Source organism: Streptomyces sp. NPDC030820 (assembly GCF_055572075.1).
In genome coordinates this window covers 445,959-503,629 of record NZ_JBVIEB010000007.1, presented here as the reverse complement: position 1 = coordinate 503,629, position 57,671 = coordinate 445,959, and the positions used below count along the sequence as shown (strand labels likewise).

At 70.0% G+C, this 57,671-nt stretch carries 44 protein-coding genes and 6 pseudogenes (1 of these 50 only partly in view); 27 read left to right on the top strand and 23 right to left on the bottom strand.

Annotation, left to right across the window (positions count from 1 at the left end; all coding sequences use genetic code 11):
- The first annotated feature begins 93 nt into the window (after nt 1-93).
- A complete protein-coding gene (locus ACZ418_RS22355; protein WP_468365468.1) occupies nt 94-1,251 on the top strand; it encodes a PP2C family protein-serine/threonine phosphatase in 1,158 nt (385 codons plus the stop codon).
- A 620-nt stretch (nt 1,252-1,871) separates the two neighbouring features.
- On the opposite strand, the gene ACZ418_RS22350 is transcribed toward ACZ418_RS22355, so the two are convergent.
- A complete protein-coding gene (locus ACZ418_RS22350; RefSeq protein WP_468365466.1) occupies nt 1,872-2,324 on the bottom strand; it encodes a MarR family winged helix-turn-helix transcriptional regulator in 453 nt (150 codons plus the stop codon).
- Nucleotides 2,325-2,724: 400 nt separating this feature from the next.
- Here ACZ418_RS22350 and nthB point away from each other — a divergent pair, with 400 nt between their 5' ends.
- The 6 genes from nthB to ACZ418_RS22320 all read left to right on the top strand — a co-directional run bounded on the left by nthB (nt 2,725) and on the right by ACZ418_RS22320 (nt 7,976).
- Complete coding sequence (gene nthB, locus ACZ418_RS22345) at nt 2,725-3,390, top strand: nitrile hydratase subunit beta (protein ID WP_468365463.1); 666 nt, start codon at nt 2,725-2,727, stop codon at nt 3,388-3,390.
- Nucleotides 3,387-3,986 carry a nitrile hydratase subunit alpha gene (gene nthA / locus ACZ418_RS22340; RefSeq protein WP_468365461.1) on the top strand — a complete coding sequence of 200 codons (600 nt, stop codon included), beginning with the start codon at nt 3,387-3,389 and terminating at the stop codon, nt 3,984-3,986. Before nthB ends, nthA begins: the two co-directional genes overlap by 4 nt.
- Nucleotides 3,983-4,339, top strand: coding sequence for a nitrile hydratase accessory protein (locus ACZ418_RS22335; protein ID WP_468365459.1), 357 nt, complete (start codon nt 3,983-3,985; stop codon nt 4,337-4,339). Before nthA ends, ACZ418_RS22335 begins: the two co-directional genes overlap by 4 nt.
- A 328-nt stretch (nt 4,340-4,667) precedes the next feature.
- On the top strand, nt 4,668-5,372 hold the full coding sequence (locus tag ACZ418_RS22330) for a hypothetical protein (RefSeq protein ID WP_468365456.1): 705 nt from the start codon (nt 4,668-4,670) through the stop codon (nt 5,370-5,372).
- A gap of 99 nt (nt 5,373-5,471) precedes the next feature.
- Nucleotides 5,472-6,377, top strand: coding sequence for an NmrA family NAD(P)-binding protein (locus tag ACZ418_RS22325; protein WP_468365453.1), 906 nt, complete (start codon nt 5,472-5,474; stop codon nt 6,375-6,377).
- 411 nt (nt 6,378-6,788) lie between these two features.
- Nucleotides 6,789-7,976 carry an MFS transporter gene (locus tag ACZ418_RS22320; protein WP_468365450.1) on the top strand — a complete coding sequence of 396 codons (1,188 nt, stop codon included), beginning with the start codon at nt 6,789-6,791 and terminating at the stop codon, nt 7,974-7,976.
- 892 nt (nt 7,977-8,868) lie between these two features.
- On the opposite strand, the gene ACZ418_RS22315 is transcribed toward ACZ418_RS22320, so the two are convergent.
- On the bottom strand, nt 8,869-9,144 hold the full coding sequence (locus tag ACZ418_RS22315) for a hypothetical protein (RefSeq protein WP_468365449.1): 276 nt from the start codon (nt 9,142-9,144) through the stop codon (nt 8,869-8,871).
- Nucleotides 9,145-9,271: 127 nt separating this feature from the next.
- Nucleotides 9,272-10,135, bottom strand: coding sequence for a helix-turn-helix transcriptional regulator (locus ACZ418_RS22310; protein ID WP_468365447.1), 864 nt, complete (start codon nt 10,133-10,135; stop codon nt 9,272-9,274).
- A gap of 157 nt (nt 10,136-10,292) precedes the next feature.
- On the opposite strand from ACZ418_RS22310, the gene ACZ418_RS22305 reads away from it, so the two are divergent.
- Both ACZ418_RS22305 and ACZ418_RS22300 read left to right on the top strand, forming a co-directional pair.
- Nucleotides 10,293-10,508, top strand: coding sequence for a tautomerase family protein (locus ACZ418_RS22305; RefSeq protein ID WP_468365444.1), 216 nt, complete (start codon nt 10,293-10,295; stop codon nt 10,506-10,508).
- A gap of 113 nt (nt 10,509-10,621) precedes the next feature.
- Nucleotides 10,622-11,023, top strand: a complete 402-nt coding sequence (locus ACZ418_RS22300; RefSeq protein ID WP_468365520.1) for a Kelch repeat-containing protein — start codon at nt 10,622-10,624, stop codon at nt 11,021-11,023.
- 548 nt (nt 11,024-11,571) lie between these two features.
- Here the strand turns inward: ACZ418_RS22300 and ACZ418_RS22295 are convergent.
- Nucleotides 11,572-12,645, bottom strand: a complete 1,074-nt coding sequence (locus tag ACZ418_RS22295) for an alkene reductase (protein WP_468365442.1) — start codon at nt 12,643-12,645, stop codon at nt 11,572-11,574.
- Nucleotides 12,646-12,759: 114 nt separating this feature from the next.
- Between ACZ418_RS22295 and ACZ418_RS22290 the strand changes: the two genes are divergently transcribed.
- Nucleotides 12,760-13,185: a MerR family transcriptional regulator gene (locus ACZ418_RS22290; RefSeq protein WP_468365439.1), complete on the top strand. Its 426-nt coding sequence runs from the start codon at nt 12,760-12,762 to the stop codon at nt 13,183-13,185.
- Here the strand turns inward: ACZ418_RS22290 and ACZ418_RS22285 are convergent.
- From ACZ418_RS22285 to ACZ418_RS22275, 3 genes are all read right to left on the bottom strand, one after another.
- The gene (locus tag ACZ418_RS22285) at nt 13,144-13,533 is read right to left on the bottom strand and encodes an AQJ64_40280 family protein (protein WP_468365436.1); all 390 of its coding nucleotides are present in this window, start codon (nt 13,531-13,533) and stop codon (nt 13,144-13,146) included. The genes ACZ418_RS22290 and ACZ418_RS22285 overlap by 42 nt on opposite strands.
- A 145-nt stretch (nt 13,534-13,678) precedes the next feature.
- Entirely contained in the window at nt 13,679-13,894 is a 216-nt protein-coding gene (locus ACZ418_RS22280) for a hypothetical protein (RefSeq protein WP_468365433.1), read from the bottom strand.
- A 14-nt stretch (nt 13,895-13,908) separates the two neighbouring features.
- Nucleotides 13,909-14,034, bottom strand: coding sequence for a hypothetical protein (locus tag ACZ418_RS22275; RefSeq protein WP_468365431.1), 126 nt, complete (start codon nt 14,032-14,034; stop codon nt 13,909-13,911).
- 181 nt (nt 14,035-14,215) lie between these two features.
- On the opposite strand from ACZ418_RS22275, the pseudogene ACZ418_RS22270 reads away from it, so the two are divergent.
- Nucleotides 14,216-14,644: pseudogene (locus ACZ418_RS22270) on the top strand (ISAzo13 family transposase); the annotation flags it as partial.
- 92 nt (nt 14,645-14,736) lie between these two features.
- On the opposite strand, the gene ACZ418_RS22265 reads toward ACZ418_RS22270, so the two are convergent.
- From ACZ418_RS22265 to ACZ418_RS22255, 3 genes are all read right to left on the bottom strand, one after another.
- Nucleotides 14,737-15,504 (bottom strand): ABC transporter permease, encoded by a 768-nt coding sequence (locus tag ACZ418_RS22265; RefSeq protein WP_468365428.1) that lies wholly within the window; start codon nt 15,502-15,504, stop codon nt 14,737-14,739.
- Nucleotides 15,494-16,477 (bottom strand): ATP-binding cassette domain-containing protein, encoded by a 984-nt coding sequence (locus tag ACZ418_RS22260; RefSeq protein WP_468365425.1) that lies wholly within the window; start codon nt 16,475-16,477, stop codon nt 15,494-15,496. Before ACZ418_RS22260 ends, ACZ418_RS22265 begins: the two co-directional genes overlap by 11 nt.
- A gap of 79 nt (nt 16,478-16,556) precedes the next feature.
- Nucleotides 16,557-17,441 carry a siderophore-interacting protein gene (locus ACZ418_RS22255; protein ID WP_468365423.1) on the bottom strand — a complete coding sequence of 295 codons (885 nt, stop codon included), beginning with the start codon at nt 17,439-17,441 and terminating at the stop codon, nt 16,557-16,559.
- Nucleotides 17,442-17,556: 115 nt separating this feature from the next.
- Here ACZ418_RS22255 and ACZ418_RS22250 point away from each other — a divergent pair, with 115 nt between their 5' ends.
- From ACZ418_RS22250 to ACZ418_RS22240, 3 genes are all read left to right on the top strand, one after another.
- Nucleotides 17,557-18,399 (top strand): TetR/AcrR family transcriptional regulator C-terminal domain-containing protein, encoded by an 843-nt coding sequence (locus ACZ418_RS22250; RefSeq protein WP_468365420.1) that lies wholly within the window; start codon nt 17,557-17,559, stop codon nt 18,397-18,399.
- Between the two features lie 215 nt (nt 18,400-18,614).
- Nucleotides 18,615-19,262 carry an LmbU family transcriptional regulator gene (locus ACZ418_RS22245; RefSeq protein ID WP_468365418.1) on the top strand — a complete coding sequence of 216 codons (648 nt, stop codon included), beginning with the start codon at nt 18,615-18,617 and terminating at the stop codon, nt 19,260-19,262.
- Between the two features lie 32 nt (nt 19,263-19,294).
- Nucleotides 19,295-19,501 (top strand): ferredoxin, encoded by a 207-nt coding sequence (locus ACZ418_RS22240; RefSeq protein WP_468365415.1) that lies wholly within the window; start codon nt 19,295-19,297, stop codon nt 19,499-19,501.
- Between the two features lie 76 nt (nt 19,502-19,577).
- On the opposite strand, the gene ACZ418_RS22235 is transcribed toward ACZ418_RS22240, so the two are convergent.
- The 8 genes from ACZ418_RS22235 to ACZ418_RS22200 form a co-directional block, all read right to left on the bottom strand.
- Nucleotides 19,578-20,870, bottom strand: a complete 1,293-nt coding sequence (locus ACZ418_RS22235) for a cytochrome P450 family protein (RefSeq protein WP_468365413.1) — start codon at nt 20,868-20,870, stop codon at nt 19,578-19,580.
- Between the two features lie 26 nt (nt 20,871-20,896).
- Nucleotides 20,897-21,937 carry a 3-hydroxy-D-kynurenine methyltransferase AcmL gene (gene acmL / locus ACZ418_RS22230; protein WP_468365411.1) on the bottom strand — a complete coding sequence of 347 codons (1,041 nt, stop codon included), beginning with the start codon at nt 21,935-21,937 and terminating at the stop codon, nt 20,897-20,899.
- Nucleotides 21,938-21,989: 52 nt separating this feature from the next.
- Nucleotides 21,990-23,252: a kynureninase gene (locus ACZ418_RS22225; protein WP_468365409.1), complete on the bottom strand. Its 1,263-nt coding sequence runs from the start codon at nt 23,250-23,252 to the stop codon at nt 21,990-21,992.
- 73 nt (nt 23,253-23,325) lie between these two features.
- Nucleotides 23,326-24,168 carry a tryptophan 2,3-dioxygenase gene (locus ACZ418_RS22220; protein WP_468365406.1) on the bottom strand — a complete coding sequence of 281 codons (843 nt, stop codon included), beginning with the start codon at nt 24,166-24,168 and terminating at the stop codon, nt 23,326-23,328.
- Nucleotides 24,165-25,058 carry an alpha/beta hydrolase gene (locus tag ACZ418_RS22215; RefSeq protein ID WP_468365403.1) on the bottom strand — a complete coding sequence of 298 codons (894 nt, stop codon included), beginning with the start codon at nt 25,056-25,058 and terminating at the stop codon, nt 24,165-24,167. The genes ACZ418_RS22220 and ACZ418_RS22215 overlap by 4 nt, the downstream gene beginning before the upstream one ends.
- 4 nt (nt 25,059-25,062) lie before the next feature.
- The gene (locus tag ACZ418_RS22210; RefSeq protein WP_468365400.1) at nt 25,063-25,695 is read right to left on the bottom strand and encodes a DUF6875 domain-containing protein; all 633 of its coding nucleotides are present in this window, start codon (nt 25,693-25,695) and stop codon (nt 25,063-25,065) included.
- Nucleotides 25,696-25,766: 71 nt separating this feature from the next.
- Nucleotides 25,767-38,486 carry an amino acid adenylation domain-containing protein gene (locus ACZ418_RS22205; protein ID WP_468365398.1) on the bottom strand — a complete coding sequence of 4,240 codons (12,720 nt, stop codon included), beginning with the start codon at nt 38,484-38,486 and terminating at the stop codon, nt 25,767-25,769.
- The gene (locus ACZ418_RS22200; RefSeq protein WP_468365395.1) at nt 38,483-46,303 is read right to left on the bottom strand and encodes an amino acid adenylation domain-containing protein; all 7,821 of its coding nucleotides are present in this window, start codon (nt 46,301-46,303) and stop codon (nt 38,483-38,485) included. Before ACZ418_RS22200 ends, ACZ418_RS22205 begins: the two co-directional genes overlap by 4 nt.
- 62 nt (nt 46,304-46,365) lie before the next feature.
- On the opposite strand from ACZ418_RS22200, the gene ACZ418_RS22195 reads away from it, so the two are divergent.
- From ACZ418_RS22195 to ACZ418_RS22175, 5 genes are read left to right on the top strand one after another with little or no spacing between them, the layout of a single operon-like run.
- Nucleotides 46,366-48,324 (top strand): class I adenylate-forming enzyme family protein, encoded by a 1,959-nt coding sequence (locus ACZ418_RS22195; protein WP_468365392.1) that lies wholly within the window; start codon nt 46,366-46,368, stop codon nt 48,322-48,324.
- The gene (locus ACZ418_RS22190; RefSeq protein ID WP_450781063.1) at nt 48,321-48,557 is read left to right on the top strand and encodes an acyl carrier protein; all 237 of its coding nucleotides are present in this window, start codon (nt 48,321-48,323) and stop codon (nt 48,555-48,557) included. The genes ACZ418_RS22195 and ACZ418_RS22190 overlap by 4 nt, the downstream gene beginning before the upstream one ends.
- A gap of 47 nt (nt 48,558-48,604) precedes the next feature.
- Nucleotides 48,605-48,805 (top strand): MbtH family protein, encoded by a 201-nt coding sequence (locus ACZ418_RS22185; protein ID WP_043382691.1) that lies wholly within the window; start codon nt 48,605-48,607, stop codon nt 48,803-48,805.
- An 8-nt stretch (nt 48,806-48,813) separates the two neighbouring features.
- Entirely contained in the window at nt 48,814-49,377 is a 564-nt protein-coding gene (locus ACZ418_RS22180; protein ID WP_468365389.1) for a hypothetical protein, read from the top strand.
- Nucleotides 49,374-50,009: a DUF6875 domain-containing protein gene (locus tag ACZ418_RS22175; protein ID WP_468365387.1), complete on the top strand. Its 636-nt coding sequence runs from the start codon at nt 49,374-49,376 to the stop codon at nt 50,007-50,009. The genes ACZ418_RS22180 and ACZ418_RS22175 overlap by 4 nt, the downstream gene beginning before the upstream one ends.
- Before the next feature lie 184 nt (nt 50,010-50,193).
- Here ACZ418_RS22175 and ACZ418_RS22170 read toward each other — a convergent pair.
- Together ACZ418_RS22170 and ACZ418_RS22165 are read right to left on the bottom strand one after the other, a co-directional pair.
- A pseudogene (locus ACZ418_RS22170) lies at nt 50,194-50,553 on the bottom strand (phosphoenolpyruvate carboxylase); the annotation flags it as partial.
- 25 nt (nt 50,554-50,578) lie between these two features.
- Nucleotides 50,579-50,959 (bottom strand): annotated as a pseudogene (locus tag ACZ418_RS22165) (phosphoenolpyruvate carboxylase); the annotation flags it as partial.
- Nucleotides 50,960-51,141: 182 nt separating this feature from the next.
- On the opposite strand from ACZ418_RS22165, the gene ACZ418_RS22160 reads away from it, so the two are divergent.
- Complete coding sequence (locus ACZ418_RS22160; protein WP_468365385.1) at nt 51,142-51,750, top strand: DJ-1/PfpI family protein; 609 nt, start codon at nt 51,142-51,144, stop codon at nt 51,748-51,750.
- Nucleotides 51,751-52,209: 459 nt separating this feature from the next.
- Here the strand turns inward: ACZ418_RS22160 and ACZ418_RS22155 are convergent, their stop codons facing one another.
- Complete coding sequence (locus ACZ418_RS22155) at nt 52,210-52,563, bottom strand: hypothetical protein (RefSeq protein WP_468365383.1); 354 nt, start codon at nt 52,561-52,563, stop codon at nt 52,210-52,212.
- Between the two features lie 379 nt (nt 52,564-52,942).
- Here ACZ418_RS22155 and ACZ418_RS22150 point away from each other — a divergent pair, with 379 nt between their 5' ends.
- Entirely contained in the window at nt 52,943-53,188 is a 246-nt protein-coding gene (locus tag ACZ418_RS22150; RefSeq protein ID WP_468365381.1) for a hypothetical protein, read from the top strand.
- Between the two features lie 171 nt (nt 53,189-53,359).
- Complete coding sequence (locus ACZ418_RS22145; RefSeq protein ID WP_468365379.1) at nt 53,360-53,614, top strand: hypothetical protein; 255 nt, start codon at nt 53,360-53,362, stop codon at nt 53,612-53,614.
- A gap of 162 nt (nt 53,615-53,776) precedes the next feature.
- Here ACZ418_RS22145 and ACZ418_RS22140 read toward each other — a convergent pair whose 3' ends face one another.
- A complete protein-coding gene (locus ACZ418_RS22140) occupies nt 53,777-54,355 on the bottom strand; it encodes an AMIN-like domain-containing (lipo)protein (RefSeq protein WP_468365377.1) in 579 nt (192 codons plus the stop codon).
- Between the two features lie 59 nt (nt 54,356-54,414).
- Between ACZ418_RS22140 and ACZ418_RS22135 the strand changes: the two are divergent.
- From ACZ418_RS22135 to ACZ418_RS22120, 4 genes and pseudogenes are all read left to right on the top strand, one after another.
- Nucleotides 54,415-54,844 (top strand): annotated as a pseudogene (locus ACZ418_RS22135) (hypothetical protein).
- Nucleotides 54,841-55,293 (top strand): hypothetical protein, encoded by a 453-nt coding sequence (locus tag ACZ418_RS22130; protein WP_468365375.1) that lies wholly within the window; start codon nt 54,841-54,843, stop codon nt 55,291-55,293. Before ACZ418_RS22135 ends, ACZ418_RS22130 begins: the two are co-directional and overlap by 4 nt.
- A 128-nt stretch (nt 55,294-55,421) precedes the next feature.
- A pseudogene (locus ACZ418_RS22125) lies at nt 55,422-55,532 on the top strand (alcohol dehydrogenase); the annotation flags it as partial.
- Nucleotides 55,533-55,791: 259 nt separating this feature from the next.
- Nucleotides 55,792-55,965: pseudogene (locus tag ACZ418_RS22120) on the top strand (metallophosphoesterase); the annotation flags it as partial.
- 481 nt (nt 55,966-56,446) lie between these two features.
- Here ACZ418_RS22120 and ACZ418_RS22115 read toward each other — a convergent pair.
- Entirely contained in the window at nt 56,447-57,409 is a 963-nt protein-coding gene (locus ACZ418_RS22115; protein WP_468365373.1) for an alpha/beta hydrolase family protein, read from the bottom strand.
- 168 nt (nt 57,410-57,577) lie between these two features.
- Here ACZ418_RS22115 and ACZ418_RS22110 point away from each other — a divergent pair, with 168 nt between their 5' ends.
- Nucleotides 57,578-57,671 carry the beginning of a TetR/AcrR family transcriptional regulator gene (locus ACZ418_RS22110; RefSeq protein ID WP_468365371.1) on the top strand. Its footprint extends 503 nt past the window's final position, so only the first 94 of its 597 coding nucleotides appear in the window; it begins with the start codon at nt 57,578-57,580; the stop codon falls past the right edge of the window.

Here is a 57,671-nt window from a genome sequence, read left to right as displayed (position 1 = left end):
ACGGCTCCAGGTTGCGTGCAGGAGCCACACCTGATGCATCACCGAGCTAGGCCGTCACTCGTTCACTCGCGCACCTTGCCGCAACCACGATCCGTGCTGACAGTCGCCTTGCTGTTCATTCTGGCGATCACGCTCATCGATCTTCAGGTGCCTGGCTCAGTTCATCTCGGCGACTTGCTGATCATGGCGCCTGTACTCACTTCCTGGTACGCGAGCTCCCGGGTGACCTCACTTGTCGCCATCATGGCCGTGTCGGCTTTGATGGCCATCTTCCTGGTCCGCCAATCGGTGAACCCGCCACAGGCGGCTGCCCTCCTTGCGACCTCGGTGGCCGTCGTGATCGCCCGATACCTGACGGAACACGGACAGCGAAAGCTGGTCCAGCTGCGCGCAGTCGCCGAGGCCGCGCAACGCGCCATACTGCCTCCCCTCCCCCACCGACTCGGCCCCCTTCGCCTGGCCTCGACGTACCTGGCGGCAGAGGATGAAGCACGCATCGGCGGAGATCTCTACGCCGCCGTGCGCACGCCCACGGGGACACGGTTGATCATCGGCGATGTTCGAGGCAAGGGCCTGGCGGCGGTCGGCAACGCTGCCCACACCATCAGCACGTTCCGCGACGCCGCACGCCGACTGACCACGCTGCCGGAACTCGCCGCCTACCTGGATTCAAGTCTCCGCAGCAACGCATCCGAAGCAGTGAGCCCCGAACAGACCGAAGAGGCGTTCGTCACCGCCACTCTCCTCGAAATCCCCGACGCCGAGCCCCTCGTGCGGAGCGTCACCTGCGGACACCCCCCACCGCTACTCCTACGAGCGCACGACGTCGTGACCCTGGAAGCCGGCCAGCCCGCGCCCCCGCTGGGACTGGGCGCATTGACGCAAACCCCCTATCACCTCGACACCTTCGCCCTACGCGCCGAAGACACCCTCCTCCTCTACACCGACGGTGCCATCGAAGCCCGCAATACCGACGGCGAGTTCTACCCGCTCGCCAAACGACTCACCCACCAGAACCACCGCCATCCCACGGCACTCCTCAACCACCTCCGCGGCGACCTTCTCAACCACGTCGGCGGCCGACTCGACGACGACGCCGCCTTGATCTCAATCAAACGTCAACCCGCTGACGGCATAGCGCCATCGGTTGACCAATCGACCTGTGATGAGTGCGGCGTCTCGATGTCCTTCGATATGCGGTCACGCAGCACTTCTGGCCTAGGGGAACGACCCAGTGCAGTACAGCAGTGAAGTACAGCAACCACCACGACCGCCACCGACCGCCAACGGTCCTTGACGACCAGTTGACCAGCCCACCTGACCTCAATGACCCTCAACGACGACCAACGCTGACAACCGCCGACAGCTAAGTCGCAGGTCGCAGCGTTGCTCGTGTACGTGCCCACAGGTCAGAGACCCGGCCCTTCGCTTCTATGGTTGCGATGGAGGCGAACGGCATGGCCACGTTCCTCGGCCTGGTCGCACTGCCCGAAAGCCGTGACGCCCGGACTACCTCGCGAACCGGGGCAACCCACCTCCACCATCCAGACTGCGCCTGGCTCCTGCGCGCCGCTCCCGCGCATCGCGCGACGTGCCCGGACAGGCCGCCAGATCTCCGCCGCGATCGGCGTCACCGTCCTGGTCGCGGTGGTCGGCTCCCACGTCGGTGCCACCTCACGTCACGACTTCCGGATCGCCCGGTGTGCACCTCAGCCGTGGCGGCGGCTCGGACCAGACGGTCGCCCGCCGCATTGCAGAAGCCGGATGCGGTGCGCAGGCTCTGGCGGACGCGTCCTGCCCCGGTGGTGAACACCGCTCGTGTCCGGTGTCACGCCTGGATGGCTGCGATCGGCCTCGATGGCGTGCCGAGCCTACTCGGCCCAGGGTTCGAAGCCGGTCTGGAGGACGGCTCCGAGGGATGTGCGCAGTTGGGCCGCCTCGTCGGCTCCGAAGCGCTCTTCGAACTGGGCTTGTACGGCTTGCCACAGCGGAAGCGCGGCCTTCATTCGGGCGAGGCCTTCAGGTGTGAGCGTGACGATTCGTGCGCGGCGGTCGGTTGCCGATGGCTCGACGGTCACCAGGCCCTCCCGCGCGAGCGGCTTGAGGTTCGAGGCCAACGTCGTGCGATCCATGGCGATCGTGTCGGCAAGGCTGGTTATCGTCATCTCGTCGTGCGTGCTGAGCTTCTGCAGGATGCTGAACTGGGTTGCGCGAAGTCCGACCGGGGACAGGGCCTTGTCGTAGGTGGCGCTGAGGTACCGGGACGCCTTGCGAAGCGCCAGGTTGTTGCAGGGGTCGTTCAGGTGGGTCGGTGCCGCGGTCATCTTTGTCCTCCAGAGCGTGCACGCCCATGATAGGAGCATGTGCTCGCAGATGTGAAGGGGCCCTCAGTTCGCGCCTACGGGGGTAGCGCCCGTCCTCGCTGAGCATGATCGGGGCGCAGCCCTTTCGGTCACGTCGTACCACCCTGGGCGACCGGGCCGCTCGGACCGAAGCGCCCGGGCTTGCCATCCCGCGAATACGCGCATATGCTCGTAATGGTGCGGGCTCATGGTTCAGACGCCGATACCCCCGGCCGTCGGCGAATCGACGCACCCGCCGAACGTTGTCGCATGTGCCGCAATGGCGCGTTCGGGCCCGGCCCGGCCAAGACGCCGAAGGCACCATCAGCATAAAGTCAGTAACGCGCGTATCCGTCATCACGGACACGTGAGAGGTGATGTCATGGATGGTATTGCCGACATGGGAGGAACCCCTGGCTGGGGTCCCGTGCAGCCACCGAAGAAGAACGAACCCGTCTTCGCGGAGCCCTGGCAGGGCCGGGCATTCGCTCTGGCAATCTTGTCCAATCGGGTGTCCGGGGGAAATCTCGACTCCTTCCGGCACGCGCTGGAGCGCCTGGACCGGACCGCCTACCTCGAGGAGGGCTACTACGGTCGCTGGCTCAACGCCGGAGAACTGAGACTCCTCGACAGCGCCATCTTGGCACCTGGTGCGGTCGACACCCGCGCCCGCAACCTCCGCGGCGAGCACGTGGAGGAGCCCCCGATCCCGGAGCCGGCCAAGCCCGACTACGCGCCCTCCGCCGAGGGCACGCTGCGCTCCATAGATACTGCGCCCGCGTTCGGCGTCGGCGAGCACGTGCGCGCGAAGGACATGTCGCCGCCCGGACACACCAGGCTGCCGCGCTATGTACGAGGGCATGTCGGCGTTGTCGACATGGTTCAGCCCGCCGGCGTGCTGCCGGACACCAACGCCCATTTCCTGGGCGAGAACCCGCAGTACGTCTATTCGGTGCGGTTCGACTCCCACGAGCTGTGGGGCGCCGACGCCGAGTCCTTCGACCTCACCGTAGAGCTTTTCGAGAGTTACCTGGATGCCACCTCATGACCACGACCAGCGGACCGGACGAGACCCTTCCCCCAGCCCTGCGCACCGAGGCGCTCGAGCAACTGCTCACCGAGCGGGGCCTGATCGACCCGAAGATGATCGACGGAATCGTCACCACCTACGAGACCAGCGTCGGCCCGCTCAACGGCGCCAAGGTCGTTGCCAGGGCCTGGACCGACCCGGAGTACCGTCGCCGGCTGCTCGAGGACGGCACGGCGGCCATCAGGGAAATGGGCTTCGGAGGATTTCAAGGCGAGCACATCGTCGTCGTGGAGAACACCCCCACCACGCACAACGTAGTGGTGTGCACGCTGTGCTCGTGCTACCCCTGGCCGGTGCTGGGTCTGCCGCCGGGCTGGTACAAGGATCCGGCCTACCGCGCGCGCGTGGTGAAGGAGCCCCGCGCGGTGCTGTCCGAGATGGGGCTCGACCTGGACGACGACGTGCAGATCACCGTCCGCGACTCCACCAGCGAGGTGCGGTGGCTGGTCCTGCCCGAGCGTCCGGCCGGCACCGAGCACCTGACCGAGCGGGAGCTCGTGCCGCTGGTGACGCGGGACGCGATGGTGGGAGTGGCGAAGGTGGCGGCACCGTGAGCGCGCCGCTGGACATCGAAGGCCCGGCCGCACCGCCCCGCTCCAACGGGGAGCTCGTCTTCGCCGAGCCGTGGGAGAGCCGCGCCTTCGGCATGGTCGTCAGCCTGTACGAGGCGGGCGAGTTCACCTGGCCGCAATTCCGGGCCGCGCTCATCGCCCGGATCACGGCCTGGGAAACCGCGGCAGCCCCAGGTGAGCCGTACAACTACTACCAGCTGTGGCTGGCCGCCCTGGAGGACGTCCTCGCCGGCCTGTGCGCCGTGTCCCCTGACGAGGTCACCACGCGCACCCGAGCTCTGGCGCAACGCCCCGCAGGCCACGACCACTCCGACGGCCACGACCACGCTCACTGAGCCGCGACCACCTCCCGCTCCCGGCCCCCGGTCTTGAGGCAAAGCAGTGTGTGCCGGTGTGCCGGAGAGTGAACGCGGAACTTGCCACCTCCCAGATACGAGCATATGCTCCTAAGTGTCGATGCGGACCTCCTCCTTCCCGCGAGGATGCAGCAACTGGTGCGGCACAGCGGGAGCCGGGTGGGTGTCCGGGAGCAGTGTGTCAGTTTTGAGACCTATCCAGCTGTTTGATCACTATCCAGCAACTTGAGCCCTATCTAGCGGCTTTGGCCCTATCCAGCAGGGCAGCGCGCAGAGCGCGACTGCGGTACCAGCGAAGGAATCTTCTATGTCTGTCGAGAACAAGGTGCTCACCAACAAGGTGCTCGCTGCGGCGGCGACGGTCACCATGATGGGTGGCCTCGGTGTGGCGGGAACGCTGTCCGCGAGTGCGGCCACCCCGGAGTGCGGCGACAGCTGCATCAAGATCTACAGCACCGAGTTCGGCACCTCCGAGCAGCCCAACCTCGTGGAGACCGTGTACCAGGGAGTAGCCAAGGTCGGCCGGCCCACCGCGATGTACCCCGTCAGCAACACCGACCCGGCCGGGGACATAGTCGGCCACCGCAAGGGCCTGGTAACCGACTTCTACAAGGACGGCTTGGTGTCCGCCGAGGTGAACAGGCACTACGGCAACCTGACCGCGGTGGAGGTCGAGTACGCGCCGCACGGCAAGCGCACCGGCCTGTGCCCGGGCCTGGCCGACAGCGCGTACCAGAACGAGGGCCTCACCCTGCAGAAGTGCGGCACCTCCGCCAAGACCGTCTGGATCATCGACACCGCGGACTCACCCTCCACCGCCCCCCAGGGACACTTCCCCCTGGTCAGCGGCTCGACCACCAACTTCACCCACCCCTACGCCATGACCGCCACCCACAGGAGCTCCACGCGCGGCCGCCACCAGACCACGGCACCCATGCAGATCCGGGTCACCAGGCTCACGGGCTCCCCCTACCACGTGCCCGCCAGCCAGCTCTGGGGCACGACCAAGTAGGCGGTTCTCCCAGAGCCCTCAGCGGCCCTGCTGCGGCACCGCCCTGCTCCGGCACCGCCGCAGCCATGTTCTCGATGAGTCATCAAGGAAAACAAACTGATGGTTACCAGCAATCTTGTTCTCATTCCCGGCGCCGGCGGCGTAGGCCGCAGCGTCTTCGAGTATCTGCGCGCGCAGGACGTACCGGTGCGCTTCATGGTCCGCAGCGAGGACGAGCGAGCCGCCGAGTTGCGCAGGCTCGGCGCGGAGGTCGTCATCGGCGATCTGACCCGGCCCGAGACCGTCGCGGCCGCGCTGCAGGGCGTGTCACGGATGTACTTCGCGATGCCCGTGTCGCCGGACCACCTGCTGGCGGCCACCGTGGTGGCCTCCGTCGCGCGGGAGTACGGACAGCTGGACGCGCTGGTCGACCTGTCGCAGATGACGGTGTCGCAGATGACCGCCACCAGCACCTCGGAGTCGCACCAGCAGCGGCTGCACTGGCTGGCCGAGCAGGTCTTCGACTGGTCGGGCCTGCCGGTGGTCCACATCCGGCCGACATCGTTCCTGGACAATCCGCTCTTCACCTCACTGGCGGCGCGGACGATCCAAGAGAACGGCACGATCGCGCTGCCGTTCGGCACCGGACGCACCTCTCCCATCGCGGTGGACGACGTCGCCAGGGTGGTCGCCACCGTACTGCGCGACCCGGCCCCGCACATCGGGCAGGTCTACGAACTGACCGGGCCCCGGTCGGTCGACATGAACGAGTTGGCGCAGGAGTTCTCCCGCGCTCTGGGACGGCCGGTGACCTACGTGGACGTGCCCCCGGAGAAGTGGGAGGCCGAGGCGCTCGCCAAGGTGGGCCTGCCGCCGCACGTCGAGCGGCACATCGCCGTCATGGCCCGGCTCCACCGGGAGAACCGCTACGACCGCACAGCCGACGGCGTCCAGCGCGTGACCGGCACCCCCGCCCAGTCGATCGAGGAGTTCGTGGCCGCTCGCAGGGACTCCTATCTGGGCTGAGCCCCGTCCGACGCCAGAACCTGGCCGCAGAACCACGTCGAAGAACGGCCCGTCATGATGCCCGACCCGGCGAAGCACACCTACAACCCCGACGAATGGCTCGTGCGTTACTGCCTGTGAGCCGTGTCGGCCGCCCAGCCGAGAATCTCATGCACATACCCAAACCCTTCATGGCCATAGCGCTGGCAGCGCCTTCGGCAGCCGTTGCCGTGGGCTGCTACGCCCAGGTCTCCTGACCATCGCCGTGGCTCGAAGGGGTCGTCGATCGCGTGACCCCCTGCGCAGACTGCCCCTTCATACAGGCCGATCCGCATGTGATCGGCCTCGCCGCGGGCCATTTCCGTATCCGATCCCCTACATCAGGGTGGAACCTCCAACGTGTACCGATCACTCCTCGTACTGACCGCTGCAATGTTCGCCATCGGCACCGACAGCTTCGTGATCGCCGGGATCCTGCCGGGCGCGGCCCACTCCCTCGGCGTCGGCGTCGGCACCGCAGGATGGCTGATCACCGCTTATGCCTTCTCCTACGCCGTCCTCGGCCCCGTCATGGCAGCAGCCACCACGCGGTGGCCGCGTCGCAGGCTGTTCCTCACCGGGCTCGGCATCTTCGTCGTGGGCAACCTCCTGACGGCCCTCGTCCCCGTCTTCGGCGTGGCCCTGGCCTCACGGGCGGTCGCCGGGCTCGGCGGCGCCATGGTCAGCCCCACCGCCGTCGCTGCGGCCGCCGCGCTCGCGCCGCCGGAGCGACGGGGACGCGCCATCGCCACGGTCCTGGCCGGCCTCAGCGCCGCGACCGCCCTTGGCGCCCCCATCGGCACGGCGATCGGCAGCCTCGCCGGCAGCTGGCGCGCCACCATGCTCTTCGTCTCCGTCCTCGGCGTGCTCGCCGCCGCCGGAATCGCCCTGCTGCTGCCCAAGATCCCCAACCCGCCGCTGGTCCCGCTGCGCGCCCGCCTCGCCCCGCTCGGCGACCGCCGCATCGGATTGACCCTGCTGACAACCCTCCTCGTCTTCACCGGCCTGTACATCGTCTACTCCTACATTGCCGAGACCCTGGACAGGGCCACTGGCGGCAGCGGCACCACCCTCGCGGTCCTGCTGTTCGTCTGGGGCGTGGCAGCCACCGTCGGAACGCTCAGCACCGGCCATCTTGTGGACCGCCTTGGTGCCCGAGGCGTCATCAACACCGCGATCGTCGTCCTTGCCATCGACTTCGCCCTGCTGCCCTGGTCGAGCGCACACCTGGCTACAGCCGTCGTGGCACTGGTGGCGTGGGGGATCTGCGCATTCGGACTCCTGGCACCGCAGACCCACCGCCTCATCGGGGCGATGCCGTCGGCGGCCCCCATGCTCACCGGCCTCAACAATGCGACGCTGTACGTCGGTGTCTCCATCGCACCGCCGATCGGGCAGGCCGGAATAGCATGGCTCGGCGCACACTGGCTCGGCCCCGTAGGCGCCGCGCTCATCGCGCTCGGTCTGATCGCAGCGGAGACGGCACATGTCATCATCCGTCGCGACCGAGCGCACCCCACGCACACGGCGCGCATGGAGCCAGCGCCGGCCTTGGCGCCCACGACCGCCGAGAGCCGCTGACAGCGACCGATGTCGGCATGGAGCGGAGAGGGCCCTGGGCGTGTCCCCTGGCCCGCTCGTGAACGTGGTCGGGTAGGTACGAGTGAAGGTGCTCAGCTGAATCGTTGCCCTGAGCCGGTCTGCAGCCCGCTTCCGCACGGTGCCGACCAGGGCATCCGCCATGCGCTACGCGCTCGAAGTGGGGCTCCTGGACGCCGCGTTCACCAACGATCTCGAACAGGGCCCTGCCAGACCGGGCTGAACCGAGCGCTCGCCGATGTCGGCCTCATCCCCTGACAGGCGCCGCTGCGGACGGCTTCGTGCCCCTGGTCGTCCGGGCATTGGCCGAACACGGGCTGCGAGGGAACGGCAGTAGGGTCCGTATCCGAGAACAGAAAGTCAGCCAACATGGCCGAGATACTGGCAGCCGTGGCAACGAAGATCGTCGTTGCGCTCGTCGAGGCGCTCGTCCTGCGCCTCGTGTGGCAGCTGTGGTCCACTTACTCATCGTATCTGCGCAGGGCCTTCGCGCCGGCCGCGTAACACCCCCGGCGCCCGGCAGCGCTCACGCCACCGCGCGCCACTGGTTCTTGTCCGGCGGCACTCCCTGCCGATCGACCGGCCGGGCATCGGACCGTCGGTCTTCGTCGTTGGAGGAAGAAGCCGTTCATCGCATGCAGCCGGACCTTCTCGTCACCGCCCTCCCAGCCGTCCGGTGGCACGGAACGGGAGTTGTCCCACCACAGTTGGTTGGTGCTGTCGTTACAGGGCAGGGCCGTCACCGGGCCTCGCCGTGACGCGCCGGTCAGGCACAACTGGGGGAACCGGGAGTTGCGCCGACGCAGCGGGCCGCCCGGTTCGCCCCTGTCCTCGGGGCGCCACCGCGCCATGGCGTCGGAGCACGATCGCAGGGTCACCAGGTTCGGGGACGCGGGCACTGTGATGCCGGGCATTCCCTCGCAGCCATGCTCGTCTTCGCCGCCGCGCCGCCACTGCCGCCGGACCCGAAGTAGTACCAGTGGTCCGAGCCCCGGGCCTCGGGGATTTCCGCTGCGAAGCGCGGGGTGCGGTAGGTGATGGCGTAGTCCGGTTCGCCGCCGCTCTGGTGGGAGCTGCGGCCGGTCCTGGCCAGTTGCTCAACGGGCCGCAGGCGCGGGGAGCGCTCGCGCGCCTGGTGGTCGGTGCGCATTGCGGATGTTGAGGTTGAAGTCTCCGACCATCACTCAGCCTTCGCCGGCCTGGCGGGCCGCGCGGATCCGCCTGAGCAGGCTGCCGACGTCGCGGCCACGGGCGTGCACGTTTCCCGCCCGGCTCGATCAGTGCGGCGCCACGGCGGGCTTCGGCGCCATGTCCTGCGTACCGATGACGGAGAGCAGTTCCAGCTGCGCGGCGGCTTCGGTGCCGGGCGGGGCGGTGAACCACAGCAGGCGCTGGCGTCCGTCCTCGCTGAACAGGCTGTTGCAGTCCACCGCGATGACACCGAGGGTCGGATGGACGATGCGCTTGTGGTCCGACCGGCGCAGGCCGACATCATGGGTGTCCCACAGCGCGGCGAACTCCTCGCTGTGCCGCCGCAACACGCCCACAAGACCGTCCACTTCGGCATCACGGCCGCGCCGAGCAGCGACAGCCCGCAGATCGGCGACGAACACCCGGGAATGGTGCGGGTGTTCGTCTGAGGGGTAGATCGCGCGGGAGGCGGGATCGGTGAACCAGCGGTGGATGAAGCTCGCCTTGGCCCCGCGCCCGGTCGGCTGCCGGCCCACGAGCGCGATGGCCGCCTCGTTCTGTACGAGGGTCTCATGCAGGTCGGTGATGATCTGCGCGGGTGTCGCCGCGAGCCGGTCAAGGAGCGCCAGCAGCCCCGGCGTGATGTGCGCGGTCAGCCCGCCCGCGGCCGGGGGCACGGGACGCTCGGCGAGGTGGAACAGATGGTCGCGCTCGTCGCCGCCGAGGCGCAGCGCACGGGCGAGGGCGGCCAGGACCTGCGCCGACGGCTGAGTGCCGCGCCCGCGCTCCAGCTCGGTGTAATAGTCCGCCGACAGGCCCGCGAGCTGAGCCACCTCCTCCCGCCGCAGCCCGGGTACCCGGCGTCGGGGCCCCGCGGGCAGACCGACGTCGGCCGGCCGGATCCGCGCGCGCCGGGACTTGAGGAACGCGGCGAGTTCGGAAAGGTCCATGCCCGCATCGTGCCGTGTACGACGCGTGCGAACCAGGGGGCGGCAACCCCAGGGTGTGCACAGCCTGGCTGCCGTCCGCAGACCGGGTGATGGTGGGTGGGCGACGAGCGCACGACGTCGCGGCCCACCCGTCCGAACCCCGGCAGGAGCGAACCCGATGCCGTACGCGAACTTCAAGGTCCCCGCAGGCACCCTCACCGACGCGCAGAAGGCGCAGATCATCACCCGCACCACCGACCTGTACACCGAGATCTACGGCGAACGTGCCCGCGCCACCACACTGGTGCTCGTCGAGGAGGTGCCCGACGGCGGCTGGGGCATCGGCGGCCACGTCCTGACCGCCGCCGAGATCCAGCAGCCGCCCGCCGGCTGACCGCACCTCCGTCGGCGCCGGCCCACGCCCATCCCGGACCCGGAGAACCACCAGGCTCACCGGGCACTCCGAGCTCACCGGTCCCGCACTAGTACCGCAGCGGGTGGCAGGCACTGCCGTCCATAGGAGGCGGCGCCCGGCAGGAGCACGGTGTCGTCGCCCTCGGCAGCAAGGTCTACGTGATCGCGGGCATGGCCCCGACACCCGGCGGCGGCTTCTCCACCACCAACCGGGTCGAGGTCTACGACTCCCGGACCGGGCGCTGGTCGGACGTCGCTCCGCTGCCGGTGGCGATGAATCACCCCAACGCGGCGGCGGTCGGCGGCAGGATCTACGTACTCGGCGGCCTGTCCGGTGGGGAATCCTGGCAGGCGCTGCGCGACGCCTGTGTCTTCGACCCGTGCACGAACCGGTGGTCCTCCGTACCCTTCATGCCGCCGGGCACCGAGCGGGGCAGCGCCGCCGTCGGCTACACGGACCGAAGATCTACCTCGCGGGTGGGATGCGGACACTGACGCCCCAGCCCGGCGACCCTTTACGTCGTCGGTGGCCGTGACCGGGGGCAGGCCCACGTACGGGGCGAGGTCTATGCCCTCGACCTGCGCACCCGTCGGTGGGGCCGACGCGCCTCCATGCCGACGGCCCGCGGCGGCATCGCGGCGGCAGCCATCGGCACGACGATCTACACCTTCGGCGGTGAAGGAGGTGGACCCACTCGTACGTCGCCATTGCTGCTCTGCTCGCACTGGCCGCCGCCTGCTGCCTCGTCAGCGCGGCACGCAGCCAGGAGCCCGGCGCCGGCTCGCCGAACGCGGCCGGTGCTCGGAGGCTGCTGCGCTGCGGGGTCGAATCCCTACCGCGTAGTGTCTGACGATGTCGCGTGGTGCTGTTTCCCCTGGTCAGCACCATGCGGCTGCGTACGCCACCCGGCTTCCGCCGACCCCGCTGAGCCCAGGCCCGCGGTCCTGGGGGTAGTTAGGGCGCGGTGCTGGGCTTGTTCCGCCGTCCGCAGTGGGAGCGCATGGCTGGCCGGGCCGTCTCTGTCGATCCGCCCGCGTGGGCGTCATGCCGTGTGTTGGTAGGTCGGATAGGTGAGATAGCCGGTGTCGCCGCCCTGGTAGTACGTGGCCTCGTCGACGGGGGCGATCGGCAGGCCGGTGCGGAGGCGTTCGACGAGGTCGGGGTTGGCCAGGAAGCCGCGGCCGAAGCTGATCAGCTCGGCGCCCAGGCCCAGCCAGTGGTCGGCTTCCGCGCGGCCGGTCTGCTTGGGGCCCATGGGGAGGACCGGATTGACGATCAGGGTGCCGGGCCAGGCGCGGCGCAGACCCACGAGCACTTCCTCATCCGTGGTCAACTCCAGGTGGACGTAGGCGAGTTGGAGCCTGGCCAGTTCCGTCAGCAGCGCGATGTTGAGAGCGAGCGCGTCGGTCTCCTCGACACCCCAGAAGCCGCCCCCAGGGGAGAGTCGGATGCCCGTCCTGGCCGCGCCGATCGTGTCCACCGTCGCGGCCACCGCCTCTACGGCGAACCGGATCCGGCCCGCGATCGTGCCGCCGTAGCGGTCCGTGCGCCGGTTGGCGTTGGAGGAGAGGAACTGGGAGATCAAGTAGCCGTTGGCGCCGTGGAGTTCGACTCCGTCGAAGCCCGCGTCGATCGCGCGGCGGGCCGCCTCGGCGTAGGCGTGGGCGTGCTGGGGCACCTCGGCGGTGTCCAGTGCGCGGGGCACGGGCGCGGGCTGCGGGCCGGTCGGGGTGAAGACGTCGCCCACTGCGGGGATCGCCGAGGGGCCGACGGGCTGGTGGCCGGTCGTGTCGGGGTGCGAGACCCGGCCGCCGTGCATGATCTGGGCGAAGATCCGCCCGCCGTTGATGTGTACGGCGTCGGTCACGGCACGCCATGAGGTGGCCTGCTCATCGGTGTGCAGTCCGGGCGTGCCCGGGTTGGACTGCCCGATGAGGCTGGGCTGGACTCCCTCGGACACGATCAGTCCGGCCGTCGCGCGCTGCGCGTAGTACGCCGCCATGGACGGTGTGGCGAGGCCGCCGGCCGCGGCCCTGACGCGGGTCATCGGGGCCATCACCATCCGGTTGGGCAGGGTCAGGTCGCCAAGTCGGTAGCTGCTGAACAACGTCGTCACGTCGGGCTCCTCCGCGAGTATCGCGTGCCCGGATGCCGGGCACAGCGCTACGCTAAAACCTGACATGGATGTCAGAGGCAAGCGGTGTGGCGTGGTTCACCATGGGAGGCAGTCGTGCGGATCGGCGAGCTCGCGGCGCGTACCGGCGTCAGCGTCCGGTCGCTGCGCTACTACGAGGAGCAGGGGCTGCTGACCAGCAGTCGTAGCGCCGGTGGGCAGCGGCATTACACGGAGGCCGAGGTGGAGCGGGTGCGATTCATCCAGCGCCTGTACGCGGCGGGCTTGTCCAGTCGTACGATTTCCGAGCTGCTGCCCTGCGTCGACACGCCCAGCGAGGGCAACTACGATGCCGCTCTTGAGCGGATGGCGCAGGAGCGCAACCGGCTCTCCGAGCACATCGACGAACTCGTGCGGACCCGGGCCGCATTGGACGGCCTGATGGCCACGGCCCGGGCCCATCGGGAGAGCGACGCGATCGCTCGGGGCGTCCGCTATGGCTCAGGTGATGGGGCGAGCATCCCACGCGTTCTGGAGGGCTGACTGTACGCCGTCCCCAAGGACCAGGTGCGTCATCCCGCCTGGCAGGGTGGGCAGCTCAGCCCAGTGAGTCACGGTCTCATCACCGGCAAGGCCGTAAGGCATACGGACGACACCGTCGGAGTCGACGAAGCAGTCCCTGTGCTCCGCCCCGTCCTCACTCCAGTGCAGAGTCGTGAAGACCATCGGCCTCACCAGCCAGAATTCCTCACCCAGCGCCGTATCGACCTCGGACTCAGTGGCGCTGTCAGCTGGATACCGGCCTGTGATCGCGCCTGCCACCGGTGTACCGCTCCGAGGCAGCCTCTCGCGTGCGTCAACCCACGTCACCACGGTGTTCAGATTCGTCATCTCCACCCTCACTCAGGCACTCGGCACATCGTCTTCTGCCCCTATGCCGGCGTCCGGCAAGGGCACTGCCCCGCCCCCGGCATCCGGCAAGACCGACCGGCGCACGCGAGGGTTGCTTGAGCCGGAACGAGCACGGCCGACGGCGTCAGATGCGTTCCGGCTCGTTCGTCTCCTCGGTGGCTGCGGTCCGGGCACGACGGCGGCTCAGCAAGGTGCCTCCAGCGACCACCAGGCCGATGGCGATGACCCTGGCGGCCTGGTAGTAGCCGGACGCCGGCTCCTCTGGGGTGCCGGGCAGCCGGAAAAAGACCCACGCTGCCGCGAGACCCCCGAAGGCGATCAGTGCGACACCCCCCCCCACGTCCCGAGGCCCGCCTACCAGAGCCCGGTGTCGTAACCCCGCTCGTCGGCCTGCTCAACCTCCTTGTCGGCCATGGTCTGTTCTCCTGGCGTGTGGTGGCGGTCGCGCGGGAAGACGCGGGCCGGACGTGGAAGGTTCACCGGTCCACACGTTCCCTGCCGGAGCCGGCATCCTGCCAGCCGGCGAAATCCCCCGTCGCCCAACCCAGACGAACGACTCCCGCGGGGGTGCTGGCGCCCGCCCGGCTCACGTGCTTCCAGCGGTCGAACCGGACATCGCCGCGCATCCAATCGCCATGACCATCGGCTCGGCGAACTTATGAAAGAGCTGGTCGGCCCGTTCAAGAACAACGGCCGTGAATGGGAGCCGAGAGGCGAGCCGGTGCGGGTCGACACCCACGACTTCCCCGACCGCGAGCTGGGCAGGGCGGTTACCTACGGCATCTACGACGTCGCCGCGAACACCGGCTGGGTCGACGTCGGCACCGACCATGACACCGCCGCGTTCGCCGTCGAGTCGATCCACCGTTGGTGGAACGGAGCCGGGCGGGCCACCTACCCGACGGCCGGCCGACTGCTGATCACTGCCGATGCCGGCGGCTCCAACGGGTATCGCACCCGCACGTGGAAGACCGAACTCGCCCGGTTCGCCGCTGAGTCCGGCCTCACGATCACCGTCTGCCACCTGCCTCCCGGGACTTCGAAGTGGAACCGGATCGAGCACCGGCTGTTCTCCCACATCACCATGAACACTCACGTGTGCTCCTTGCTGGTGCGGGTGGGCTCCCCCTCCGGGGGATGTAAGGGGGAGCCCGGTCTCGGGTGGGCCTGCGGGCGGTGCCGTCAGGCGTTCTCCTTGCGGAAGGTCCGCGTGCCCCACAGCAGGGCGAGGACCGCCATGACCAGCAGCACGAGGGAGCCGGTCAGCAGCCCCGTGGCGCTCATGTCCCCCCGGAACGCCGCGCGTTCGGCGTCGACAACGTGGGTCAGGGGGTTGATCCGGGCCAGGTTGTACAGCCAGCCGGGCGCCAGTTGCTCGGAGACCGGCAGCAGCACCCCGGACAGCAGCAGAAGCGGCAGGAGCACGGCGTTCATCAGCGCGGGGAACGCGGCCTCGCTCTTGAGAACCATCGCCAGTGCGTACGATCCCGAGGACAGCGTGATGGCCAGGACCGCGGCGATCGCCAGGCTGAGCAGCAGCCCGGTCAGTGAGGCGTCGAGGTCGAAGACGAGCAGCGTCACCAGCACGATCAGTACGGACTGCGCGGTGGCCTGCACGGCCTGGGCCAGGACCTTGCCGAACAGCAGGGCGGCCCTGCTCGCGGGCGTGCCGCGGAAGCGGTCGACGACGCCGACCCGGTACTCGGTGAGCAGTCCCACCCCGGCGAAGGAGCCGCTGAACAGTGCCGTCTGGACGATGAGGGCCGGGGTGAGGACCTCCCAGGCGCCGCCGGGCGGGAAACCGGGGGTGTGGTCGACCACGGACACCATGAGGGGTCCGAAGAGGAACAGGTACAGGAGCGGCTGCATGATCCCGATGAGCAGCCAGGTCGGGCTGCGCAGCGCGAGCTTCATGTCCCGCGCGAAGATCAGTTGGGTGTCACGCAGCATGGGCGGCCTCCCTGGCCTGGGGCGCGGGGTCGCCGTCCCGCAGGGAGCGTCCGGTCAGGCTGAGGAACACGTCGTCGAGGGTAGGCCGGTTGACCTTGACCGAGGCCATGGTGATCCCCCGGCCGTCGAGGGCGCGCAGCAGTTCCGGCAGGGCGGCGTCGCCGCGGGGCACCCGGAAGCGCACCGTGTCGCCGTCGACGCTGACCTCGGTCGCGCCGGTCAGCCGCCCGGCGACGTCGGCCGCCTCCGCGACCTGGTCGGTCACCTCGATGGTGATCGCGTCGCCGGCGACCCGGGCCTTGAGTGCGTCGGGGGTTCCCTCGGCGACGATCGTGCCGTGGTCGGTGACGAGGATCCGGTCGCACAGCGCGTCCGCCTCGTCGAGGTAGTGCGTGGTGAGGAAGACGGTCGTGCCCTGCTCGGAGCGCAGGCGGCGGACGTGGTCCCAGAGGTTGGCCCGGCTCTGCGGATCGAGCCCGGTGGTGGGCTCGTCGAGGAAGACGAGCGTCGGTTCGTGGACCAGTCCGAGAGCGATGTCGAGCCGGCGGCGCTGACCTCCGGAGAGCGTCTTGACGGGGCGCTGGTCCAGGCCGACGAGGTCGAGCCGCTCGGCGAGCAGGGCCCCGCGCCGTCTGGCCTCGGACCGGGACAGGCCGTAGAGCCGGGCCTGGAGTTCGATCTCCTCGGCGACCCTGGACTCGGGCCAGGTGGCGCCGCCCTGGTGGACGCAGCCGATCCTGCGCCGCACGCCCTGGGGGTCCGTCAGCAGGTCGCAGCCGGCCACGGTTCCGGTTCCGCCGGTGGGGCGCAGCAGGGTCGTGAGCATCCGTAAGGTCGTGGTCTTGCCCGCTCCGTTGGGGCCGAGGAACCCGACCACCTCCCCGGGCGCCACGTCGAAGTCGATTCCTTTGACCGCTTCGACACTTTGGCCGCGCACGGTGAACCGGCGGGCGAGCCCTCGTACTGTGATCATGAAATCCTTCTCTCGGCCCGGCAGTCGTCCGGCCGACTCGCGGCGCCCGGCCGGGATGCCGGCTCCGGCGCGCGGATCGTCAGGACTGGCCATCGGCCGCCGCCTGGTACTCGGCGAGGCGCTCCTGCGCCTCGGCCATGTCGTCGGCGGTCGGGGCGTCGTCCTGGGTGAGGTTGACGCGCCAGTAGCCGCTGAAGTCGATCGCGCGCTTGTCGAGCCCCCGGTCGTTGACCAGGTGGCGCCGCAGGGTCCGGACGACGCCTGCCTCGCCGGCCAGCCAGGCGAAGGGGCGCCCGGGCGGGAACTCGGCGCCGCGGACGGCGTCGATCAGGGCTTCGCTGCGGCCGGCCGGGGTCCCGTCGCGGTGCAGCCAGTGCAGGGTGACGTCGCCCGCCGTCCGGAAGGTCTGCTGCTCGGCGCGTTCGGCGACCTCGATGTAGACCTGGGCGCGGGTCCGCTCGGGCAGGGCCTCCAGCAGGGTGCCGATGGCGGGCAGTGCCGTCTCGTCGCCCGCGAGCAGCAGCCAGTCGGCGGAGGTGATCGAGTCCGTCAGGGATACCGGTCCGGCGTAGAGCGCGGAGGGGCCGACCATGCCGAGCCGGTCGCCTGGGCGGGCGGAGCCGGCCCAGGCGCTGGCCGGGCCGCTGTCGCCGTGCAGGACGAAGTCGACCTCGACGGTGTTCGTCCCCGGCACGCGCCGGCGGAGGGTGAAGCTGCGCATCCAGGGCCGCTCGTCCTCCGGAATGGCCAGAAATGCCTGGTACCAGCCCGTCGCGTCGTCGCTCTGCTCCGGCAGGACGGGGCGCGCCTGGCCGGGCCGGGGGAAGCAGAGCTTGAGCTGCTGGTCCGGGGTCAGGCCGACGGAGTCGTCGAGGTGGTCGGCCTCGAACGTCACGCGGGCCATCCGCGGTGTGATGCGTGTGATGTCGGTGACCTGGATGAACGTGACGGGGAGCTCTGCCATCGAAAACCTTCCACGAACGTACGGGCATACCCGGGCGGGCGGACGCCCAGCTGATATCCTTACAGCGTAAAGAGATGTGCCGGTGAGGTTACTTTATGCAGTAAGGAGTTGCAAGGTGGTTGTTTTCGCCGGACAGGGCGATGCCCGCCGATCCATGTCCCTGCTCTGGCGATCGGCTGAATCGGGTGGGCCTGCTCCCAAACCCGGTCCCAAACCCGGACTCGACGTGGACACGATCGTGGCCGCGGGTGTCGCGGTGGCGGACGAACAGGGAATGGCGACCCTGTCCATGCGGGCGGTCGGTACCCGGCTCGGGCGGACCGCCATGGCGCTCTACACGTACGTGCCGAGCAAGAGCGAACTGGTCGACCTCATGCACGACCGGGTGCTGGCCGAACTGCCCACGGAGTACGACACGAGCGCGGGATGGCGCCCGGCGATCACCGCCTGGGCCGACGACACCTGGGCGTTCTATCTGCGCCACCCCTGGGTGCTCCAGGTCTCGCAGGCCCGTCCCGTACTCGGGCCGAACGAGTACGCGCGACTGGAGACGGTGGTGCGGATCCTGGGCGGAATCGGCCTGGAGCCCCTGCACACCAGACGGGTCATCGCGGTGTTGTTCCAGTTCGTGCGAGGTATGGCCCTGGTCGCGACGGAACACCGGCAGGCGGCGCCGGAGACCGGGGTGCCCGATGAGGAGTGGTGGGCGCAGCGGTCCGCGCTGATGGCGGAGTTCGCGCCGGACTTCACCGAACGCTTCCCCGCCCTCGCGGCCCTGGAGTCGACCGCGAGTCTCGCCGCCATGACCGAGGCGGAGGCGGGTGGCGCCGCGTCACACATGGAGCAGGAGGCGAGGGAGGCGTTCCGGGTGGGCCTGGACCTGATCCTCGACGGCGTCGAGGCGGCGGTGCGGACGGACTCCGACGGCACGCTCCACGCCTCGGCCGGCACCCCCTGACGGGGTCGTGCGGGCCCGCACGATTCGGCACGTGCCGCACTCCCGAAGCGATCGGCGTCGAAGCCGATTGCCCCCGATCGGCCATCTCCGGCCGGAAATATTCATTGACGGTATCTCGGACGGTGACTACCGTTTTTTGAGCTTGCGCCCTTGATGGCTCGAGGGCGCGATGAATGGTGCGAGATGCATCATGCCCCGATTTCAGGAGAAAGCCGGTGCAGCACATCGCCAAGTACGACCGGAGTGACCGTCAATTACCAGTCGGCCGCCGAGCGACCGAGGCGGCCCGCCCTCGCAGGCCGGGCGAGCAGGAACGAATCTTCACCACTCGGGTCGGCCTCAAGATACCGACCAGCCTCACGTACGACCGATGGGAGAAGGCCGGGCAGCACATCTTCCAGATCGCCGACTCCTCCGCCTGGTGCCTGGGCGACTGGCTCGTCTACGGCCAGGACCGCTACGCCGACCGCTACCAGACCGGAGTGCAGGCCGCGGGACTCGACTACCAGACGCTGCGCAACTACGCGTGGGTGGCACGCCACTTCGAACTCTGGCGTCGGCGCGAGACGCTGAGCTTCGGCCACCACGCCGAGGTCGCCTCCCTGCCGCCGGCGGAGGCCGACACCTGGCTCGACCAGGCGGAGCAGCACGGCTGGTCACGGAACCAGCTCCGACTGCGGCTGCGGGAGAGCCGCAGAGGAAACCGACCGGCCAGACCCGCACGGGCCAGCCAGCTCCGGATCAGCGCCCCCTGTGACCGTGTCCAGCGCTGGCGGGAGGCCGCATCGAGGGGAGACCGGGACTTCGAGGAGTGGGTCCTGCTGACGCTCGACCGTGCCACCGCGCACGAGCTCGGTCATTGACGCCCCCGCCCGACCACCGGAGACGGCCCCCAATGAAGATCCACATCGACCACCGCACCTGTATCGGGTCCGGGCAGTGCACCCTGACGGCACCCACCGTGTTCACCCAGGACGACGACGGGTACGCCGCGCTCGTACCCGACGGGGCGCAGACGGCGACCCCGCGGCAGGTCACCCAGGCCGCGCTGTCCTGCCCCGTCCAGGCCATCGCCGTGGGGAACGACCCACCTGACGCCTGACGGCACAACTCCCGCCACCCCCCAGGGCTGAGGGCTCCACGGTGCAGACCGTGGAGCCCTCAGTGCTGCGGTCGGATCATGCTCCGAGCCGCAGGCGCAACGCGTTCAGCCGCCAACTGCCGGGCAGCCGGGCACGGTCGTGCTCCGGATCGCCGTCAGCGAGCGCGAGGTCCGGGTAGCGCGCCAGCAGCCGGGCGAGCGCCACCTCGCCCTCCTGCCGGGCCAGCGTCGCACCCAGGCAGTAGTGGATGCCGTGGCCGAAGCCCACGTGGTTCTCGGCCTGCCCGTCCGGCTGACGGGTCAGGTGCAACCGGTCCGGGTCGGTGTAGTGCCGCGGGTCGAAGTTGGCGGAGACCAGCACCGGTTGGACCGCGTCACCGCGGGCGATGCGCGTGCCGGCTATCTCCAGGTCCTCGACGGCATAGCGCAGTCGGGCCACCTGCACCGAGCCGCACCAGCGCATCAGCTCGTGCACCGCTCTCGGGAGCAGCGCCGGGTCCTCCCTGAGCCGTGCCAGCTGGTCGGGATGGGTGAGCAGGGCCGCGGTGCCGTTGCCGATCAGATGCGTGCTCGTCTCATGGCCGGCCAGCACCAGGGTGAGCACCATGGTGACCATCTCCGTGTCGCTGAGCCGTCCGCCGTCGTCGTCCTGTGCCCGGATCAGCTCGCTCAGCAGATCGTCCCTGAGCGCGGCGCGACGCTGTTCGATCAATTGATGGCAGTAGTCGATCATCACGGGAAAGGAGTGCTGTAGGCGTTCGGGCCGCATCGACACGAGGTCCCCGCCCCACTCCCGCCACCGCTCGAGGTCGACCGCGGGGATCCCGACGAGCCGGCAGATCACCGTGATCGACAGGGGGTAGGCGTAGTGCTCCAGCAGGTCCACCGTTCCGTCCTGCGCCCGGTGGGGCAGTTCGGCGAGCAGCCGGTCGGCGATCTGTTCGATGGCGGGACGCAGATCGAGGATACGGCGGGCCGTGAATGCCCGGGTCACCAGGCGGCGCAGCCGCGGATGGTCCGGCGGGTCGCTGTCCAGGATGGATCCGAGCAGGTAGATCCGTAAGTGCTCGGGGACCTTGAGCAGTTCCATCATCCCCTCACGCGGATCCGCGCCCTGTGCGCCGGGCACGTGGGAGGGGGTGTTGACGAACCGTGGGTCGCGCAGCACGGCGCGGACGTCGTCGTAGCGGGTCACGAACCACACCGGAGTGCCGTCCACGAACCGGCCGCGGACGACCGGGCCCTGCTCGCGCAGCCGGCCGTAACCGCCGAAGGGGTCCGCGAGCAGGTCGGGGTCCATCATGTGCGGGCCGGCGGGGCACGCCGCTCCCCCGCCGGCCGGCGGGGCGTCCTGGAACGTGGAAGACATGGTCGGCTCCGGTACTCGCTGGGGCGTCACTTGACCGCGCTGATCACGCCGTGCGGCGTCCACCGGCCGCCGGGCAGCCGCTCGGGCTTCACGAACCCGGCCGCGGCGAACCACTCCTCGTACTGGCCCCACCGGTAGATCGTGCTGCTGGCAGCCGGCAGCGTCGCGAAGTACACGTTGTCCAGGGCCGCGTACAGCGGGCCGTCCCCGCTGTCGTCGGACATGGCGTTGAACACCAGCACCCGCCCGCCGTCCGGCAGCGCCGCGTGCGCCTTGCGCAACAGCCGTATGTTCTCCTGTGGCGACCAGATCACGAGCTGGTTGGCGAAGAGCACGCAGTCGTGGCCTGTCGGGTAGGTGTCGGCGAAGATGTCCGCGGCTCGCACGGAGATCCGGTCGGACAGGCCGTGCTCGGCGATCTTCTTGCGGGCGATCTCCACCGTGCCGGGCAGGTCCAGGACGGTGAACTCCACGCCGGGGTTGGCCTGCGCGAGGGCGATGGCGTTGACGCCGTCGCCGCCGCCCACGTCGAGCACGCGCCGCACTCCGGTGAGGTCGGCCTTCTCGACCAGCACGGGGTTGGACAGCCGGGACCAGGACCGCATGCAGCGGTAGAACAACTGCTCCAGCTCGGGGTCCGCGGACAGCCGGTGGTAGAGGTCCTCCCCCGTGCCCTTGATCCGTCGCAGGCCGACGTTGGTGTTCTCGCGCAGCGACGCGATGAAGTCCACCTCGGCGGGCCGGACGATCCGCTCCTCGTACTCGACGAGATCCTCGATGATCTCCCAGGTGCCCTCCGCGAAGAGACCGTTCAGCACGTCGGCGTTCTCGTAGCCGTCACCGTGACGCACTGTCAGTCCGAGGGCGGTGGTGCCGAGCAGCAGGATCTGCACCGGCCGCTCCTCCAGGTCGAGTTCCCGGCCGATCTCCGGCGGGGTCAGGCCCGGTCGCCGGTGCAACAGGGTGAACAGGCCCAGGTCGCTGCCCGCGCGGAGCATCTGGAAGGCCGAGGAGCCGAACAGGATCTGTACCAGTCCGTCGGTGGTGAGCGGGGATGCGTGAGCCATGGGCACTCCGAATCGGCTGAGGTGGAGAGGGTGGTGTGCGGGGAGGCGGAGGTCAGGTCACCCGGGCGAGGCCGGCGGGCCGGGAGGCGTAGGCGCCCTCGGCCACGACGTCGCGCATACGGGCCAACGCGTCCCAGACGTCGGTGAACCGGGTGACCAGGGGGGACAGACCGATACGCAGCCGGTCCGGGACCCGGTAGTCGCAGACGACCTTCGCGTCCGCGGCCAGCGCCTGGCAGATCCGCCAGGCGTCGGGGTGGTACAGGGACAGATGCGAACCGCGCCGCTCCGGCGGGCGGGGCGAGGCGGGCCGGAAGTCCAGCGGAGTGAGCCAGGCGTCCGCCAGATCGTCGGCCAGCCGGCCCAGCCGCAGCCCCTTGGCCCGGATCCGTGCCAGACCGGCCTCCTCGACCAGGGCGAGGGCGGGATCGATCGCCGCCAGCGACACCAGCGGCGGGGTGCTCACCAGGAACCGCTCGATGCCCGGCACCGGGTCGTAGTCGGGCCCCATCTCGAACTGCCCGCGCTGCCCGTACCAGCCCCACACCGGCTGCCGCAGCCGGGACTGCAGGTCGCGCCGCACGTAGAGGAAGGCGGGTGAACCCGGGCCGCCGTTGAGGTACTTGTAGGTGCAGCCGACGGCGAGTTCCGCACCAGTGCCGGCCAGGTCGACGGGGACGGCTCCGGCGGCGTGCGACACGTCCCACACCACCCGCGCGCCGACCGCGTGGGCCAGGTCGTTCACCTGCGCCATGTCCAGCAGCGCGCCGCTCCGGTAGGACACCAGGGACAGCACCACCAGCACGACGTCACCGTTCAGTGCCGAGCGCAGCGCGTCGAGGTCGAGGCCGCCGTCGAGTTCGGACGGCAGCCGCACCAGCCGCAGCCCGCGCTGTTCGGCCAGGCCCTGGACGATGTACCGGTTGGTGGGGAAGTCCTCGGCGTCCATCAGGACGGTGCCGCGCCCCGGTGCCGTGTCCAGGGCGGCGGCGGCCAGCTTGTAGAGGTTGACCGACGTGGAGTCGGAGATCACCACCTCGCCGGGTGCGGCGCCGAGTACGTGCTCGGCGAGGCGGTCGCCGAGCCGGGCGCCCCAGTCGATCCAGCCCTGCCACGACCGCACCAGTCCCCTGCCCCAGCCCTCCTCGACCACCTCCCGCAGCATCTCCGGCGTGGCCGCGGGCAGCGGGCCCAGCGAGTTGCCGTCCAGGTAGATCAGCTCCGGATCGGCGATGACGAACCGCTCGCGGAACGCGGCGAGCGGATCGGCCGCGTCCAGTTCCTCGGCCACCGTGCGCGGGATCCCGCTCACCATCGGCCCTCCTTCTGTCTCGTGTCGTCCGTGTCCGCGTGTCCTCGCCGTCCGCGGGGAGGCCATGGGCGCCCGGTCAGAGCGTGGAGCGCACCGACCACAGTTCCGGGAAGAAGCGGTGCTCACTGATCCGGGCGAGCCAGGCCACGCCCTCGGTTCCGCCGGTCCCGGGCTTGGCGCCCAGCATCCGCTGCACGGTCACCAGGTGGGTGTAGCGCCAGCGCGCGAACTGGTCGGCGGTGTCCATCAGCGCCTCGGCGAGCAGATGCAGGTCGCGATGGCGGACGGGGTCCCGGTAGACCGACCGCCAGGCCTCCTCGACCTCCACGCCGCCGCGGTACGGCCGGGTGACGTCCCGGTCCGTGGAGTCGTCCGACGTGAGCAGCCCGCGGCGCGCCAGCAGCGCGAGCGCGGCGTCGTACAGGCTCGGCTCGTACAGCTGGCCGACCACCGCGTCGTAGCCCGCCGTGTTCCGGTGCGGCGCGGCCATCGCGGGGTTCTTGTTGCCGAGCAGGAACTCCAGGCGCCGGTAGCCGGCCGACTGGAAGCCGGAGGCCGACCCCAGGACGTCCCGGAACTCGGCGAACTCCACCGGGGACAGCACGGAGAACGTCTCCCACGAGACCAGCAGCACCTGCTGCACCCGCGCGGCGCGGCGCAGCGTCCACAGCGCGTCGTCGAGCAGGTCGTCCGCCAACTGGTCGCGCGCTGTGCTGAATTCGGTGTGCAGCAGCTTGAACAGCAGCTCCTTGACCTGGCTCATGATGATGAACCCCGGCTCGGTACGGGCCGAGCTGAGCGGATGCTGCAACGCCAGCAGCTCGTCCATCCGCGCGTAGTGGGCGTACGGGGTGGTGTCCGACGGGGAACCGACGGACAGCGGGCACGCGGGGCTCCGGGTGGTCTGTTCGGTGGTCATGCGGTCGTTCCTTCCAGTCCCATCTGCGCCAGGACCGCGCCGCCCAGCCCGGTGCCCGGCACGCCCAGGTCGTAGGGGAGGTCGAAGTGGTCGCGCCGATCGGCGACGACCTCCGTCACCGCTGCCCGGGGGCGCAGCGCCGTCACCATCCGGTCGTGCTGGCGGACGTACTCCTCGGTCTCGTTCCCGCCGCGGGCGACCACCGTCTCGGGCAGCCGAGCCGGCAGTCGAAGGATCGGGCTGTTGCGGCGAGCCGCGGCCTCGTCCAGCTGCAGCGCGTCGTTGACGTAGGACAGGCGGACCGGCTCCAGGTCGTACATGCCGCTGAGCAGCACCGCCCCGGCGATCCGGCCGGACACGTCCGGGCCGGCCGACGCATCGGGCAGCAGGGCCATGGCGGCCAGGTGCGCACCGGCCGAGGTGCCGCACAGATGGAGGCGGTCCGGGGCGAACCCGAGCCCGTCCGCGTGCCGCAGCAGCCAGTCCACGGCCCGGCGCACCATGCCCGCCATGGCGTCCAGGCCGACGTCCGGCGCCAGCCCGTACTCGATCACCGCGACCGCCGCGCCGGCGGCCAGCAACGGCGGCACCGGGAAGGCCGATTCGGCGCGGCCGAGTGCCTGCCAGTTCCCGCCGTGCACGAACACCAGCAGCGGCGCCCGCCCGGCTCCCGGTCCGGGGAAGTAGTCGAGTCTCTCCGCCGGGTGCGAGCCGTAGGCGAGAGAGGTCCGCACCGGGTGGGCCCGGCGGGCGGCCTCGCTCAGCCGCTCGTACTCGCGCAGGTAGGCGTCCAGGCTCGCCACGCGGGAACTCGGCGAGTACTGCCGGTCCAGCGTGGCCTGGTCCATGCCCCGGTACACGGCAGCTTCGGCCGGCGGTGCGTCGCGCATGCGCTCAGCTCCCCGGAGCGTAGGCGGCGCGGGCCCGCTCGTACACCTCGGTCAGCAGCGGGTCGATGCCGTGCGACCCGCTGCGGTAGCGGGCTCCGAAACGGCTCGCGTACTCCTCGAACCACTCCCGCCGGTCGGCCAGGAACAGCACGTCGTGGATCGCCATCGACCGCATCGCCATCATCGGCACCGGTGCGTGGCTCACCTCGAACGCCGGATTGCGCGCGGCCTTCTCCTCGCACTTCTCGTGGAACTGCGCGATCATCAACCCCCGCCGCACACTCTCCGGCTTCAGCGCGGTGTGCGCCGCGTCCAACAGGTGCAGGTGCTCGGCCGGCAGGTCCGGCAGGACGAGCAGCAGCGAGCGCAGATTCGGGTTCCCGGACTTCCAGTCGACCTCGCTGAACTCGTCGAGGCCGCAGCGGACGATCTCGTCGATCAGGGTCTGGCTCGGGGTCGGGCCGACCAGTCTGACGCGGAACTCCAGCGCGTCGGCACGCTGGGCGGGTTCGACGAACGGGCACACCGGGCCGGTGCGTCCGAGTTCGCCGTGCGGTCGGCGGATGTACTCGCTCAGCCATTCGTCCACGGCGGCCAGGGCCTTGGCCACGTCGACGGAGAGCACGTCGGTCAGCATCAGTGTCAGTCCTCGGGTGTCGGTCCTCGCGGACAGCGGACGGCGGGTTCCTGGTGGGCGGCCCGCGAAGGTCACTCGTCGCCGGTGAGGTCGTGGAGCTTGGCCGAGAGGATGCGGCCGATCTCGGCCAGCGTGTCCGGGCGGGTCAGCATCGACCCGTGGTCGCCGGGCACCACATGGGCCTCGACGGAGCCGCGCACGTACGGCTGCCAGGCCCCGGCGGTCACCGGCGGGTCCTGCTCCTCCGAGCAGGCGATCAGCAGCAGGTCTCCGTCGATCGGGCCGGGCCGGTAGTCGACGGTCAGATGGGTGTTGTTCGCCGAGATCTCGGTGATCGTCGTGAGCCGGTCCTCCTCCAGGTTGGCCAGCACACTGCCCTGGCGGCGCAGGATCTCCCGCGCCTTGGCGAAGGTCATCTCCTCGTCGTCGTGGTGACTGCCGTCGTCGACGAGACCCACGTGGTAGAGCAGCATCACCCGGTCGTCCGGGGCGGGCACGTCGGCGTGGGTCAGGCCCTGCCAGTCGGGGATCACGTCGAGCACCGCGACCAGCGCCACCGGTTCGCCGCGCCGCTGGAACTCCGCGGCCAGCGCGTGCGCGCACAGCCCGCCGAACGACCAACCGGCCAGGTGGTACGGCCCGTGCGGCTGCACCCTCTGGATCTGGTCGGCGTAGTCCACCGCCATCTCCTCGATGCTGGCGGGCCGGGGTTCCGCCCGGGCCAGACTGCGCGCCTGGATGCCGTACAGCGGGTACTGCGGCCCCAGGTGCTTGATGAGCGCGCTGTACGACCAGCTGATGCCTCCGCCCGGATGGACACAGAACAGCGGCGGCCTGCTGCCCGCGGTGCGCAGCGGCAGCATCACCTCGTACGAGCCGTCCGCGTCGTCGACGTCGAGCCGGGCCGCGATGCCCGCCGGTGTCGGCGCCTCGAACAGGCTCCGCACGCCCAGCTCGACGCCGAAGGCCGCGCGCAGCCGGGCCACCAGCCGGGTGGCCAGCAGCGAGTGCCCGCCCAGGTCGAAGAAGTCCTCGCTCGCACCGACCACCGGTCGGCCGAGGACCTCCGCGAACAGCTCGCACACCACCTGCTCCTGCGGGGTGGCCGGCGCCCGCCCGATGTCGGCGCGCTCCGGTTCGAGCGCCGGCAGCGCGGCACGGTCGAGCTTGCCGTTGGAGGTGAGCGGCAGCCGGTCGAGCGGAACGACGGCGGCGGGGCGCATGTACTCGGGCAGCCGACGGCGCAGGTGCTCCCGTACGGCCATGAGCAGGGCGCCGGTGCTCCGGCCGGTGGCCGGACTGGTGGTCCAGGAGGAGAGCGGCGTGCCGGGGCCGGCCGCGCCCGTGGGCGCGTAGGCACCGACGGGCACGCCCTCGCCGAGCAGTTCGCGCTTGACGTACGTGAGATCGAGGGCGGCCGGGTCGTGCCCGTTCCAGCTGATCGCCGTCCAGTAGCCGTACTTCTCGCCCAGGCGGTGCAAGTCCTCCGGATCGACGCCGGCCGTGTCCCGGACGTCCGGTGCCGTCCCGGACTCGAGCGCGCGCTGTGCGGCGAGGTCGGCCGCGATGCGCACGTGGGGTACCCCGGTGACGCGCAGCCGGTCGGGCCGCGCGCTGCCCAGATGATCGGCGAGGGCACCCAGGTCACGGGTCCAGGGTCGGGCGGGGGCGTCGTCGAGGGGGTGGGGGGTGATGCCGGTCTTGTAGAGGGTGGCGTCGTAGCGGTAGCGGGTGAGTTCGTTGTGGGCGGTGCCGCGCTTGAGCTGGATGTCGGTGCCCGCCAGGTCGGGGACGTGGTGGGCGAGGGCGCTGAAGTACTCGGGGTCGACGAGGAGTTCCTTCTCCAGGACCAGGCTCTGCTCGACGGCACGGCGGATCGCGGCCGTGTCGCTCGGGTCCTCGGCACGCGCCGTCTGCACACCGGAGGCGAAGGTCCGCAGCAACCGCGGATTGCGCAGGTCGCCCAGGAACAGGGCGCCACCGGGCGCGAGCAGGCGGAAGGCCTGCTCGACGACCTGCGTCAGGTATCCGCCGTTCGGGAAGTACTGGGCAACGGAGTTGAGCACGATCGTGTCGAAGTGCCCCTGGGGAAGGTCGCCGTGCTCGTGGGCGGCCTGCACCCGGAGCCTGACCCGCCGGGCCAGCTCGGGGTCGGCGTCGACATGACGCCGCAGCTCCTCCACGACGACCGGGGAGAAGTCCGTGCCCCAGTACTCCTCGCACTCGGGCGCCAGTCCGGACAGCAGCAGACCGGTGCCGACACCGATCTCCAGGACACGGCCGGGCTGGAGCGCCCTGATCCGCTCGAGCGTGGCCGCACGCCACTCCCGCAGCTCGGGCAGCGGGATCGGCTCGCCGTCGTAACTGCTGTTCCAGCCGGAGAAGTCCTCGCCCAGCGTCGAACCGGACGCTGAGTACAGCGAGTCGTAGAGATCCCGCCACTCGCCGATTTGGTCCCGCTCCTCCTCGTCCCCCGTCGGTCCGCCGGCGTCGGGGACGACGTAGGCGATCAGGCGGGTGCTGCCGGGCTGGTCGTGGTGGGCGACTACGGCGGCCTGGCCGATCGCCGGATGGCCCGTCAGGACGTTCTCGATCTCGCCGGGTTCGATACGGAAGCCGCGGACCTTCACCTGGTGATCGGCGCGGCCCATGTACTCCAGATCCCCCTCGGCGTTGGCACGCACGAGGTCACCGGTGCGGTACATACGATCACCGGGCTCGGGACCGTAAGGGTCGGCGACGAAACGCTCGGCCGTCATGCCGGGCTTGTTCAGATAGCCGCGGGCCAGACCGGCCCCGGCGATGTACAGCTCGCCCGTCACCTGCGGCGGGACCGGACGCAGGCGTGCGTCCAGGACGTAGACACGGGTGTTGGCCATCGGACGACCGATCGGCACCGTCGCACCGCCGGTGTAGGGGCGCGGCACGGGGTGGTGGGTGGCGAACGTGGTCGTCTCCGTCGGCCCGTACCCGTCCACGACCGTCAGCCCGGGGCAGGCCTCGTGCAGGCGCTGCACCGTGGCCCCGGAAACAGCCTCGCCGCCGCTCCACACCTGTCGTACCCCCGACAGCGCCTGCGCAGCGTGGTCGGTGATCACGTTGAGCAGGGAACTGGTCAGCCACAACGCGGTGACACGCTGGGTGGTGATGGTGTGGTGCAGGGCAGGGACGTCCAGGTCCCCGGCCGGGGCCACGACGACGGTCCCGCCGCTCAGCAGCGGCACCCACAGCTCGTAGGTGGAGGCGTCGAACGCGGCCGGCGAGTGCAGCAACACCCGCTGGTGCGCCGAGCGGTCAAAACGCGGGTCCAGAGCCAGAGCGGCGACATTGCGATGCGTCACCACGATCCCCTTGGGCGCACCCGTCGAACCCGAGGTGTACATCACATACGCCGCATCCCCCGAACGCACACCCACCCCAGGCGCTTCGCGCTGCTCCTCTCCCTCAGGTGTGGAGTCGATGACGAACACGTCTGCCGCATCCGCCGGGAGTTGCGGCTGAGACGCGTCGTCCGTCACCACCAGCGTGGCGCCGGTGTCGGCCAGGACATGGCGGATGCGGTCGGCCGGATAGCGGGCATCGAGAGGTACGTAGACGGCGCCGGCTTTCATCAGGCCAAGGACCGTGGTGACCGTCTCGATCGAACGCTCCAGAAGAACGCCGACCGCGTCACCGGGCCGCACTCCCCTGCCGATCACATCGTGCGCGAAGTGGTTGGCACGCGCGTCGAGCTGTGCGTACGTGAGCGTGGCGGCGCCGTCGGTGGCCGCCGGGGCATCGGGCGTCTCAGCCACCTGTCGTGTGAACAGCTCGCCCAGCGAAGCAGCCGGCACGGCATGCGCCGTGTCGTTGAAGTCGACCACGGCACGCCGGTGTTCGTCGGGGGTGAGGATGTCGATGTGGTTGAGGGGCTGGTCGGGGTGGGCGGTGGCGATGTCGAGGAAGTGCAGCCAACGCTCGAACAAGGCCTGGACTGTGGGCGCGTCGTAGATGTCGCTCGAGTACTCGACGGCACCGCTGATGCCCTGCGGCTCACCGTGGGCACCGCGCTGCTCGGCGAGGCTGAAGAACAGGTCGAACTTCGCCGTACCCGTACGCCCAGGAGCGACATCGATCGTCAGGCCGGGGAGCCGGAAGCTCGCCTCGGGGGCGTTCTGGAGCGCGAGCATGACCTGGAAGAGCGGGTGGTGCGACAGGGTCCGGGTCGGGTTGATGAGCTCGACCAGGTACTCGAAGGGGACGTCCTGGTGCGCGTAGGCGGCCAAGCTCCTCTCCCGCACCCGCGTGATCAGCTCGGCGAACGTCGGATCACCGGACGTGTCCGTGCGCAGGACCAGCGTGTTGACGAAGAACCCGATCAGCTCGTCCAGCGCCTGGTCGGTGCGGCCGGCCACCGGACTGCCCACCGGAACGTCCTCACCCGCACCCAACCGGGTCAGCAGACCCGCGAGTCCGGCTTGCAGCACCATGAAGAGACTCGCACCCGAGGCCCGCGCGAGATCGGCCAGACGCCGGTGCAGGTCTGCATCGATGTCGACGGTGACGTAATCGCCCCGGTAGGTCATCACCGCCGGACGCGGCCGGTCCGTGGGAAGGGTCAGCTGATCCGGTAGATCAGCCAACGCCCCGGTCCAGTAGTCGATCTGCGTGGCGAACAGGCTGTCAGGGTCGTTCTGGTCGCCGAGGAGTTCGTTCTGCCACAGCGTGTAGTCCGCGTACTGCACCGGCAACGCACGCCACTCCGGCACCCGCCCCTCCACCCGCGCCGTGTAGGCACGGGTGAGGTCGGTGGCGAGCGGGCCCAGCGACCACCCGTCGCCCGCGATGTGGTGCACGACCAGCAGCAGTACGTACTCCTGCGCCGAGAGTTCGAAGAGGTCGGCGCGCAGCGGGGTTTCGGTTGCCAGGTCGAAGGCGTAGCGGGCGGCTGACTTCAGTGCGTCCGGCAGCTCGGCCTCGGTCGTGGGGTGGACAGCGAGGTGCGGGACGGCCGCCTCGGGTGACAGCACCTGCTGGCAGGGGACGCCCTCGGCCTCGGGGAACACCGTCCGCAGACTCTCGTGCCGGGCCACCACGTCACCGAGAGCGGCCCGCAGCGCGTCACGGTCCAACTCGCCACTCAGCCGCAGGGCCAGCGGGATGTTGTAGGTGGCGCTCGGCCCCTCCATCTTGTGGATGAACCACAGCCTGCGCTGGGCGAAGGACAGCGGCATGACCTCGGGTCGCCGACGGACGGTGAGGGCCAGGCGTCCGGGGGCGGCGGTGTCGAGGAGTGCCGCCACCGCAGCCGGCGTCGGACCCTCGAACAGCGCACGCAGCTCCAGCTCCACGCCGAACGCGGCACGGATCTGAGCGATCAGCCGGGTGGCCAGCAGCGAGTGCCCGCCCAGGTCGAAGAAGTCGTCGTCGACGCCGACCCTCGGCAGACCCAGCACCTGCGCGAACAGATCGCACACGATCTGCTCCTGCGGCGTGCGCGCCCCGCGTCCCGACCCGGCCGACGCGAACTCCGGCGCGGGCAGGGCCGCCCGGTCCAGCTTGCCGTTGGCCGTCAAGGGGAGCCGGTCGAGGGGGACGATGGCCGACGGGACCATGTAGTCGGGCAGATGGTCGCGGGTGTGCTCACGGAGCTTGGTGACCAAGGCACCGGTGCCGCGGCGGGCGGCGGGGTTGGTCGCCCACGTGGACAGGGGTGCGGTGGAGGCGCTGGTGGGGAGCGCGGCGTAAGTGCCGACGGGGGCGCGGCCGGACAGCCGGCTCCGGTCGACGAAGACGACGTCCACGGCGTCGGTGTCCTGGGTGTTCCAGGTGATGCCGGTCCAGTAGCCGTGCTCGTCGCCCAGGGCGTGGAAGGCCTCGAGGCCGATTGATGATGCGGTGGGGCGGTCGGGCAGGGGTGTGCCGTCTTCGAGGGCCTGTCGCACGGCGAGTTCGTGGACGAGGCGGGGGTTCGGGACGCCGGTCAGGCGAAGTTCCGCGGGCCGTTCGGCCGCCAACTGCTGCCTCACATCAGTGAGGTTGGCTTGGGCGTCGGCGTGAGCGAGCCATGGGCGGATGGGGGTGTCGTTGAGAGAGTGGGCGGTGACACCGGTCTTGTAGAGGGTGGCGTCGTAGCGGTAGCGGGTGAGTTCGTTGTGGGCGGTGCCGCGCTTGAGCTGGATGTCGGAGCCCGCCAGGTCGGGGACGTGGTGGGCGAGGGCGCTGAAGTACTCGGGGTCGACGAGGAGTTCCTTCTCCAGGACCAGGCTCTGCTCGACGGCACGGCGGATCGCCGCCGTGTCGCTCGGGTCCTCGGCACGCGCCGTCTGCACACCGGAGGCGAAGGTCCGCAGCAACCGCGGATTGCGCAGGTCGCCCAGGAACAAGGCGCCACCTGGGGTGAGGGCGCGGAGCGCGTGGCGGACGACCTGTTCCAGGTAGCCGGCGTTCGGGAAGTACTGGGCAACGGAGTTGAGCACGATCGTGTCGAAGTGCCCCTGCGGGAGGTCGCCGAAGTCGTGGGCCGGCTGGGTGCGGAGGTGTACCCGCGTGGCCAGGACGGGATCGGCGTCGACGTGCCGCCGAAGCTCGTCGATGACGGTGCGGGAGAAGTCGGTGCCCCAGTACTCCTCGCACTCGGGCGCCAGCCGGGCCAGGAGCAGGCCGGTGCCGACACCGATTTCGAGGACGCGGCGCGGCCGTAGGGACCGGATGCGGTCGACGGTCGTGTCACGCCACTCCCGCATCTCGGTCAGCGGGATCGGCCGGCCGTCGTAACTACTTGTCCAACTGGCGAAGTTCTCGCCGAAGGCCGTCTGCTCCGCAGCGATGTACACGGCGTCGTACAGGCTCTGCCACTCGCTGAGCTGGTCCTGCTCCACAGCCTCGTCGTGGTCGCGCGCCGAGGTGTCGGCTACGACGTAGGCGACGAGTCGGGTGTCACCGGGCTGGTCCTCGCGGACGACGACGGCTGCCTGCGCGATGTCCGTGTGATCGGTGAGGACCTCCTCGATCTCGCCGAGTTCGATGCGGAAGCCTCGGATCTTGATCTGGTGGTCGACGCGCCCGACGAACTCCAGCTCGCCGTCCTGGTTCCAACGCACCAGGTCACCGGTGCGGTACATACGAGCACCGGGCTCGGGAGCGTACGGGTCCGCCACGAACCGCTCGGCCGTCAAGCCGGGCTTGTTCAGATAGCCGCGGGCCACACCGGATCCCGCGATGTACAGCTCCCCCACCACACCGGGCGCCACCAACTCCAGCCCCGAACCCAGCACGTAGGTACGCGTGTTGGCGATCGGTCGGCCGATCGGCGGTGCGCCCGCGCCGCCGGCCAGGTCCGCGGCGGTCGACCAGATGGTGGTCTCGGTGGGGCCGTACAGGTTGGTCAGGTCGTCGGTGAGCGTGCGCATCGACTCCGCGAGCGGTGTGGGCAGCGCCTCACCGCCGACCAGGATGCGCAGGCCCCGCAGCGCCTCCGGCTCGTGCGCCACCAGGAGCTGCCACAGCGAGGGGGTGCCCTGTACGACCGCGACGCCGTGCCGGGCGATCAGGTCGAGCACGGCGGACGGTTGAGGGACGGACTCCTTGGGTGCGAGGACGACCGTGGCGCCCGACAGGAGCGGGTGGTACAGCTCCAGCGCGGCGATGTCGAACGCTACCGTGGTGACCGCGAGCAGCCGTTCCCCCGTCCGGAGCGGGACCGTGCGCCGCATGGCTTCCAGGAAGTTGAGCAGCGGCGCGTGCGGGACGACCACGCCTTTGGGGCGACCGGTCGAGCCGGATGTGTAGATCACGTACGCGGCGGCCTCGGGGGCCGGCGGCCCTGCGTGGCCGGTCTCGACCGGGTCGGTGTCGGGGCAGGCGGCCAGCAGGGCGTGTACGTCCGGGGAGTCCAGCACCAGTCGTTCCGCCGAACCACCGCTCGGCGTCCGCGAGTCCGTCGACAGCGTGGTGAGCAGCAGGGCGGGCCGTGCGTCCTCGAGTACGTAGGCGAGGCGGCCGGCCGGGTGGTCCGGGTCCAGCGGCAGGTACGCGGCGCCGCTCTTGAGCACGGCCAGCAGGGCGACCACCAGCTCTGCCGAACGTGGCAGAGCCAGCGCGACCACCCGGTCCGGACCCGCGCCCCGGCGCAGCAGGACGTGCGCGAGGCGGTTGGCGCGGCGGTCCAGTTCCGCGTAGGTCAGGGAGGTGTCCCCGGCGATCAGGGCCACGGCGTCAGGGGTGGCGGCGGCCTCCTCGGCGAAGCGGATCGGCAGCAGCTTCTCGCCGATCTCGGTTTCGGTCTCCAGCCAAGTGCCGAGCAGCTGCCCGTGTTCGTCGGGGGTGAGGATGTCGATGTGGTTGAGGGGCTGGTCGGGGTGGGCGGTGGCGATGTCGAGGAAGTGCAGCCAACGCTCGAACAGGGCCTGGACGGTGGGCGCGTCGTAGATGTCGCTCGAGTACTCGACGGCACCGCTGATGCCCTGCGGCTCACCGTGGGCACCGCGCTGCTCGGCGAGGCTGAAGAACAGGTCGAACTTCGCCGTACCCGTACGCCCAGGAGCGACGTCGATCGTCAGGCCGGGGAGCCGGAAGCTCGCTTCGGGCGCGTTCTGGAGCGCGAGCATGACCTGGAAGAGCGGGTGGTGCGACAGGGTCCGGGTCGGGTTGATGAGCTCGACCAGGTACTCGAAGGGGACGTCCTGGTGCGCGTAGGCGGCCAAGCTCCTCTCCCGCACCCGCGTGATCAGCTCGGCGAACGTCGGATCACCGGACGTGTCCGTGCGCAGGACCAGCGTATTGACGAAGAACCCGATCAGCTCGTCCAGCGCCTGGTCGGTGCGGCCGGCCACCGGACTGCCCACCGGAACGTCCTCACCCGCACCCAACCGGGTCAGCAGACCCGCGAGTCCCGCCTGCAACACCATGAACAGACTCGCACCCGACGCCCGCGCTACATCCGACAACCGCCGGTGCAGATCCGCGTCGATGTCGACCGTGACGTAGTCACCCCGGTAGGTCATCACCTGCGGACGCGGCCGGTCCGTGGGAAGGGTCAGCTGATCAGGTAGATCCGCCAACGCCTCGGTCCAGTAGTCGATCTGCGTGGCGAACAGGCTGTCAGGGTCGTTCTGGTCGCCGAGGAGTTCGTTCTGCCACAGCGTGTAGTCCGCGTACTGCACCGGCAACGCACGCCACTCCGGCACCCGCCCCTCCACCCGCGCCGTGTAAGCACGCGTGAGGTCGGTGGCGAGCGGGCCCAGCGACCACCCGTCGCCCGCGATGTGGTGCAGGACCAGGACGAGGACGTGGCGGTCGGGGGCGAGGCGGAACAGCTCGGCACGCAGGGGAATTTCGGTCGCCAGGTCGAAGGGGTGTCGGGCCGCTGACTTCAGGGCCTCCGGCAGCTCCGTCTCGGTGATGTCGGTGGCGGGCAGCTCCACGCTCACGCTGTCGAGGACGTGCTGGTAAGAGGTGCCCTCGGCCTCGGGGAACACCGTCCGCAGACTCTCGTGCCGGGCCACCACGTCACCGAGAGCGGCGCGCAGCGCGTCACGGTCCAACTCACCGCTCAGCCTCAGAGTCAGTGGGATGTTGTAGGTGGCGCTCGGCCCCTCCATCTTGTGCAGGAACCACAGCCGGCGCTGGGCGAACGACAGGGGCACCGCGTCGGGCAGTTGCTGCTTGGTCAGGGCGAGCCGTGCGGGCCCGGCGGTGTCGAGCCGGGCCGCGACCGCGCCCGCGGTCCGTGCCTCGAAGAGCGTGCGCAGGCCGATCTCGACGCTGAAGGCGGCCCGGATGCGGGCGATCAGACGGGTGGCCAGCAGCGAGTGGCCGCCGAGTTCGAAGAAGTCGTCGTCCACGCCGACCCGGGGCAGCCCCAGCACCTGCGCGAACAGATCGCAGACGATCTGCTCCTGCGGCGTGCGTGCCTCCCGTCCGGATCCGGTCGGCGCGAAGTCCGGCGCGGGCAGGGCGGCCCGGTCCAGCTTGCCGTTGGCCGTCAGCGGCAGGCTGTCCAGGAGTGCTACGGCCGAGGGCACCAGGTGTTCGGGCAGCCGCTCGCGCACGAACTCCCGTGCCTCCTCGGGCCGCAGGGTCTCCCGCGCCACGACATAGGCCACCAGCCGGGTCCTGCCGGGCTGGTCCTCGCGGGCGACTACGGCGGCCTGGGTGATGTGGGGGTGCTCGGTGAGGACGTTCTCGATCTCGCCGGGCTCGATGCGGAAGCCGCGGATCTTGAGCTGGTGGTCGGCGCGGCCGACGAACTCCAGCTCGCCGTCCTTGTTCCACCGCACCAGGTCTCCAGTGCGGTACATACGAGCACCGGGCTCGGGGGCGTACGGGTCCGCCACGAACCGCTCGGCCGTCATACCGGGCCTGCCCAAGTAGCCACGGGCCACACCGGATCCCGCGATGTACAGCTCCCCCACCACGCCGGGCGCCACCAACTCCAGCCCCGAACCCAGCACGTAGGCCCGGGTGTTGGCGATAGGCCCGCCGATCGGCGCGGTGAGCGGCCAGCTGTCGGCGTCGTCGCTCAGGGTGTGGGCCGTGACCACGTGGGTCTCGGTGGGGCCATAGTGGTTGTGCAGCACGCGCTCTGGTGCCGAGGTGTGGAACTCGCGGACGACGCGGCTCAACGTCAGGGCCTCGCCGGCCTGCGCGATGGTCCGCAGCCGGGGCAGCGCACGTCCCTGCTCGACGGCGGCCTCGGCGACGGCCTCCAGCACGAGGTTGGGCGCGAACAGTTCCTCCACTTCGTGCTCGTCCAGCCACTCGACGAACCGGGCCGCGTCCCGCCGGACGTCCTCGTCCGGGATCACCAGGGTCTTGCCGTACATCAGGGCCGACAGCATCTCCTGCGCGGAGACGTCGAAGCTGATGGCCGTGAACTGCGCAGTCCTCGTGCCGGGTTCGCCACCGACCGCCTCGTGGTGCCACTCCAGCAGGTTCACCAGCGCACCCGCGGGCATGACGACGCCTTTGGGTCGGCCGGTGGAGCCGGATGTGTAAATGACGTACGCGGGATGATCGGGCGCGAGTGCGGTGACAGGGTTGTCCGCGGACTGATCCGTCACGTCGAGCCCGTCCAGCAGCAGTACGGGCGTCCTGCTCGCCGTCTCTACCGAGGCACGGTGCTCGCTCGTCGTCAGCACAAGGGCCGGCCCGGCGTCGGCGACCATGTAGGCCACACGGGCAGCCGGATAGGCCGGATCAAGAGGGAGGTAGGCCGCGCCCGCCTTCAGCACCGCCAGGACGGCGACCACCAGGTCCGCGCTCCGAGGCAGAGCCAGAGCCACCACGTCCTCCGGACCGACACCACGCCCCAGCAGCTCATGAGCCAACCGGTTCGCCCGCTCGTTCAGCTCCCCGTACGACAGCGTGGCCCCGTCCCACACCACCGCCACCGCACCCGGCGCCGCCGCCACCCGCGCCTCGAACAACTCCGGCAAGGTCGCCCGCGACGGCACAACAACCGAAGGCACCGCCAGCACAGCCGCCCGCTCCTCCGCGGAGAGCAGATCGATCCGCCCGATCGGCCGGGAGGGATCCGTGACGACGAGGTCGAGCACCCGGATCAGCCGGTCGACGAACCCGGCGGCCGTCACCCGGTCGAACAGGTCGTCGCGGTAGTCCAGGCGGAGGTACAGACGGCGGCCAGGGGCGGCGATCAGGGTCAGTGGATAGTGCGTCGCGTCCCGCCCGCGGCCCAGGTCAGGGGTGATCCGCAGCCCGGTCTCCGGCCGCTCGCCGGGCTCGTCCCACGGGTAGTTCTCGAAGACCAGAGAGGTGTCGAAGAGGTCGCCCATCCCGGTCAGTTGCTGGATGCGGGCGAGCCCGAGGTGGTGGTGCCCGGTGAGCCGCGACTGCGCGCTCTGCACCTGTTCGACGGTGGTCAGCAGTGACTGCGCCGGGTCCAGGGACACCCGCACCGGCACCATGTTGATCAGCAGACCCACCATGCTCTCGACGCCGGGCAGTTGAGGGTCGCGCCCTGCCACGACGGCCCCGAACACGACGTCGTCGTGGCCGGTGCGCCGGCTCAGCACCAGCCCCCAGGCGGCCTGGAGCACGGTGTTCAGGGTCACCCCGTGCCGCCGCGCCCAGTCGGCCAGCGCTGCCGTGCGGTCCTCGTCCAGCTCCACCGTGATCCGCTCCGGCATCAGTCCGGGGCGGCCCGGATCCACCGGGGTGAGCAGCGTCGGCTGCTCGAGTCCGCCGAGCGCCTCCCGCCAGGCGGCCTCCGCCGCCGGCTGGTCCTGCTGCGCGAGCCACCCCAGATACTGCCGGTAGGGGGCCACTCGGGGCAGCACGGTGGCGTCGCCCTGGCTGTCGTACAGCGTGGTCAACTCGCGCACGAGCAGTGGCGTCGACCAGCCGTCGAGCAGGATGTGGTGGGTGGTCATGATGAGGCGGTGGCGTTCGGCGGCCAGGCGCACCAGGGAGAAGCGCAGCAGGGGCGGCTCGGCCAGGTCGAACCGGCGGGCGTGCTCCTTGGCGGCGAGCCGGGCCAGCTCCCCCTCCGCGTCGGCATCGGGAAGGGGCGACAGGTCGAACTCGTCCCAGGGAACGTCGACCTGACGTGGTATCAGCTGCACGGTCCGGCCGGAGTCCACCTGCCGGAAGCCGGCGCGCAGGTTCGGGTGCCGTTGAACGAGCGCGAGCACGGCGGCCCGCAGCCGCGCCGCGTCGAGGGCGCCCTCGATGGCGAAGACGTGCTGCACCGCGTAGACGTCCGCGCCGTCCTGCTCGTAGCGGGAGTGGAACAGCAGCCCCTCCTGCATCGGGGAGAGGGGGAGGATGTCTTCCAGGTCCGACGACGTCATTTCTGCACCCTCCACGCTGCTTCGAGCTGCTCGATGTCGTGCTGGCTGAGTTCGGTCAGGGGGAAGTCCGAGGGACTGTGGCCGCCGGTGCCGGAGCGCTCGCCGTGCCGGACCAGTCCGCGGATCGCTCGGAACCAGTGGTCGGCCAGGGCTCGGACGTGCCGTTCGGTCCAGAGATCCGGTGCCCAGGTCCAGACGGCCTCCAGTTCCGGCCCGTCCGGGGCGTCGCGGACCATGCTGTTCACCTCGAGCCCGTGCGCCAGGGCGGTCGCCGGGTCGGCGCCGCTCAGCAGGCCCGTCTCGGCGGCCACGGTCCATTCCGGGCGGCCGGGGACCACCGGGGCGCCCGCCGAGGGGAACCGGCCGAGGTAGTTGAATCCGAGTTGCGGTACGGCGAGCCCGGCCAGCTCCGGCCCGGTCTCCGGATTGAGGTGCCGCAGCAGGCCGTAGCCGATGCCCCGGTCGGGCAGGGAGCGCACCTGTTCCTTGACCCGTTTCAGGGCCTGTCCGAGCGGCGGCCCGCCGTCGACGACCTCTTCCCACGCCAGGGGGCCCGGGTCGACGCGGACGGGATACAGCGAGGTGAACCACCCCACGGTGCGCGAGAGGTCCATGCCCTCGACGATCTCCTCGCGCCCGTGTCCCTCCACGTCCACCAGAAGAGCCGTGTGCCGCCCGCGTGCGTGGGTCCGGCGCCACTGGGCGACCGCCAGGGCGAGCGCGGTGAGCAGGACGTCGTCGACCTTCGCGTGGAAGGCCGTGGGCACGGTCGTCAGGAGCGGGGTGGTGACCTCGGGCGGCAGGGAGAGGGTGAGCTCGCGGGCGCGGCCCACGGTGTCCCGCGCGGCATCGAGCCGGCCGCTGGTCAGCGGTGGGTCGGCCGCGGTGAGCAGTTCGCTCCACAGCGCCGCCTCGGCGGTGCGGGCCGGCTGCCGGGCCTCGACCGTGAGGAGACTCGCCCAGCGGCGCAGGGAGGTGCCCACCGGGTCCAGCCGTGGGGGACGACCGCCCCCGACGGCCTCGCAGGCGGCGATGAGATCGGGAAGCAGGATCCGCCAGGACACCCCGTCGACGACGAGATGGTTGACGACGACCAGCAGCCTGCCCCGTGCGGCCGGTCCGGCGTCGAACCAGACCATCTGAACCAGTAGGCCACGCTCGGCCGACAGGCGGGCGGACGCCGCCTCCGCCTGTGCGCGGACCAGCGTCGCGTCGACGGCGGCGGTCTCGACACGGTGTACCAGGTCCGCGGCCGACACGGACCCCACCGGACCCACCTCCAGCGACCACGCCCCGTTGCCCTGACCGCCCGGTGTCCGGGTCAACCGCAGCGCGTCGTGGTGGTCCACGAGTGCCTGAACGGCCGCGACGAGGTGGTCCTGGCGCAGCTCGGCCGGCACCTCCAGCAGCATCGCCTGGTGGAACGCGTCGATGTCGCCACCGCGCGCGTCGAACCAGCGCATGATCGGGGTCGGTTCCATCCCTCCCACGCCGGAGTCGTCGGGGTCGGGTGCCGACACGGCCAGTTCATCAGCGACCTCGGCCAGTCCGGCCGCGGTCCGCTGCTCGAAGACGTCCCGGACCGCGAGTCCGACACCCGCCGAGCGAGCGAGGCTGACCAGCCGGATCGAGACGATGCTGTCTCCGCCGAGCGCGAAGAAGTCGTCGTCGGGCCCGACCTTGTCCACGCCCAGGGCTTGCGCGACCAGCGTCCCCAGCAGTCGCTCGCGCTCGGTCCGCGGCTCACGACGCGGCACATCCGCCCGCGCGCCCGGATCGGGTTCGGGCAGCGCGGCCCGGTCGAGCTTGCCGTTGGCCGTCAACGGCAGCCGGTCCAAGGTGACGTACGTGGACGGCGCCATGTACTCGGGCAACAGCTGCCGCACGAACTCACGCAGGTCTGCCGGTGTTTCGTCGGTGTCGGGGACGACGTAGGCGATCAGGCGGGTGCTGCCGGGCTGGTCGTGGTGGGCGACCACGGCGGCCTGGCCGATCGCCGGATGGCCCGTCAGGACGTTCTCGATCTCGCCGGGTTCGATACGGAAGCCGCGGACCTTCACCTGGTGATCGGCGCGGCCCATGTACTCCAGATCCCCCTCGGCGTTGGCACGCACGAGGTCACCGGTGCGGTACATACGATCACCGGGCTCGGGACCGTAAGGGTCGGCGACGAAACGCTCGGCCGTCATACCGGGCTTGTTCAGATAGCCGCGGGCCAGACCGGCCCCGGCGATGTACAGCTCGCCCGTCACCTGCGGCGGGACCGGCCGCAGGCGTGCGTCCAGGACGTAGACACGGGTGTTGGCCATCGGACGACCGATCGGCACCGTCGCACCGCCGGTGTAGGGCCGCGGCACGGGGTGGTGGGTGGCGAACGTGGTCGTCTCCGTCGGCCCGTACCCGTCCACGACCGTCAGCCCGGGGCAGGCCTCGTGCAGGCGCTGCACCGTGGCCCCGGAAACAGCCTCGCCGCCGCTCCACACCTGTCGTACCCCCGACAGCGCCTGCGCAGCGTGGTCGGTGATCACGTTCAGCAGGGAACTGGTCAGCCACAACGCGGTGACACGCTGGGTGGTGATGGTGTGGTGCAGGGCAGACACGTCCAGGTCCCCGGCCGGGGCCACGACGACGGTCCCGCCGCTCAGCAGCGGCACCCACAGCTCGTAGGTGGAGGCGTCGAACGCGGCCGGCGAGTGCAGCAACACCCGCTGGTGCGCCGAGCGGTCAAAACGCGGGTCCAGAGCCAGAGCGGCGACATTGCGATGCGTCACCACGATCCCCTTGGGCGCACCCGTCGAACCAGAGGTGTACATCACATACGCCGCATCTTCCGACCGCACACCCACTCGGGGATCACCGGGGTCGGACGCGAAGGGCCGAGGAGACTCGATGTGGAGCAACTCCACGGCTTCAGCACCTGATTCCGGAACCGACCGTTCGTCGGTGATCAGCAAGCGCGCGCCGGTGTCGGCCAGGACATGGCGGATGCGCTCGGCCGGATAGCGGGCATCGAGGGGCACGTACACGGCGCCGGCTTTCATCAGGCCAAGGACCGTGGTGACCGTCTCGATCGAACGCTCCAGAAGAACGCCGACCGCGTCACCGGGCCGCACTCCCCTGCCGATCACATCGTGCGCGAAGTGGTTGGCACGCGCGTCGAGCTGTGCGTACGTGAGCGTGGCGGCGCCGTCGGTGACCGCCGGGGCATCGGGCGTCTCAGCCACCTGTCGTGTGAACAGCTCGCCCAACGAGGCATCCGGCACGGCATGCGCCGTGTCGTTGAAGTCGACTACGGCACGCCAGCGTTCGTCGGGGGTGAGGATGTCGATGTCGGCCAGCGGGCGGTCGGGATCGGACACGGCCGCGTCCAGTAGCCGTAACCAACGGTCGAACAGGGCCTGGACGGTGGGCGCGTCGTAGATGTCGCTGGAGTACTCGACGGCACCGGTGAGGCCTTGTGGCTCGCCGTGCTCCCCGCGCTGCTCCGCAAGGCTGAAGAACAGGTCGAACTTCGCCGTACCCGTCCTGCCCAACTCGACCCCGGCTCGCAGCCCCGGAAGCTCGAGCTCGGTCTCGGGCGCGTTCTGGAGCGCGAGCATGACCTGGAACAGCGGGTGGTGCGACAGGGTCCGGGTCGGGTTGATGAGCTCGACCAGGTACTCGAAGGGGACGTCCTGGTGCGCGTAGGCGGCCAAGCTCCTCTCCCGCACCCGCGTGATCAGCTCGGCGAACGTCGGATCACCGGACGTGTCCGTGCGCAGGACCAGCGTGTTGACGAAGAACCCGATCAGCTCATCCAGCGCCTGGTCGGTGCGGCCGGCCACCGGACTGCCCACCGGAACGTCCTCACCAGCCCCCAACCGGGTCAGCAAGGCCGCAAGTCCCGCCTGCAACACCATGAACAGACTCGCACCCGACGCCCGCGCTACATCCGACAACCGCCGGTGCAGATCCGCGTCGATATCGACCGTGAGGTAATCGCCGCGATACGTCATCACAGCCGGACGCGGACGGTCCGTAGGCAGCGTCAGCTGATCCGGCAGACCCGCCAACGCCCCGGTCCAGTAAGCGATCTGCGTGGCGAACAGACTCTCCGGGTCCTCTTGATCACCCAGCAGCTCGTTCTGCCACAGCGTGTAGTCCGCGTACTGCACCGGCAACGCACGCCACTCCGGCACCCGCCCCTCCACCCGCGCCGTGTAAGCACGGGTCAGGTCGGCGGCGAGCGGGCCCAACGACCACCCGTCACCCGCGATGTGATGCAGGACGAGCAGCAGCGCGTGCCGGTGTTCGGACACCGTGAACAACGCGGCGCGGAGGGGGATTTCGGCTGCCAGGTCGAAGGCGTACCGGGCCGCTGACTTCAGGGCGTCCGGCAGCTGCGTCTCGGTGATGTCGGTGGCGGGCAACTCGACGCTCGCACTGTCGAGGACGTGCTGGTACGGAGCGCCGTCGGCCTCGGGGAACACCGTCCGCAGGCTCTCGTGCCGGGCCACCACGTCGCCGAGGGCGGCACGCAGCGCGTCACGGTCCAACGTGCCGGTCAGTCGCACGACGAGAGGGATGTTGTAGGTGGCGCTCGGCCCCTCCATCTTGTGCAGGAACCACAGCCGCCGCTGGGCGGACGAGAGGGGAAGGGCCGGCGGGCGTTCCCGCGCCGCCAGGGGCGGCCGAGCGGGTCCCGCGGTGTCGAGGAGTGCCGCCACCGCCGCCGGCGTCGGCCCGTCGAACAGTGCGCGCAGCTCCAGCTCGACTCCGAACGCGGCGCGGATCTGACCGATGAGACGGGTGGCCAGCAGCGAGTGCCCGCCCAGGTCGAAGAAGTCGTCGTCCACGCCGGCCCGCGGCAGCCCCAGAACCTGCGCGAACAGATCGCAGACGATCTGCTCCTGCGGCGTGCGCGCCTCCCGTGCCGACCTGGGCACGGTGAAGTCCGGCTCCGGGAGCGCCGCCTTGTCCAACTTGCCGTTGGCGGTGAGCGGCATGCGGTCCAGTACGACGACGGCGGCCGGCAGCATGTAGTCGGGCAGCCGGCCCCGCGCGAACTCCCGTACGTCCCCGGCGCGGAGGGCTCCCCGGGCCACCACGTAAGCGATGAGGCGGGCATCGCCGGACTGCTCCTCGCGGACCACCACCGCCGCCTCGGCGACGTCCGGGTGGTCGGTCAGCACGTTCTCGATCTCGCCGGGTTCGATGCGGTAGCCACGGATCTTGACCTGGTGGTCGGCGCGACCGACGAACTCCAGCTCGCCGTCCTTGTTCCACCGCACCAGGTCACCGGTGCGGTACATCCGCGTGCCCGGCTGAGCCGCGTACGGATCCGCCACGAACCGCTCGGCCGTCAGGCCGGGCCTGCCCAGATAGCCGCGGGCGACACCGGCCCCCGCGACGTACAGCTCCCCCACCACGCCGGGCGCCACCAACTCCAGCCCCGGACCGAGCACATACGTCCGCAGGTCGGGGATCCCGACGCCGATGACGCTGGCCGCCGCCGCGGTTGCTCGCTCCCGGGTCAGCGGCTGGTACGTCACGTGGACCGTGGTCTCGGTGATGCCGTACATGTTGATCAGGGCCGGCGCGTCGTCGGGGTGGCGCCGGTACCAGTCAGCGAGGCGGGACGGTTGGAGTGCCTCGCCGCCGAACACCACGGTGCGCAGGGCGAGTCCACGGCCCGGCGGGGAGGCGTCGGCGTCGGCCTGTGCCAACTGGTAGAAGGCCGACGGCGTCTGGTTGAGGACGGTGACGCCGTGATCGGCCAGCAGGTCCAGGAAGGCGCCGGGCGTCCTGCTGACCTCGTAGGGCACCACGACCAGCCGGCCGCCGTGCAGCAGCGCTCCCCACAGCTCCCAGACGGAGAAGTCGAAGGCGTACGAGTGGAACAGCGTCCACACGTCGTCGGGGCCGAAGCCGAACCACTTCCGGGTGGCGTCGAAGAGCCGCACCACGTTGCGGTGGGCGACGACGACGCCTTTGGGTCGGCCGGTGGAACCGGATGTGTAAATGACGTACGCGGGATGATCGGGCGCGAGTGCGGTGACAGGGTTGTCCGCGGACTGATCCGTCACGTCGAGCCTGTCCAGCAGCAGTACGGGCGTCCTGCTCGCCGTCTCTACCGAGGCACGGTGCTCGCTCGTCGTCAGCACAAGGGCCGGCCCGGCGTCGGCGACCATGTAGGCCACACGGGCAGCCGGATAGGCCGGATCAAGAGGGAGGTAGGCCGCGCCCGCCTTCAGCACCGCCAGGACGGCGACCACCAGGTCCGCGCTCCGAGGCAGAGCCAGAGCCACCACGTCCTCCGGACCGACACCACGCCCCAGCAGCTCATGAGCCAACCGGTTCGCCCGCTCGTTCAGCTCCCCGTACGACAGCGTGGCCCCGTCCCACACCACCGCCACCGCACCCGGCGCCGCCGCCACCCGCGCCTCGAACAACTCCGGCAACGTCGCCCGCGACGGCACAACAACCGAAGGCACCGCCAGCACAGCCGCCCGCTCCTCCGCGGAGAGCAGATCGATCCGCCCGATCGGCCGGGAGGGATCCGTTGCCGTGACGGCTCGCAGGGCCGTGCGCAGACGCCGGTGGTGAACGGCCAATTCGTCGCGCGTGCACAGTTCGGGGTGGGCGTTCACGTCGACGGCCGGCCCGGCGCCGTCGCGTCGGTCCCACACGGCGAGGGTGAAGTCGCCCACCAGGCCGGAGGAGAGGTTGTGCGCGGTGGTCGGCAGTCCGGCGAAGGTGATCGCGTAGTCGAAGGACATGACGTTGACGACCGGTGCGTACCACGTTCCCAGGCGGCCGGGCAGTGCGAGGTCGCGCTGGATGTCCTCGGCCCGGTACCGCTGGTGGCCGCCCAGTTCGCGCACGCGCTTGCCGATCTGGGCGAGGAGTTCGCCGAGCGTCAGCTCCGGTCGTAGCGTGAGCCGGAGCGGTAGGACGTTGGCGGCCGTGCCGGGGGTGCGGCGCTCCACCTGGGTGAGGCGGGCCGTCACCGGCAGGCCCAGGACGACGGTGGCCGTGCCGGTCGTCCGGTGGACGTGGAGGGCCGCGGCGGCGATGACCAGGTGCGACCAGGGGGCGCGGGCCCGGCGGGCCGCGTCGCGCAGCGCCGTGTGTTCCGCCGGCTCCAATGCGGTGGTGTGCCGGAGATAGCGCTCCGGCGTGGTCGAAGGCGTGCCGACGATTCCGGCCGACTGCGGACGGTCGGTGAAGCGTTCCGTCCAGTACGCCCTGTCCTGACCGAATTGCTCCGATGTCTGGTAAGCCTGTTCGGCCGTGATCAGGTCGGACAGCGTGCCGAATGGGCTCGCTCCTACCGTGCCGCCTCCGGCCAGTGCGGTGTAGACGTCGGCGACCCGGCGTGTGATCAGCAAGGACCCGAAGGCGTCCATCACGGCGTGGTGGTAGCCCTGGTACCACCAGAAGCGGTCGGCGCTCAGCTTCAGGAGCGCGTACTCGAACAGCGGGTCCTCGGTCAGGTTCATGGGCCGGGCGACCGCGGTGTCCATCCAGGCGCGGGCGGCCTGTTCGGGGTCCGGCTCCGCGCTCAGGTCGGTGACCGCGAGCGGCCAGTCGGCAGGCTCCTGGAGGGCTTGCCGGACCTCGCCAGGTTCCTCGACGAAGCGGACGTGCAGCGCCTCCGCCTCGGCGACGACGAGTCTCAGGGCTTGCGCGAACAGCGCCGGGTCCACGCCTCCGTGGATCTCCAGGTACTCCCCCACCCGGAAAACGCGATTCCCTCTCCCCAGCCGCTGCTCGGCGATCCATATTTCGCGTTGCGCAGCCGTGAGGGGCAGCGTGGTGCCGGCACTGACGGACAAGTCTCCACCTCCGAGAATTCCCCCGCGCGGACGGCCGGAGAGGCAGGAATGAAAAGCTCACAATGTCCTGGAAAACGCGTCGTCAATTCGATCGCGCAGAAGTGAAACGGCGACCTCCGCTCTGTCGGAGCGACGTGGATCGCCGTGTGTGTACAGGAGCCGGACGTAACCGCCCGGAAACGCGACAGAGGGAACTTAACCCCGGGAGATCCGGAGGGTCAAGGAGATCAATTGGCTATGCCACGTGCATGTCCGGGCCGTGTCCCGCCGGCGGGACACGCGGGACAACCCGGCGGGACCCGCGCGCACGCCCGGCATCGGCCGCGGTGTCCGCCGATGCGGCCTGGCGACCAACTGCCCCCGGATTGGCTGGTGGAGTACCGCCGCCCGCGCTTGCGGCGGAGCGTGGCCGATGCTCGCCACACGCCGGACGGAGTCCTTTCCCGCGGGCTGCGCCCTGCCGGTGCGGCGACCGGCGTAGGGACCCGCGCGTCGATCGCGGGGCGGTTCGCCTTGATCGACGGGCTCTTGCCCGCCGTTTCTCGACGGTGTTAGCTTCACTTTCCACAAATGCCGATCGCACGTTTCCCGAGGCTGTTTCACAAAAGGAAACCCGTATGGCAAAAACGCAGTGGGTAAGTCATCTGCTGAACCGTGGCGCGGACGACGACCCGTGGGCCGTTTCGAGCGCTTCGGTCACCCGGGGACAGTTACGCGGTGCGGTAGCCGAGTTTGAGGAGCGTTTCCGGAACCAGGGAATCGGCGAAGGCAGCTCGGTTCTCCTGAGGATGACGCCGAGTATCACTTATATTCAGGTTCTGTTGGCCCTGTGGAGCCGTGGGGCGCAGGTGGTTCTGGTCGACTTCCGGCTGAAACCGGCAGAGTACGAACCGCTGGCGCAGCTGGTGCGTCCGCAGTACCTCGTCGCCGCGTCCGGCGCCGGAGGGCCGGTGGCCGGATTCCGTCAGGAGTCCGACTTCACGGTCCGGCAGCTGCCGGACGGCCGGCCCGCCGTCGACGGCATCCGACTGGTGCAGTTCAGCTCGGGCTCGTCCGGCCGGCCCAAGGTGATCGGCCGCCCCGCCAACTCCGTGCTGGCCGAAATCGACCGGCATGCCGCCCTCCCCGGAATCCCTGGCGCGGGCGACCGGATGATGTTGCTGAACTCGGTCATGCACAACATGGGCCTGGTCAGCGGCGTGCTGCACGCGCTCGCGTCCGGGGCGACGCTGATCATCCCGCCGACGCTGCGCCCGGCCGAGGTCGTACGGCTCATGGCAGCAACCGGGACGACCGCCGTCTACGGAACGCCCGTCCACTACGACCTGCTGTCCCGCGTCGCCGACCGGCCCCAACTGCCCGCACTGCGCCTTGCGGTGTCCGGCGGCGAGCGGGTGCCGCAGGAGACGTACGAAAACTTCCGTGCACGCTTCGGCCTGCCGATCAGCCCGGTCTACGGACTGACCGAGATCGGACTGATCGCGGGTGACCTGTCCGGCACGTCCGCCCCTCCGCAGCTGGGGCTTCCGGTGCCGGGGGCCGAGGTCAAGGTCGTCGACGAGGAGCTCTATGTGCGGATGGACCACTCGCCGTATCTGTACGGCGAGCACGCGGACCGCTACACGGACGGCTGGCTGCGGACCTACGACCGGGTGCGGCAGGACCCTGCGACCGGGGTGCTCAGCATGCTCGGCCGGGCCGACTCGCTGGCCGTGATCGGCGGACTGAAGGTCGACCTCACGGAAGTGGAGAACGTCCTCCTGACCCACGACCGGGTGACGGAAGCCGTCGTGACGCACGGAGAGGTCATCGAGGCGTTCGTGGGCGCCGACCCCGCCGTCGGCGCGGACGAGTTGACGGCCTGGTGCCGGGAGCGGCTGAGCCCCGTCAAGGTCCCCAAGAGGTTCCACGTCACGCGACTGCTGCCGCGGAACTCGATGGGGAAGCTGATCCGCGACCGTGCGCTGATGCACGGACGCGTCCTGTCGGAATCGCCCTCGCGGGCACAGGGGGACCGGTGATCTCGAAAGACGACCTCAGGGCGATATTGACCGAGAACGCGGGACTCGGGCCGCCCGAGGAACTGACCGACGACGCCGAGCTGGTGATCGACTCCTTCACCCTGGTGGTCCTTCAGCACGTCCTGGAGGAGCGGCACGGCGTGGTCATCGACCCGCAGTTCGACGACATGGCCCAGTTCACCTCGATCGACGGCATCCACACCTACGTGACCAGGGTCGCGCAGGAGCACTGACCGGCACACCTGGCCCCCCCATCCGACCACATGCGCAGGGAGCGATGATGAGCAACCCCTTCGAGAACCCCGACGGCACCTTCCTGGTGCTCGTCAACGACGAGGGCCAGCACTCGCTGTGGCCCTCGTTCGCCGAGGTGCCCGCGGGCTGGACGGTCGCGCTCGGCCAGAGCGACCGCCAGACCTGCCTCGCCTACGTCGAGGAGCACTGGACCGACATGCGCCCGCTGAGCCTCGTGCGCCGATAGGAGACTCGATGGACGACGCCGCATTCCAGCTGCTGCTGCTACGGGAGGAGGACCTCGAGGAGTCGTTCTACGGCGAGGAGCCGAGCGCCGCCTACGATCCCGCCTTCGTCTCCGGCGACGAGTCGGGGCGGGCCATCGTCGACCTGACCAACATGCTCACGCACGGCACGCATCCCGAGACGGTGCACCACGCCTCCGCGCTGTTCACGAACGTCGTGGGATCGGTGGTGTTCCACCATGTCGCCCAGTTCGGCCACGGGACCTGCCGGCAGATCTACCAGGAGCTCTTCGACGCGGTGCACGCCTGCGCGCAGTACCGGATGGAACTCAACGACGGCGTGCAGCTCGACATCTCGAGGGTGGACCTGGGGCCTGTCGAGCTGGGAGACGGCGGCTTTCTGGTGCGGTGGCTGTCCACCGTCGACCACTTCCGCATCGAGACCGCCTGGGTGATCGTCGCGAAGGACGACATTCTCACCTTCGTCAACGCCCGTGTCCCGGACGAGTCGGAGATCCAGCGGCTCGCACGCATCGCCGTCGACCGCGTCACCGAACCGACCGGTGCGTCATGACGTCCACGGCATCCCTGGTCGACTTCGCGTCAGCGCTGGAGACGGTCGAGGAATGGCTGACCGAGTACATCTCAGCGAGCCATCCGGAGATCGGCCGCACGGGGCCCATCTGTCCCTTCGTGGCACCCTCGCGCAAGAACCGGACGATGGAGATCCGCCTGCGGTTGGCCGGCCACGCGCCGACCCTCGAGCTGATCGAGGAGATCGCCCGCAGCAGTCTGCGAGAGTACGAGCTGACGACCTGGCAAGGCCGCAATCCCATGCTGCGGGCCATGGTGGTCGCACTTCCCGACCTGCGCAGCGAGGACACCGGACTGCTCGACCAAGCCCATGCCCGGGTGAAGGACGCCTTCGTGGCACAGGGGCTCATGATCGGCCAGTTCCACGAGAACTGCGAGGTGACGGCCGCCCGCAACCCCCGCTTCGCGGTGAGCAAGGCACCCTTGCCCCTGTTCGCCATCCGCGCCATCGCCCTGCACGACGTCTTCTTCCTGTCCGAGCGACCGCACTGGTTCCAGCAGTACCGGGAGCGGTTCGGCAAGTTCTTCGGACCGGGGTCCACCGTGATGGACCCACTCTTGGTGGAGCGCTACCAGGAGGCCGAGCAGGCTTACGGTGGTCCGCCGCCGTAGTGCAGGCGACCGCTTGGCCACCGGTGGGGGACTCCGACACTGTTGGAGTCCCCCACCGGCGAGACATGTCCCGAAACCGGTCCGGGGCCGTTGGGAGCGACTGCTTGTGGGTCAGCATGCCGTCGACGCTGCCCACACGAAGACCCGGACACCCAGCCGCCGGTACGCGATCTGCTGTGCCCAGAACCGAGGCTTCCAGGGCGTTGGCCAGGGCGCGTTCCAGGTTTCCCCGGGCGATGGAGGGCAGCCCGTACCTGTCGAAGGTGCCCTCCGGTGGTTCCATCGCTTTGTTGACCCCTGCCGAGGGGCCGCGGTACGGCGCGAGGGTTCCGGCTGACGAGCCGTAACCTCCACCGTGGAACAGGCTCAGCTGGGCCCCGTACCGCTCCGCCACCTCGCACAGCCGCTTCTGTGCCTGATGGTGGGTCCATCGGGCGGTCACGATGCCCTCGCTGCGGTTCGCGCCGGAACAGTCGAGCATGACCTCCTGGACTTCGCCGCGTAGGTGGACCTGCCGCCGATACGAGGGATCTGACAGCGCGGCGTCGAGTACAGCGGTCCACGGTGGCCATGTGCAGGCCGAAGACCGAGGCGGTTCGGATCGCCCGTTCCAGCGATCCCCGGGCGGTGAGCGGGCCTTGGTGCGCGAGCATCGACCGGCGGATCAGCATAAGGTCGTTCAGCAGCCCGGCTTCCGTCGCGTAGTCCCGGCCCTCCTCGCGTCGGGCGCCCTTGACAAACCTCCGTCGGGCGTTGACCAGTTTCTCCTGGATGCAGACGGCCTTGCATGTACAGCATCTCGGCGATGCGCCGTGCCCGATGGGCCGCCTCCGGGAGCGCCACCAGGTCGTCGCTGAGGCTGGCCAGCAGCTCCTTATGGTTACGGGGTCACCTGCGGTGGGCTTGGCCAAGGAACTGCCGCGGCCGGACTGGACATCACCTCTGGGCATGAGGGCAGCGAACACTGCGACTTGGGGCATTTCGACTCCCACGAGCGAGCGGAGCCCCTTTTGTACAGCACGGCAGCGAACGCAGCGCTGAGAGATGAGCCACCGATGGCGAATTGGCCCGCGACCTGCGCACAGCGCGCCTGAGAAGCTGCGCCTCCGGTGTCGTACTTTGAGGAGATGCCATGCAGGTAGCCGTCGTCACCTTTGACGGATTCAACGAGCTCGACAGCTTCATCGCCTCCGCGCTGATCAACCGGTGCCGAAAGGACGGGTTGGAGGCCTTCATCACGACACCGACGCCGGTCGTCACGTCCATGAACGGCGTTGAGGTAACCGGTCAGCGCCCAGTGGAGTTCGTGACCGAAGCCGACGTCGTGCTGATCGGCAGCGGGGTGAAGACACGGGACGTAGTCGCTGACGACCGGCTGATCTCCAGGCTGCCGCTCGACGCCTCGCGACAGCTGATCGGCGCGCAGTGCTCCGGCGCGCTGGTGCTCGCGCGGCTCGGGTTGCTGGATGGCATGTCCGCCTGTACGGACATGAAGAGCCGGCCCTTTGTCGAAGCCTGCGACGTCACCGTGCTGGACGCGCCGTTTTATGCCGAGGGGAACATTGCCACGGCGGGCGGCTGCCTCGCGTCACAGTACCTCGCCACCTGGGTGATCACCCGGATACTCGGGGCGGACGCGGCGCGCGACGTCATCGACTATGTGGCTCCGGTCGGCGAAAACCAGGAAACCGTCGAGCGCGCCATGCGTGCTGTCCAAGCAGGCGAGATTGCATTGCGCTGACGCCCCGGGACTCAGCCTCCGGTAAATCGCCGAGTAGACGCGGTCTCGATAGGCGAGTCAAGGGGCTGCGTGTCGCGCAGCAGTGCCCGCAGGATGCGGGGGTCGGTCCTGGTGCCGTCGCCCCGCCTTACGCCAACCCGATGAGAGTGTGGGGGACGCTACCTGTGCGGCGTCATCGACGTGAGTCGTGGATGTCAGGGGAAGCGCTGCACTGCTGGCGGCGGTGCGGTCTGCCGGTATCGCGGTGGACACGTGGCAGCGCTGTCCGACCTCGCCATGCCCGCAGTGCGGGCGACCAGTCTTGGATCACCAGCGAGGCCGGAGACGTGTCGGCCTCGAACAGCCGTCCCGCGGCCGTGCCTCGTGCCAAGGCACGCGAAGGCGGAGCAGCGGAACCGGCGGCGGCCAAGGGCAATTCGTCGTCGGCGGCGCTCAGTTGCCCCTGGCCACCTGAACCGTTCACTCGGCGCCGCTGACTCCTGGGGCGATGAAGCGCCTGTGCAGCGGCGAGAACGCGCTGTCGGGTGCGCCGTTGATGCCTGCCTTCTCGATCGCGGGCGCCAGTCGCTCGGTGAAGAAGGTCTGGAAGGAGTGTTCCGACTCCCAGACGTCGATGACGTGGAGCCCTTGGGCGTCGAACCACGCCACGTGCACCTGAGCGCCCGCCGGGGCGTTTTCCTCCCAGTCCACCGCGTCGCGCACCGTGTCGTACTGCTCCGGGGTCACCCCGGCCCAGCTCAGGGACATCACCACAGCCATGCTCTGCTCCTTCTTCTCGCCGTGTTCGCCGTTCCCGTCGCTCTCGTCCTGCATGACCGGCCCTCCCACTCGCGTGTACGACCAGCCGTCCCACCGCTGACGGTCCCGGCCCGTTGCACACACGTGGCCAGGGCCGCCCGTGGCGGTGGCTTCGGAATCGTCCCGCCGGAGGCGATCCGGGCGAAGAGCGCGCAGAGGCGCGGTGCGGGAATGTTTCACGCCGGTGCGCCCAGCACGCCGCGTCATTCGGTCGGTCACGGCCTCGACGCGTGCGCCATGTACGGCAGGACACTGCCCCGGCTACACCGGATCCCGCAGGACCCACCCCCCCCGGACCGCTGACACGGACGGCACCATCAGTCGTAGGCTGCACGGTGAGCAAGCGCTTAGTAAGCGTCTTGATCGGTGGCCCATGTGCCATGGAGGGACAGTCATGTCAACGTCACAAGCCGAGGCCTTCGACGAGCGGGAGGCCCAGGACCGGTTCCTCCCCACCACCTACACCCGCGGACCCTGGGGCGTGGACTCCCAGCACGCTGGTCCGCCGGCCGCACTGCTCGGACTGGCCGCTGAGCAACGACCGGGCGGACGGCCGGACATGCGTGCCGTCCGGCTCACGTTCGAGATCACGCGGGGCTCCGCGCCAGGCGCAGCGTCGAGCTCGTGGAGTTCGGTCTGACCCCCGATGGCGGCGAGGAGGTGATGCGGGCGACGGCTCTGCTGATGAAGACCGCACCGGACTCCGTACCGGAGGTGTCGCCGGGCCGACAGGTGACCGGACCTGGGGCCGTACCCACGAAGGCGTTCTTTCCGGTCCCCTGGGAGCAGGGCTACCACACCGCTCAGCCGGGTGCTGACGGCTGCCGACTCGGGCAACGGCGTCAGCGCCGAGTGGGATGTCCGCCGTTACGTCTTCGTCAACATCTTCGTCAACACCGATCCCACCGTCAGCCTGCACCGGCACCCCGAGGGTGAGTGGGTCTGTCTGGATGCCCGGACGGTCGTGGACAGCGCGGGCATTGGGCTCGCCGAGTCCGCCCTGCACGACGAGAAAGGCCCGCTCGGCCGCAGTACCCAGACCCTGTACGTGGCCGCGCGCGGCTGAGGCAGCGGGCACGGCCGGCCCTTTCGCCGTAGCGCACAGCCCGCCGCAGGGCGACCGAGCTGTGCCCGCCGACGACAGGCCGATATGGGCACTGCCCGCTCCCACGGGCAGCGCCCACCAACTGGCTCCTCCAACATGCCGCAACCGCGGTCGATCAGGCGGTCAGCGGCTGCCCCTCCAGTTGTGCGCCACGTCGACCACCAGGTGGCCGCCCAGTTGGATCACCCGGAACGGCAGACGGGCGCGGATGCCGATGCCGATCTGCGTCTCTCCTTCGAAACTGCCAGCGAACCGGGTGTCCTTGAAGGTGCGGTACCCACTGATGTTCACGCCTGGAAGGGGGCGGCCCACCTGTCCCGGGTATGTGGGCGCGCCACTGGCCGGGTCGTACGCAGGCGCGTCGATATGGACGTCGAGTACGGCCCCGCCGCGGACCGGGATGTATCGACCGGAGGCGTTCTGGGACAGCCGGTCGACGTACCTGACGTAGTAGCCGATGGAACCGCCGCCGCCGGGAACGTCGAAGACCATGCGGTCGAAGCAGTCATGCCGACCGGTCCTGATGTTTTTCAGCGGAACGGTTCCGGTGGCGACGCCGCCCTTCGCGCCGCTGCCCCAGCCGGTCGGGCAGGCCGTGACACGGGAAGTGGCTGCCGTTGCGGCGTCCGCGGCCGTCGTCGCCACTCCCAACCCGGCACCCGCCACAGCGAGCGCCGCAATCGTTGCCCCTATTCGTCGCATGATGCCCCCTTGTTCCCTTTGGTAAATCGTCATGCTGTTATGGGGTGAGACACAGAGGAATGGTCGATGGTTGCATGCCCGGCGACGGGGAGCTCGCCCCCGACTCTCTCACCCCGGATCGGGACATCACGCATCAGCACTTCCGGGCGGGCGAGCAGGTGGTCGTCATCAAGGGCGTAATCGGCACCAAGCTGTGGGGGGACGCGGTGCGGGCGGTCGCTCCGTCCTGGCACACACCGACCTACGAGGACGGGTGGCGGCTGCGCGGTCCCAACGGCGGGGCGCAGACCTTCATCACCGCCCAATCCCCGCTACCTCGTGCACCTCTCTCGCCGCTGCCCGGACTGCATGATCTACCTGCGGGCCATGGCGGATCACCTCCTGCCCCACCTCACCGGCCACCAGGATGCGGTCATCGACTGTGGCTGGTACACCACCACAGCCCTCGGCCAGCTCGTCCACGTCGCCGACGCCCAGGGTGGCCGGTGAGCCTCCCTGTCCGCCGCCCCGGCCGTGCCCTCGCACTGGTGTGGGCGCGCGCCCGGGCCACCCAGAACGCCGCGTTGCCCCTCTGCCCGCCCCGCCTTGCCGCCGATCTGCGGGAATTCGACGCTCGCTGGAAGGAGTCGGCCGAGGTCTGCGCCGACGTCGCCTGGGCGGCTCGCTCCGACGGCAACAGCGTCCTCGGCCTGTGGCACCCCGACCACGCCACCACCACAGGGGACGAGGAGTTCCGCATCCACCACGGCCGCGAACTGAGCGGCACCTTGCTGTGGGCCGGCGGTTCCTTCCCGGACAACACCCGAGTGCTGTGGGGCGCCTACATGCTCGCCTGGCGTCCATACACCCAGGTGGAGGGCCCAAGTGGCGAGTTCCGCTGCCTCGCGGTGTCTACAACTCCGAACCCAGCGGAGCCCCAGCCGCCGCACGAGGCATAACCAGCAGCCTGCCTCGCATGTCGTCGACCATGGGAATCTGCCATGGGGGAAGGCATTGGACCGCCCATTTCAGGGCCCGTCAGAGTTGGATCTCAACTGTTCACGTCGGTGAACTCCACGCTCAGGCCGTGGGCGGGGAGATCGCGATGATCCGCGCCGACCAGGTCAACGAGGCGTACGACCGCGTCCAGGCCTATGACGTCCGCTACCGCTTCGTGATCGACACGGCCACCGTCTGACCGGCCACCAGAAGTCACGTAGCTTCACCATCATCGGCTCAGGCCATCGCCCCACCGGCGCGCCCTCCACTGGCGGCAGTGCCAAGCCGGGGCAGTAGCGCCCTGATCGCGGCTCATGCCAAGGGAGGTGTCTGCGGCGGAGGCTTGCCATACCGCAGAGAACCCTTCGCCCCAAGGCCTCACCCATGAACGCCGGTCCGGGCGGCCCGAGGGCGACCGGATACAGTGCGCGAGACGGCAGCCTGGTCAGGGAGGGGAAGCTCTCGGGATGGTGCGCGGCCACGGCCGGCGCCGGCAGGACCGGGCGGCGATCGTCGGTGACACCCTGCTGGGCACCAGCTGGATCCTGTTCACCTGGTCCGTTCTGCTCGGCGTCCTGTTGCGGCTCGCCCTGACCGTGGCCGGAGTCGGCGAGAGTCAGGACCGGGCACGAGCCCGGATCGCCCTGCACTTCCAGGAGTCTGGCGATCCCATCGCCTACGACGTGGCCGTCGACCGGCTGCGCCTAGCCCCGGACGCCGGCCCAGGCAGCACAGTGCCCAAAGACGCGATCCTTCACTAGGCAAGTCGTTTGTCGGAACCGCAGTTGTCGGAATCTTCGTGCGCTGAGTGCCCCGCAGACAGTGCCAACACCACCTGCACACCAAACACTCAGTGAGGGACGCTGGCGCTCAGCGCACCAGCGTGAAGCATTCACCGGTTTGAGCACCGCCCGCGGTCGGCTGCGATTCGAACAGTGCAGGAGCCTGGGCAGCGCGACGGCAGCCGATGACGGTTGAGGGTCCTGGTGTCGAGGCACTCACACCGTGGCGGCTGGCTGCCCGGACATCGTCGTTGAGCACCAGCCTGCTGACTGACTCCATGCGCCCGACGGCGCGGACCGTCCGAGGAGGGACGCGGCCGAGGGGCGGGGCTTACTTGGATTCGACTCGTCCTATCGGATCGGGGTCGGTCGTCAGTGCCTCGCACTCGGCCTGCCACGTGGGGGCACTGGGGTGAAGCTGGGTGTGGAGGTAGGCCGCGGTGAGCCGGGCGAGGGCGGCGACTCGTTCGGGGTTCTCGTCGGTGGTCTCGGCGGCGTCGTATCCGGCGATCCCGCCGAGCCCGTGCTCCGCGCCGAACAGGGTGAGCAGGGTCTTGGGTCCGGGGGCGAGGGTGTAGGGGTCGGCGTGCCAGTCCGGCCCCATGTCCGTGAAGTGCCGGGAGTCGTCCTCGTCGCCGGCGACGACCAGCGTGGGCGTGGTCATGGTGGAGAAGTCGATGGTCCGCAAGACCGGCAGCACGTCAGCCATCGGTCCGTTGAGGACTTCACCCCTACCGGGCGCGGCGAGCAGCACGCCCGCCTTGATCCGCGGTTCGAGAAGGCTCACCTCTCCCCCCTCGTCGGGGTCGGTGACCCGGGCACCGAGCAGGAGGCTGGAGGTGAAGCCGCCGAACGAGTGCCCGGCAACGGCGACCTTGGTGTGGTCGATCCGCCCGGAGAGCCACGGCACGGCCTTCTCGATCATGTCGATTCGATCGAGGATGTGCGACATGTCCTCGGAGCGCGAGCGCCAGAAGAAGGGAGCCCCGGGGGCGTCAGCGACCAGGTGGCTCAGCACCCTGGAGCTGAGGTGGGTTGGCTGGATGACCACGAATCCGTGGGCGGCCCAGAGGTTGACGAGCGGCGCGTAGCCGTTGAGCGAGGAGAGGTTGTTCGAGTGGCCTTGGCCGTGAGAGAGGAGGACGACGGCAAGACCGGTGCCGCTCGCGGGTGCGGAGACGCGTACCTGGAGGTCCACGGGACGTCCGGGCACGGAGAGGACTACGGGGCTGAAGGACAACACCGGGACCGGCGTGCCGAAGGCGTCGGCGCAGGTGACAGTGGATGCGCTCACGATGTGGGTTTCCTTTCGGTGGGCACCTGCTGTCCGCCGGTCTCCTGCGAGCGACGACGGGCAAGGTGGTCAGGAGCATCCTGCTTCGACTAACCTGAAGCGGAGCGGTGCTCCACTTACTATCCGGAGCAACGCTCCGTTTGTCAATCGGTGTGGAAGGAGTGCGCGATGGACACCGACACCCCCGCAGGGCAGTCGCCGCCCCGAGGCAAGCGGGCCGACGCCCAGCGCAACCGGCAGACGGTGCTCACTGCCGCCGCCG

Excerpts from the sequence above, each read along its gene's own strand:
- ACZ418_RS22180 (WP_468365389.1), top strand. The coding sequence starts at position 48,814 with ATGGACGACGCCGCATTCCAGCTGCTGCTGCTACGGGAGGAGGACCTC.
- ACZ418_RS22225 (WP_468365409.1), bottom strand. The coding sequence starts at position 23,252 with ATGGTGAGCGGGATCCCGCGCACGGTGGCCGAGGAACTGGACGCGGCC.
- ACZ418_RS22330 (WP_468365456.1), top strand. The coding sequence starts at position 4,668 with ATGTCTGTCGAGAACAAGGTGCTCACCAACAAGGTGCTCGCTGCGGCG.
- ACZ418_RS22215 (WP_468365403.1), bottom strand. The coding sequence starts at position 25,058 with ATGCGCGACGCACCGCCGGCCGAAGCTGCCGTGTACCGGGGCATGGAC.
- nthB (WP_468365463.1), top strand. The coding sequence starts at position 2,725 with ATGGATGGTATTGCCGACATGGGAGGAACCCCTGGCTGGGGTCCCGTG.
- ACZ418_RS22185 (WP_043382691.1), top strand. The coding sequence starts at position 48,605 with ATGAGCAACCCCTTCGAGAACCCCGACGGCACCTTCCTGGTGCTCGTC.
- ACZ418_RS22160 (WP_468365385.1), top strand. The coding sequence starts at position 51,142 with ATGCAGGTAGCCGTCGTCACCTTTGACGGATTCAACGAGCTCGACAGC.
- ACZ418_RS22325 (WP_468365453.1), top strand. The coding sequence starts at position 5,472 with ATGGTTACCAGCAATCTTGTTCTCATTCCCGGCGCCGGCGGCGTAGGC.
- ACZ418_RS22315 (WP_468365449.1), bottom strand. The coding sequence starts at position 9,144 with ATGCGCACCGACCACCAGGCGCGCGAGCGCTCCCCGCGCCTGCGGCCC.
- ACZ418_RS22255 (WP_468365423.1), bottom strand. The coding sequence starts at position 17,441 with ATGGCAGAGCTCCCCGTCACGTTCATCCAGGTCACCGACATCACACGC.
- nthA (WP_468365461.1), top strand. The coding sequence starts at position 3,387 with ATGACCACGACCAGCGGACCGGACGAGACCCTTCCCCCAGCCCTGCGC.
- ACZ418_RS22320 (WP_468365450.1), top strand. The coding sequence starts at position 6,789 with ATGTTCGCCATCGGCACCGACAGCTTCGTGATCGCCGGGATCCTGCCG.
- ACZ418_RS22220 (WP_468365406.1), bottom strand. The coding sequence starts at position 24,168 with ATGACCACCGAACAGACCACCCGGAGCCCCGCGTGCCCGCTGTCCGTC.
- ACZ418_RS22210 (WP_468365400.1), bottom strand. The coding sequence starts at position 25,695 with ATGCTGACCGACGTGCTCTCCGTCGACGTGGCCAAGGCCCTGGCCGCC.
- ACZ418_RS22155 (WP_468365383.1), bottom strand. The coding sequence starts at position 52,563 with ATGCAGGACGAGAGCGACGGGAACGGCGAACACGGCGAGAAGAAGGAG.
- ACZ418_RS22235 (WP_468365413.1), bottom strand. The coding sequence starts at position 20,870 with ATGTCTTCCACGTTCCAGGACGCCCCGCCGGCCGGCGGGGGAGCGGCG.
- ACZ418_RS22305 (WP_468365444.1), top strand. The coding sequence starts at position 10,293 with ATGCCGTACGCGAACTTCAAGGTCCCCGCAGGCACCCTCACCGACGCG.
- ACZ418_RS22265 (WP_468365428.1), bottom strand. The coding sequence starts at position 15,504 with ATGCTGCGTGACACCCAACTGATCTTCGCGCGGGACATGAAGCTCGCG.
- ACZ418_RS22195 (WP_468365392.1), top strand. The coding sequence starts at position 46,366 with ATGTCCTGGAAAACGCGTCGTCAATTCGATCGCGCAGAAGTGAAACGG.
- ACZ418_RS22260 (WP_468365425.1), bottom strand. The coding sequence starts at position 16,477 with ATGATCACAGTACGAGGGCTCGCCCGCCGGTTCACCGTGCGCGGCCAA.
- ACZ418_RS22240 (WP_468365415.1), top strand. The coding sequence starts at position 19,295 with ATGAAGATCCACATCGACCACCGCACCTGTATCGGGTCCGGGCAGTGC.
- ACZ418_RS22285 (WP_468365436.1), bottom strand. The coding sequence starts at position 13,533 with ATGACGAATCTGAACACCGTGGTGACGTGGGTTGACGCACGCGAGAGG.
- acmL (WP_468365411.1), bottom strand. The coding sequence starts at position 21,937 with ATGGCTCACGCATCCCCGCTCACCACCGACGGACTGGTACAGATCCTG.
- ACZ418_RS22310 (WP_468365447.1), bottom strand. The coding sequence starts at position 10,135 with ATGGACCTTTCCGAACTCGCCGCGTTCCTCAAGTCCCGGCGCGCGCGG.
- ACZ418_RS22205 (WP_468365398.1), bottom strand. The coding sequence starts at position 38,486 with ATGACGTCGTCGGACCTGGAAGACATCCTCCCCCTCTCCCCGATGCAG.
- ACZ418_RS22350 (WP_468365466.1), bottom strand. The coding sequence starts at position 2,324 with ATGACCGCGGCACCGACCCACCTGAACGACCCCTGCAACAACCTGGCG.
- ACZ418_RS22140 (WP_468365377.1), bottom strand. The coding sequence starts at position 54,355 with ATGCGACGAATAGGGGCAACGATTGCGGCGCTCGCTGTGGCGGGTGCC.
- ACZ418_RS22150 (WP_468365381.1), top strand. The coding sequence starts at position 52,943 with ATGTCAACGTCACAAGCCGAGGCCTTCGACGAGCGGGAGGCCCAGGAC.
- ACZ418_RS22175 (WP_468365387.1), top strand. The coding sequence starts at position 49,374 with ATGACGTCCACGGCATCCCTGGTCGACTTCGCGTCAGCGCTGGAGACG.